This is a genomic window from Pseudomonas sp. P8_241 (assembly GCF_034008315.1).
GTDB lineage: Bacteria > Pseudomonadota > Gammaproteobacteria > Pseudomonadales > Pseudomonadaceae > Aquipseudomonas.
Genome location: NZ_CP125377.1, coordinates 1,282,384 through 1,340,054, shown reverse-complemented (window position 1 = coordinate 1,340,054; position 57,671 = coordinate 1,282,384). Strand labels below are relative to the sequence as shown.

Sequence of the window (57,671 nt, the reverse complement as noted above, 5' to 3'; positions counted from 1 at the left end):
AGGGCCGCATGCGGCAGGCCAGCGCCGTGTCATACAAGACCTGCGCGCGTTGGCTGGCCTGCCAGGCGAACTCATCGAGTTCGGCATTCTTCTCCACCAGCAATTGCTGGGACTCCGCCAGCAACCGCCGCGCATCTTCGAGTGATTCTCGGGCTTCCAGGCTCAAGGCGTGATCCTTGAGGTGCACGTTGAGATTTTCCAGCGCGCGCAGGCCGTTGCTCTGCGTGCGTTTGAGCCGCTGCATGGTGGCCAGGTGCGGCTTGAGCCGCAGGGTTTCCACCAACGATTTGCTCGATAGGTCGAGCAGGCTGTTCAAGCGTTCGGCAGTGACGCGCAGGACTCGCTCGCCGTTTTCGGTGGCGCGTTTGGTTTTGCGCGGCGCGGGCGTGAATGGGGGGACGACGTCAGGCGCCGGGGTTTCGACCTTGGGCGCGAACACTTCAAGCTGTAACTCGGCCATCACCGGCGCAGCGCTCGCAACCCGCGCAGCAGTCGGATCAAGCAGACGCGCCATCAACACCACATAGGCGTCGATATCCGCCGATTGCGGATTGTTGTTCGGCGTGGCGATGCGCATCAGCAGATCGGTGCCTTGCAGCAACGCATCGATGTGTTCGGGGCGCAGCAACAAACGCCCTTCCTGGGCGCTCACCAAGCAGTCTTCCATGACATGGGCGACGCTGACTCCCGCATCGACACCGACAATTCGCGCCGCCCCCTTGAGCGAATGCGCGGCACGCATGCACGATTCAAGTTGATCGGCCTGGGTCGGATCGCGTTCCAGCGCCAGCAGGCCGGCGCTCAGCACTTGGGTCTGGGCCTCGGCTTCGAGGCTGAACAACTCCAGCAAAGAGGCGTCGCGCATTTGCTCGGGGGTCATGTGAGGCTCCGGGTCACGGCGCACAGCAACTGTTCTTCATCCAGCCAACGCAGGCTGCGACCTTTGAATGGCAATACGCCCCGGGTGTATTTGGCGCTGGCCTGGGTGCCCGATTGCGACGCGGCATCGAGGATCCGCTCGTCGATGGCGTGAATACCGTCGACTTCATCCACAGGCACCACCACGGGTCCGCCGTGGGCTGCAATGATCAACATGCGCGGCATGACCCGTGCACCGACTTCCACGCTGCTCGCGCTATCGAGCCCGAGCAGTTCCACCAGCGACAGACACGCCACCAGCGCACCGCGCACATTCGCCACGCCGAGCAAGGCCCGGGAACGCTGGTGCGGCAGCGAGTGAATCACTTGCAACGGTGCCACTTCCACCAGGCTGCGCGTGGCCAGACCGAGCCATTCTTCGCCCAGGCGGAACATCAACAGCGACCGGGTTTTCGCCTCGCTCTCGACCGCGACGGACACTTGCCCGCGGTCGTCCTGCTGCAACGCATAACGATCCAGCAAGCGAGTAGCCGCCGCCGAATACACCGCGCAGTTGCGGCAATGAATATGTTCGCTCAGTAACGGGCACGACTTGTCGCCATGGATACCGATGCGGTTCCAGCAATCGTCGATGGCCTGGGCATCCCGGCTGACGCTGAAGGTGTCGGAGGCAATCATCGTTTACGCTCACTGTCGACGGCGCGCGCGCTGCGGGCGGCACGCTCCTGCAATCGTCTGGCACCCGCCGTGTCGCCCTGGGCTTGCAGCAACGCCGCCAGGTGTATCAACGCTTCGGGGTGTTGCGGCTCGAGGTACAACGCCTTGCGGTAAAAGCCTTGAGCTTCGAAGGCATTTCCAGCGACATCGCTGAGCAGCCCTAACCAACAGAACACCTGAGCCACGGGTTCATGGTTGCGCAAATAGCGTTCACAGGCGGCTCGCGCTTCTGCGCTCTTGCCTTCGTTGGCCAAGGCGCCGATATTCGCCAGCAACGCAACCGTGTCGGAGACAGACGTCTTCGGCGCAAAAACCTCGGGCTGGGCGCTGGCGAAGGGGCGGCTGTGTACCGACGACGGCGGGCGGCTGGGCGGTGGCGGTACCGGCAATGGCGCGGGAACGAAGGTCGGCAACGGCAACGGTTGTGACTCCTGCGCACCCTGCCGACTGAAGGCGAAGGACTGCGCGATACCCATCGAGCGCATGCCAAAACGCCCCAGCAAGCTACCTTCGGCGGGACCGATAAACAGTACGCCATCGACGTGAGTCAGTTGCTTGAGCACCTCGAACACCTGCTTCTGCGTCGACTGGTCGAAATAGATCAGCAAGTTGCGGCAGAACACGAAATCAAACGCGGGCTCATGGGCGAGCAAGCTTGGGTCCAGCAGATTGCCAACCTGCAAACGCACCTGATCAATCACGCGCTGATGGAGGCGATAGCCCTCGCCTTCGACACTGAAATGACGGTCACGAAACCCGATATCCTGGCCGCGAAAGGAGTTTTTCCCGTACACCGCGCGCCTGGCCTTTTCCACCGACAACGGGCTGACATCCATACCGTCGACCTTGAACTGATGCCGCTTGAGCCCGGCATCGAGCAGCGCCATGGCAATTGAATAAGGTTCTTCGCCGGTGGAACACGGCAAACTGAGAATCCGCAGGGCACGCCGGTTATTGATTGCAGCCAGGCGCTTGCCGGCCATTTTGGCGAGCGTAGTGAAGGACTCCGGGTAACGGAAGAACCACGTTTCCGGGACGATTACCGATTCGATCAACGCTTGTTGTTCGTCACGCGAGCCCTGCAAGGTGAGCCAGTATTCATCGGCTGTTTGCGCCTCGACGGCGTGACTGCGCTGGCGTACGGCGCGCTCGATGATGGCCGGTCCCACCGACGTCACGTCGAGGCCGATGCGTTCCTTGAGGAAGTCGAAAAAACGCTGGTCAGAGCTCATGGCCGCGCCTCAAGCAGCGCCAGGTCCAGCGGTGGCGACGGAAACAGCAGCGCGCGAACCTTATCGTCCAGCAAATCGGCGACCCGCACCCGTTGCAGCAAACCTTGCTCATCCTTGCGAACCGGCCCCAGATAGGGCGCCTGCCGGTTGTCCACGCCGTAGGGTTGAAAGTCCGCCGGATCACAGCGCAAGGTATCCGTGGCCTGCTCGAGAATCAGCCCGAGCAATTGCGTGCCGGCGGTTTCGCCCGGGCGGTAGTTGACCAGCACCAGCCGCGTGCTGGTGCGTGACTGGGCAGGTGTACCAAAGGTCAACGCGCTCAGGTCGATCACCGGCACTACCGCACCACGGTAGGCGAACACCCCGGCAACCCAATCGGGTGTACGGGGAATCGGCTTCAACGGCAGGCACGGCAGCACTTCCGCCACCTCGATGGCCTGCAAGGCATACCGTTCGTTACCGATGCGAAACACCAGAAACAACGCGTGCAACGCCTGCTTCGCCACAGGACGTTTGGCCGTGATTTCGCTCATCAGACTTTAAATCGCGAAACGCCGCTGCGCAGCCCTACGGCCACCTGGCTCAGCTCATCGATGGCGAAACTCGCCTGGCGCAAGGATTCGACCGTCTGGCTGCTGGCATCACCCAGTTGCACCAGTGCGTGATTGATCTGCTCGGCACCGGTGGCCTGGGCTTGCATGCCTTCGTTGACCATCAGCACGCGCGGCGCCAGCGCTTGCACCTGGTGGATGATCTGCGACAACTGCTCGCCGACCTGCTGCACTTCGGACATCCCGCGGCGCACTTCTTCGGAGAATTTGTCCATGCCCATGACCCCGGCCGATACCGCCGACTGAATCTCGCGCACCATCTGCTCGATATCGTAGGTGGCGACGGCGGTCTGGTCCGCCAGGCGCCGCACTTCAGTGGCAACCACGGAAAAACCACGGCCGTATTCACCGGCTTTTTCCGCTTCGATGGCGGCGTTGAGCGACAACAGGTTGGTCTGGTCGGCAACCTTGACGATGGTCACGACCACCTGGTTGATGTTGCCGGCCTTCTCATTGAGGATCGCCAGCTTGGCGTTGACCAGATCGGCCGCGCCCATCACCGAATGCATGGTCTCTTCCATGCGCGCCAGCCCTTGCTGCCCGGAACCTGCGGCCACCGAAGCCTGATCGGCGGCGGTGGACACTTCGGTCATGGTGCGCACCAGATCGCGGGAGGTGGCGGCGATTTCACGTGAGGTCGCGCCGATTTCCGTGGTGGTCGCGGCGGTCTCGGTAGCGGTGGCCTGTTGTTGCTTGGAGGTGGCTGCAATCTCGGTGACCGACGTGGTGACCTGCACCGATGAGCGCTGGGCCTGGGACACCAGGGACGTAAGCTCGGTCATCATGTCGTTGAAGCCGGTTTCCACTGCACCGAACTCATCCTTGCGCTCAAGGTTCAGGCGACTGCTGAGGTCGCCGGTGCGCATGATTTCGAGGATTTTCACGATGCGGTTCATCGGCGCCAAAATCGCGCGCATCAGCAGCAGGCCACAAAGGGCGGCGGCCAGCACTGCCACCAGCAGGGAAATGCCCATGATGATTTTTGCCGTGACGACTGCATCGTCAATGGCTGCGATGTCCGCGTCCGCCACCGATTTGTTATGACGCAGAATCTCATTGACCTTCATTCGGCCTGCTGTCCAGGCCGGAGTCAGCTCACTGGTGAACAGCTTGATGGCTTCTGCACTTTGGTTGCGTTTATGCAACTCGATCACGGCGGCCAAAATCCGGTGATAGTCCTCATGCAGTTTTTCGAACGCAGCGTACTCGACCCGGTCTTCTTCGTCGGCAATCGTTCCACGGTAAAGGTCCATCTGCTCTTTCAATCGCGCGGCATAGCCATTGAAGTTCGCGGCTTCCTCGACCGTGAAGCCCTGCCCCTGCTCCAGGCCCAGCATGGCCTGAATGCGTACATAACTGTCGGACCACGCACCACGAATCATCGAGCTGTAATAAAGGCCTGGCAGAGCGTCCTCACGTACGCTGGCTTCGCTGCTTTCGATCTTCAACAACCGCGAATACGAGACGACCACCATCAACAACATGATGGCGATAATTACCGCAAAGCTCGCCAAAATGCGTTGGCGCAACGTCCAGTTCTTCACAGTCAGTCCTCGGGGCGGATTCGAAATGCGGGGAGTATAGCCGAGGGCGGTGTTTCATTTATAAGACGGTTGCGCACCACTTCTCATCTTGCTGAAAAAGCCTGGCACGCCGGCTTAAAGCAAAAGATCGCAGCCTTCGGATGACGCGGATCCCGTAGGAGCTGCCGAAGGCTGCGATCTTTTAAGCAAACAAACTACATCGAAGCCTGGCGAACCTGCTTTTCAAGCTCGGCCTTCAACCCCGGCTCCAGCTTGAGCTGGCGCGCCAGTTCATCGAGATACGACTTTTCCATGAAGCTCTCTTCATCGACCAGCATCACACTGGCGATGTACATCTCAGCGGCCATTTCCGGGGTGCTGGCGGCGCGGGCGACGTCGCTGGGGTCCAGCGGCTTGTTGAGTTCGGCATGCAGCCAGTGCTGCAACTCCTGATCGTTATCAAGTTTGGTGAACTCGCCTTCAATCAGCTCCCGCTCGCGCTGATCGATATGCCCGTCCGCCTTGGCCGCGGCCACCAGCGCCTTGAGAATCGCCTGACTGTGCTGTTCGACCTGAGCCATCGGCAAACGATCGAGGGTTTGCGGCGCGGTCTTCGGCGCAGTGCCTTGCTCGGCCTGCCAGCTGCCGTAGGCCTTGTAGGCCATCACGCCCAATGCCGCCAGCCCACCGTAGACCGCCACCTTCCCGCCGACCTTGCGGGCTTTTTTGTTACCCAGCAGCAAACCCATCGCGCCCGCCGCCAATGCACCGCCGCTGGCCCCGGAAAGCAAACTGCCCAGACCACCGGAGCTACTGCTCGCCCCTTTGTTCTGCGCGGTACCGGCCTTGTTTTGCAACATGTCCTGGCCGGACTTGAGTAGCTGCTCGAGCAATCCACGGGTGTTCATTGTCGCCTCCATAAAAGGTGTAACCGGACATTAAGGCCCCCAGCCTAGATCGAAAGTGCCCGAGCACGGCCTGCGAGAGTACTTCCAGATGTTGCTCGACTGCTTTTAACGCTGACAGTTTGAATATGCATTCAGAATTTTAGATATACACTCGACAAAATCGATAAAAACCGCCCACCGGGTAATTTCTCCATGATGACCTTGCGTCAGATCCGCCACTTCATCGCCGTTGCCGAGACGGGCTCGATCTCGGCCGCCGCACAAACGGCATTCATTTCGCAGTCGACGCTGACCCTGGCGATCCAGCAACTGGAGGAGGAAATCGGTGTAAGCCTTTTCAGTCGCCACGCCAAGGGCATGACGCTGACTCACCAGGGGCATCAATTCCTGCGCCAGGCACACCTGATTCTGGCCACCGTAGATAACGCCAAACGCAGCCTGCAACAGAGCACCGACCAGGTCGCCGGGCAGTTGATCATCGGCGTGACCAGCCTGGTCGCCGGTTACTATCTGGCGGATTTGCTCACCCGTTTCCAGCGCGCCTACCCCAATGTGGAAATTCGCGTGATGGAAGACGAGCGCCCCTACATAGAGCATTTGCTGGTGAGTGGCGAGATTGATGTCGGTGTGCTGATCCTCTCCAATCTCGAGGATCGCCACGCCTTGCAGACCGAAGTGCTGACTCATTCGCCCCATCGCTTGTGGTTGCCGGCCCAGCATCCTTTGCTGGAACACGACAGCATCAACCTCTCCGATGTGGCCCGCGAGCCGCTGATCCAGCTGAACGTGGATGAAATGGACCGCAATGCCCAACGCATGTGGTCCGCCGCTTCGTTGCAGCCGCGCATCACGCTGCGCACCGCCTCGACCGAAGCGGTGCGAAGCCTGGTGGCCGCCGGCCTGGGTGTGTCGATCCAGCCCGACATGACTTACCGCCCCTGGTCACTGGAAGGCGACATCATCGAAGCGCGGCCGATTGCCGACCTCAACCAGACCCTCGATATCGGCCTTGCGTGGCGTCGCGGCACAGCCCGCCCGGCATTGGTGGATCCATTTCTCACCGTGGCACGGGAACAACCCCACGGCAAACGCAAGCCATCTATTTAATCGAACGCAACCTTCAGTATTTAGTATTTGTCGACCTCGGGGCCGCGCACTAGTCTTGTTACATCTATATAAGACGGCCAGCCCCAGTCACAGGGAGCAGCATGGCCACACAAGAAAAGAGAACCCGAAAAATGCCTGGCGCGCAGACCCCGTTGTTCACCGCATTATTGATCGATGGTGAATTAGTCGCCGGGCAAGGCTGCGTCGAGCCGATTCTCAACCCCGCCACCGGGGAAGTTCTCACCCAGATCGCCGAAGCCAGCACCGAGCAAGTCGAAGCGGCCATCCTTGCCGCTCACCGCGCCTTCGCCGGTTGGTCGCGGACCACGCCGCAGCAACGCTCCAACCTGCTGTTGGACATCGCCAACGCCATCGAAAAAAACGCCGACCTGCTCGCCCGCCTCGAATCCATGAACTGTGGCAAGCCGCTGCACCTGGCTCGTCAGGATGACCTGAGCGCCACCGTTGATGTGTTCCGCTTCTTTGCCGGTGCAGTGCGCTGCCAGACCGGCCAACTGAGCGGTGAATACATGCCGGGCTACACCAGCATGGTTCGGCGCGATCCTATCGGAGTCGTGGCGTCGATTGCGCCATGGAACTACCCCATCATGATGGCCGCGTGGAAAATCGCCCCGGCCCTCGCCGCTGGCAACACGCTGGTGTTCAAACCGTCGGAACACACGCCGCTGTCGATCCTGGCCCTGGCTCCGGCGCTGGCCGAGATCCTGCCGCGTGGCGTGATCAACATCATTTGCGGCGGCGGTGAAGGCGTCGGCAGCCATTTGGTCAGCCACCCGAAAATCCGCATGGTGTCGCTGACCGGCGATATCGTCACCGGGCAAAAAATCCTGCAAGCCGCATCGAAAACGCTCAAACGCACCCATCTCGAACTCGGTGGCAAGGCTCCGGTGATTGTCTGCAACGATGCCGACATTCAAGCCGTGGTCGAAGGTGTGCGCACCTACGGTTACTACAACGCCGGCCAGGATTGCACCGCTGCTTGCCGCATTTATGCCCAGGCCGGGATTCATGATCGTCTGGTCGCCGAACTCGGCGCGGCCGTCAGCAGCCTGCGCTTTGCCGGCAAACGCGATGCCGACAATGAAATCGGCCCGCTGATCAGCACCCGCCAGCGCGACCGCGTGGCGAGTTTCGTCGAGCGTGCCCTCGGCCAGCCGCACATCGAGCGGGTGACCGGCGCCGCCGTGCATTCCGGTGCCGGGTTTTACTATCAGCCGACCTTGCTCGCCGGCTGCAAACAGAATGATGAAATCGTCCAGCGTGAAGTGTTTGGGCCGGTGGTCACCGTGACCCGTTTCGATCAACTCGAACAAGCGGTGGATTGGGCCAACGATTCAGAGTACGGCCTGGCGTCTTCGGTCTGGACGCAGAATCTCGACAAGGCCATGCAGGTCGCCGCCCGATTGCAGTACGGCTGCACCTGGATCAACAGCCATTTCATGCTGGTCAGCGAAATGCCCCACGGCGGCTTGAAACGCTCCGGCTACGGCAAAGACCTGTCCAGCGATTCGCTCCAGGACTACAGCGTGGTGCGCCACATCATGGCGCGCCACGGCCAGCATTTGTAAAAGCGCACTACGCTAACAATTAGCCGTAAAGGCATAGATGTCGAAACGTCACAACACCGCGCCCCTTGTAGGAGCTGGCTTGTCAGCGAAGGCGCCAGCCAAGGCACCGCAAGGCTTCGCCGGCATGCCGGCTCCTACAGGACCGTGTTTACAACGTTGAAACCTCGATCAAAAAACTGCCCCGACCATAATTTAAAGAAGAGGGAAACCCCATGTTCGTGCACAAGACCGCACTGCTCAGTGCAATCACCACCGCGCTGCTGGCCAGCGTCAGTGTCCAGGCCGCCGAGCCGCTCAAAGCTGTCGGGGCGGGCGAGGGTCAGCTGGATATTGTCGCGTGGCCCGGCTACATCGAACGTGGCGAGAGCGACAAGGCCTACGACTGGGTGACCGGTTTCGAGAAGGAAACAGGCTGCAAGGTCAATGTGAAAACCGCTGCAACCTCCGATGAAATGGTCAGCCTGATGGCCAAGGGCGGTTACGACCTGGTGACGGCGTCCGGCGACGCCTCCCTGCGCCTGATCGTCGGCAAGCGTGTGCAGCCGATCAACACCGCGCTGATCCCGAACTGGAAAAACCTCGACCCGCGTCTCAAGGATGCGCCGTGGTACGTTGTCAACAATCAGACTTATGGCACCCCGTATCAGTGGGGCCCGAACGTGTTGATGTACAACACCAACGTGTTCAAGACCGCGCCCACCACCTGGGGTGTGTTGTTCAACGCCGAAAACCTGCCGGACGGCAAACCGAACAAGGGCCGCGTGCAGGCCTATGACGGCCCGATCTACATTGCCGACGCGGCGCTGTATCTCAAGTCAACCAAACCGGAGCTGGGTATCCAGAACCCGTACGAATTGACCGAGGCACAATACAAGGCCGTGCTCGATCTGCTGCGCGCCCAGCAGCCGTTGATCCACCGCTACTGGCATGACACCACCGTACAGATGAGCGACTTCAAGAACGAAGGCGTGGTCGCGTCCGGCGCCTGGCCGTATCAGGTCAATGGCCTGATGAACGAGAAACAGCCAATCGCTTCGACCATCCCGAAAGAAGGCGCCACCGGTTGGGCCGACACCACCATGCTGCACACCGAGGCCAAGCACCCGAACTGCGCCTACAAGTGGATGGACTGGTCGCTGCAACCGAAAGTCCAGGGTGACGTCGCCGCGTGGTTCGGTTCGCTGCCAGCGGTTCCCGCAGCGTGCAAGGAGAGCGAACTGCTGGGCGCCGAAGGCTGCAAGACCAACGGTTTTGACCAGTTCGACAAGATCGCCTTCTGGAAAACCCCGCAGGCTGAAGGCGGCAAGTTCGTGCCGTACAGCCGCTGGACCCAGGATTACATCGCGATCATGGGCGGCCGCTAAAAGTCATTCCGGTAGCTACTGCGCGTCGACCAGCCGCGCCCGGGCAGTGCTCGCCTCCTCACGTACTGACGTACGCTCCGGGGGCTGCGCGCTGGCCGGACACGGCTAATCGCCGCTCGCTACGCTCCCGAAACGACTTTATGTGATCGACGCTTTTCAAGAAGCAAAGCTGATTTTCGAATTACTGTTTTTTCAGAAGTCCAGGCGGGGCCGCTGCGACGGCCTTCGCCTTTTTGGAGCACCGCACCATGACACTTGCAGTCCAGTTCACCAACGTTTCCCGTTTATTCGGCGAAGTGAAAGCCGTAGACCGGGTTTCCATCGACATCCAGGACGGCGAGTTTTTCTCCATGCTGGGGCCTTCCGGTTCCGGCAAAACCACCTGTTTGCGCCTGATCGCCGGCTTTGAACAGCCGAGCGCAGGCTCCATCCGCATTCATGGCGAAGAGGCCGCCGGCCTGCCGCCGTACCAGCGCGACGTGAACACCGTGTTCCAGGATTACGCGCTGTTCCCGCACATGAACGTTCGCGACAACGTCGCCTACGGTTTGAAAGTCAAAGGTGTCGCCAAGGCCGAACGGCTCAAGCGCGCCGAAGAGTCCCTCGACATGGTCGCCCTCGGCGGTTATGGCGAGCGCAAGCCGGTACAACTCTCCGGTGGCCAGCGCCAGCGTGTGGCCCTGGCCCGCGCCCTGGTCAATCGTCCTCGGGTGCTGCTGCTCGACGAACCGCTCGGAGCGCTCGACCTGAAACTGCGCGAACAAATGCAGAGCGAATTGAAGAAGCTGCAACGCCAGCTCGGTATCACCTTCATCTTCGTGACCCATGACCAGACCGAAGCGCTGTCGATGTCCGACCGCGTGGCGGTGTTCAACAAGGGGCGAATCGAACAAGTCGATACGCCGCGCAACCTGTACATGAAACCGGCGACCACCTTCGTCGCCGAATTCGTCGGCACCTCGAACGTGATTCGCGGCGATCTGGCCAAACAACTCAGTGGCAATCCGCAGCCGTTTTCGATTCGCCCGGAACACGTGCGTTTCGCCGAAGGCCCGCTGGCCAGCCACGAAATCGAAGTCAGCGGTTTGCTGCACGACATCCAGTACCAGGGCAGCGCCACGCGCTATGAACTGAAACTGGAAAACGGCCAGACCCTGAATATCAGCCAGGCCAACAACCAGTGGCTGGACACCAGCGCGCAGCATCAGACCGGACAACGACTCAGCGCACGCTGGGCGCGTGAAGCGATGGTCCAGTTGCACGACACCGTTGTCGGCGGGGTGTGACATGAACACCTTGGCTGTTTCTCAATCCCCCTCGGGCGGCTCGCCACTGCGCAGGTTTTCCAACCTGCTGTATCGCCGGCCGAACCTGTACCTGTCGATGCTGCTGGTGCCGCCGCTGCTGTGGTTCGGCGCGATCTATCTGGGTTCGTTGCTGACTTTGCTCTGGCAAGGTTTCTACACCTTCGATGACTTCACCATGGCGGTCACGCCGGACCTGACGCTGGCGAACTTCGCCGCGCTGTTCCAGCCGTCGAACTTCGACATCATCCTGCGCACCCTGGGCATGGCGATTGTCGTGTCGATTGCCAGCGCCATCGTCGCGTTCCCGATTGCCTACTACATGGCGCGCTACACCACCGGTAAAACCAAGGCGTTTTTCTACATCGCGGTGATGATGCCGATGTGGGCCAGCTATATCGTCAAGGCTTACGCCTGGACGCTGCTGCTGGCAAAAGGCGGCGTGGCGCAGTGGTTCGTGCAGCACCTGGGGCTGGAACCGGTTCTGCAATTCGTGCTGGGCATCCCGGGCGTCGGCGGCAGCACCTTGTCGACCTCGCACCTGGGCCGTTTCATGGTGTTTGTCTACATCTGGCTGCCGTTCATGATCCTGCCGATCCAGGCCTCGCTGGAACGCCTGCCGCCCTCGCTGCTGCAAGCCTCCGCCGACCTCGGTGCCAAGCCGCGCCAGACTTTCATGCAAGTGATTCTGCCGCTGTCGATCCCGGGCATTGCCGCCGGTTCGATCTTCACCTTCTCGCTGACCCTGGGCGATTTCATCGTGCCGCAACTGGTCGGCCCGCCCGGCTACTTCGTCGGCAGCATGGTGTATGCCCAGCAAGGTGCCATCGGCAACATGCCAATGGCTGCCGCCTTCACACTGGTGCCGATTGTGCTGATCGCCATCTACCTGTCCATCGTCAAACGCCTGGGGGCCTTCGATGCACTCTGAAAAAGCATCCTTGGGCCTGCGCATCGCAGCCTGGGGCGGGTTGGTGTTCCTGCACTTCCCGATCCTGATCATCTTCCTGTACGCCTTCAACACCGAAGACGCAGCGTTCAGCTTTCCACCCAAGGGTTTCACCCTGAAGTGGATCGGCGTGGCGTTCTCGCGCCCGGACGTGCTCGAAGCGATCAAGCTGTCCTTGCAGATCGCCTCGATTGCCACACTGATTGCCATGGTCCTCGGCACATTGGCTTCGGCGGCGTTGTATCGCCGCGACTTCTTCGGCAAGCAAGGCATCTCGCTGATGCTGATCCTGCCGATTGCCTTGCCGGGGATCATCACCGGTATCGCGTTGCTGGCGACGTTCAAAACACTGGGGATCGAGCCGGGGATGTTCACCATCATCGTCGGCCACGCGACCTTCTGTGTGGTGATCGTCTACAACAACGTCATCGCCCGCTTGCGCCGCACTTCCCACAGTTTGATCGAGGCCTCGATGGACCTCGGCGCCGACGGTTGGCAGACCTTCCGCTACATCATCCTGCCGAACCTCGGCTCGGCGTTGCTGGCCGGGGGCATGCTCGCGTTTGCGCTGTCGTTCGACGAAATCATTGTCACCACCTTCACCGCCGGCCATGAACGCACCCTGCCGCTGTGGCTGCTCAACCAGCTCAGCCGCCCACGGGATGTGCCGGTGACCAACGTCGTGGCGATGCTGGTGATGATGGTGACCATGCTGCCGATTCTTGGCGCTTATTACCTGACCCGGGGCGGCGAAAGCGTTGCGGGCAGCGGCGGGAAATAACCGAATAACCACTGAAGGAACCGAATCCTGTAGGAGCCGGCTTGCTGGCGATAGCGGTAGATCAGCCAACTTCTTTGTTGAGCCTGATGGCCCCATCGCTGGCAAGCCAGCTCCTACAAGGGACTGGTTTCCACAGAGAACAACAACAGTTCCAAGAGGACACACGCCATGCAAACCAAACTCTTGATCAACGGCCAACTGCTCAACGGCGAAGGCCCCGCCCAACCGGTGTTCAACCCGGCACTGGGCCGTGTGCTGGTGGAAATCAACGAAGCCAGCGAAGCCCAGGTGGACGCCGCTGTGCGTGCCGCCGACACCGCGTTCGACAGCTGGTCGCAAACCCCGCCGAAAGAACGTTCGCTGCTGCTGCTTAAACTCGCCGACGCTATCGAAGCCCACGGCGAAGAGCTGGCCAAACTGGAATCGGACAACTGCGGCAAGCCCTACAGCGCTGCACTGAACGACGAGATCCCGGCGATTGCCGACGTGTTCCGTTTCTTCGCCGGTGCCAGCCGTTGCATGAGCGGTTCGGCCGGTGGTGAGTACCTGCCGGGCCACACCTCGATGATCCGCCGCGACCCGGTGGGCGTGATCGCCTCCATCGCGCCGTGGAACTACCCGTTGATGATGGTCGCCTGGAAAATCGCCCCGGCCCTCGCCGCCGGTAATACCGTGGTACTCAAGCCGTCGGAACAAACCCCGCTGACCGCTCTGCGTCTGGCTGAACTGGCGTCAGACATTTTCCCGGCCGGCGTGCTCAACCTGGTGTTCGGCCGTGGACCTACCGTCGGTAGTCCGCTGGTCACTCACCCGAAAGTACGCATGGTGTCGCTGACCGGTTCAATTGCCACCGGCTCGAACATCATTTCCAGCACCGCTGACACCGTCAAACGCATGCACATGGAACTGGGCGGCAAGGCCCCGGTGATCATCTTCGACGACGCCGACATCGACGCCGCCGTCGAGGGCATCCGCACCTTCGGGTTCTACAACGCAGGGCAAGACTGCACCGCCGCTTGCCGCATCTATGCCCAGGAAGGCATCTACGACAAGTTCGTGGAGAAGCTCGGCGCCGCTGTCAGCAGCATCAAGTACGGCTTGCAGGATGACCCATCGACCGAACTTGGCCCGCTGATCACCGCGCAACACCGCGACCGCGTGGCCAGTTTCGTCGAGCGCGCCATCGCCCAGCCGCACATTCGTCTGATCACCGGCGGCAAAGCGGTTGAGGGCAATGGTTTCTTCTTCGAACCGACCGTGTTGGCCGACGCACAGCAGGACGACGAAATCGTGCGTCGCGAAGTGTTCGGGCCAGTGGTGTCGGTGACCAAATTCACCGATGAAGCACAGGTGCTGGGCTGGGCCAACGATTCGGACTACGGCCTGGCCTCCTCTGTGTGGACCGCCGACGTCGGCCGCGCCCATCGGTTGTCGGCACGGTTGCAGTACGGCTGCACCTGGGTAAATACGCACTTCATGCTCGTCAGCGAAATGCCCCACGGCGGTCAGAAACTGTCGGGGTATGGCAAGGACATGTCTATGTACGGGCTGGAGGACTACACCGTTGTGCGGCATGTGATGTTCAAGCACTAAGAAACGCATCGCCTGTAGGAGCGAGCTTGCTCGCGATGGACGTCAACGATGACGCGGGGATCCTGACGCCCCGCGGTGTCCTCAGGTTTTTCGCGAGCAAGCTCGCTCCTACAGCGAACGTGTCACCGCGGTTTCAAGGCAGAAACCGGCAGTACGCACCACCAGGCCTCAAACCAAAGAAAACAAAACAAAACAAAACAAAACAAAACAAAACAAAAACCATCGATCCGGGCGGTGCCCCCAAGGCTCCGTCACGGTTTCGGACATCCGAAATCTGCCGATTTTCCGGAGCAAACACACATGAGTGCATCACCCGATCTCTCTGCCGCCCTTGCCGACAGCGATGCCGAGCAACTGCGCAAACTCGGTTACACCTCCAATTTCAACCGCAGCATGAGCCTGTGGGAAAACTTCGCCCTGGGCTTCACTTACCTGTCTCCGGTGGTCGGGGTGTATACCCTGTTCGGCCTGTGCCTGGCCGCCGGCGGACCACCGATGTTCTGGGCCTATTTGCTGGTCGGTTGCGGCCAGTTGCTGGTGTGCCTGATCTTCGGTGAAGTGGTTTCGCAATTCCCGATTTCCGGCGGCGTGTACCCGTGGGCCCGTCGTTTGGTGGGCAAGCGTTGGGCGTGGATGGTCGGCTGGATCTACTCCATCGCCCTGTGCGTGACCATCGCTGCCGTTGCCGTGGGTGCCGGTCCTTATCTGGCGGCCATGCTCGGCTTTGAACCGAGCAACAACACCAACATCGTCATCGCCCTGGTGCTGACGCTGTTCGCCACCCTGGTCAACCTCAGCGGCACCAAAGTGCTGGCACGCATTGCCATGTTCGGCTTTCTTTGCGAACTGGTCGGCGCGGTGATCGTTGGTGTTTACCTGCTGGTCTTCGAGCGTCACCAACCGATCAGCGTGTTGTTCAACACCTTCGACATCAGTGTCGATGGCTCGTACCTGCCGGCGTTCCTCACCGCGTCGTTGGCGGGGATGTTCCTGTATTACGGCTTCGAGGCTTGCGGCGATGTAGCCGAAGAAACCCCAAACCCGAGCAAGCGGATTCCGGTGGCCATGCGCATGACCATCTACATCGGCGGCATCTCGGCGATGTTCGCTTGCCTGGCGCTGATCCTCGCGGTGCCAGACATGCAGGCCGTGATCAACGGCACCGACAAGGACCCGGTCACCACCATCCTCAACAACGCTTTTGGTCCAGTGGGTTCGAAAGTGGTGATGGGCGTGGTGATGATTTCCTTCATCTCCTGCGTGATCAGTCTGCAAGCGGCGGCCAGTCGCCTGCTGTATTCCTACGCCCGTGACGAAATGGTCATCGGCAGCCAACTGCTGAAGAAGATTTCCCCTACGACTCAGGTACCGGTTGCTGCGCTGTTCGTCTCCGGTGTCCTGCCGGCACTGATCATCATCCTCGGTTTCTTCCTGCAGGATGCGGTCGCGACCATCGTCAGTTTCGCCGCGATCGGCATCTACCTGGCGTTCCAGATGATCGTGCTCGCCGCCCTGTACGCCCGCCTGAAGGGCTGGAAACCGAGCGGTAAATTCACCCTCGGCGCCTGGGGTTGGGCGGTGAACATCGGCGCGCTGGTCTATGGTGTCGGGGCCATCATCAACATGGCCTGGCCACGCACCCCGGATGCCGCGTGGTACATCAACTACGCCATGGTGTTGAGCACGGCCATCGTCATTGGCCTGGGCCTGCTCTACATGTGGATCGCCAAACCGTATGACCACGGCACTGCCCCTGCGGGCGATGCCTGGAAAGTCAGCCGGTAACGGCATTCGCTCCGGTGCCGCTGTGGCGCCGGGGCGATCTAAAAAAACCAACAAGGATTGAATATGGATATCACCCGCCGCGACTTTCTCAACGGCGTCGCAGTCACCATCGCTGCCGGCATGACCCCTCTGCAACTTCTCCAGGCCGCCCCTGACGGACGCTACTACCCACCGGCCTTGACCGGTTTGCGGGGTAGCCACGTGGGATCGTTCGAAATTGCCCACCAGATGGGTTGGGAGAAAAAGGTCTTCGACACCGACAAGCTGCCGATCACCGAGGAATATGACCTGGTGGTTGTAGGAGGTGGTCTCAGCGGGCTGTCCGCTGCGTGGTTCTACCGTGAGAAACATCCGAAAGCGCGCATCCTGATTCTGGAAAACCACGACGACTTTGGCGGTCACGCCAAGCGCAACGAATTCTCCGCCGGGGGTCGCATGATCATCGGTTACGGCGGCAGTGAAGCCTTCCAGTCGCCGAACCATCTGTACAGCAAGGAAGTGAACGGCCTGCTGAAAAAACTCGGGGTGAACATCAAGCGCTTCGAGACTGCTTTTGATCGCCAGTTCTATCCAGGCCTGGGCTTGTCCCGCGCAGTGTTTTTCGACAAGGAAAACTTCGGCGAAGACAAACTGGTGACCGGTGATCCGACGCCGATGGTGGCCGACGACATCGCCCCTACCCAATTGAATGCCCGCTCGATCCCGGACTTCATCAATGATTTCCCGCTGCCGGAAGCCGATCGCCAGGCGTTGATCGCCTTGCACGTGGCACCCAAGGATTATCTGCCCGGCAAAACCACCGAAGAAAAAACCGCACACCTGGAAGCCACCAGCTACCAGGACTTCCTGCTCAAAGACGTAGGACTGTCGGCGCAAGCGGTGAAGTATTTCCAGAGCCGCACCAACGACTTCATGGCCCTGAGCATCGATGCGGTCGCCGCGTCCGACGCTTACTCGGTCGGTTTCCCCGGCTTCGGCGCGATGAATCTGGAGCCGATCAGCGAAGAAGCCCAGGCGGAAATGCAAGAGCCTTACATCTACCACTTCCCCGACGGCAATGCCTCGCTGGCCCGTCTGCTGGTGCGCAGCCTGATCCCGTCCGTGGCACCGGGGCACACGATGGACGATATCGTCCTGGCCCCGTTCGACTACGCCAAACTCGATCAGGCCAAAGCCCCGGTACGCATCCGCCTCAACAGCACGGCGGTCAGCGTGCGCAACGTTGGCACTGGCGTAAACGTCGGCTACAGCCGTGGCGGTCAGCTCCGCCAGGTGCGCGGCAAGCACTGCATCATGGCCTGCTACAACATGATCATCCCGTACCTGCTGCGCGACCTGCCGCCTGAGCAATCCCACGCCCTGAGCCAGAACGTGAAGTTCCCGCTGGTGTACACCAAGGTGGTAATCCGCAACTGGCAGTCGTTCCAGAAGCTCGGGGTGCACGAAATCTATGCGGCGACCCAGCCCTACAGCCGGATCAAACTCGACTACCCGGTGAGCATGGGCGGCTACGACCACCCGAAAGATCCAACCCAGCCCGTCGGCCTGCACATGGTCTACGTGCCCACCAGCCCCAACAGCGGCATGAACGCCCGCGACCAGGCCCGCGCCGGCCGAGGACGTTTGTACGGCCAGAGCTTCGAACAACTGGAAGCGCAACTGCGTGACCAACTGCAACGCATGCTCGGCCCTGGCGGTTTCAAACACGAAACCGACATCCTCGCCATCACCGTCAACCGCTGGTCACACGGCTACGCGTACTTCTCCAACAGTCTGTTCGACGATGCCGACGAAAGCGAAAAACTGATGGAGCTGGCGCGTCAGCCGGTTGGGCGAGTCAGCATCGCCAACTCGGACGCAGCGTGGAGCGCATATGCCCATGCGGCGATTGATGAGGCGTATCGCGCGGTGGGGGAAGTGGGTTAAGCCATCGCCGCAATCATCAGGGAGAGTATTTGGCAACACATCCCTCTCCCTCATTTGAGTTTGTCGCACTAGAGTTTTCGTACAGCCCTTGCACGACTGCGGTTGACGAAAATCACGGCTCGGGCAGGCCTTCAGGTATGCCCGATGTCCGCGAATTGGTACTTGGCCGTCTTCCCTTTATCGCCCCTTACCGATTTTTCCAAGGCCAGGTACAGGTTCTGCGCGTGCTGGATCAGCGATCTGAGCGCTCTCAGGATTGGTAGATGGGACATCCAGTCAGGACTGGATGTCCCATTGCTTCAAAACCGCGAAACATTCCTCATTGCATCCACCAGATACCTCATCGCGATACGGTCACTCTCCGACAACTCCCGATAGCGCTCCACCAACTTCATCTCTTCGGAATTCAACCGGCGTATTCGTCGCCCCAGGGCAAGACACGGAAAGATCCCCAACATTTCGGTGATGCCTTGTACTTTCGACATGGACGATGTCCTTCTCTACGTCAAAGAAAACTTCAGAAACCGCATCGCCCTAACCCTTTTTCAGCAGCGCCTCGTGCCAACTGAACCGCACCGGCCCGAAGGGCATAAACCGGTCATGTGCACAGAATAGAAATATTCCGGGCGCTGAAAAGCGGTTTTTAGAGTAATTAGTCGAAAAAAGCAGAAATGCCCTGTAAATCAGAAACCACTGTCGGAATTGTTTCCCGACATGTCTTGTTTCATTGCCGAGCCAGCGCAGTGCCATCAATCAATTTTGCTCTGCAATCGAACGGTTTAAGCTATCGGGCATCTGTTTAAAAGTCCGTTGCGTTTGGCCGAAGGCATGTCCGAACCGATATTTCTGATCCAGCACGTGCCAGGAACGGCGCGGGATTGTTCACGACAGGTTGTAATTATGCACCGCAGGAATCTGCTCAAAGCGTCCATGGCCATTGCGGCTTACACCGGTCTCTCGGCCACCGGCCTGCTGGCTGCCCACGCCTGGGCCGCCTCCGATACAGCCGACGGCGAGGCCAGGGCCTTCGATTTCGAAGCGCTGAAAGTGCAGGCCAAGCAACTGGCCAGCAATCGCTATCAGGACACCAAACAGGTCCTGCCGCCGACACTCGCGACCATGACCCCGCAGAACTTCAATGCGATCCGCTACGACGCCAATCATTCGTTGTGGAAAGACCTCAAGGGGCAGCTGGATGTGCAGTTCTTCCACGTCGGCATGGGTTTCAAGCAACCGGTGCGCATGTACAGCGTCGACCCGAAAACCCGGATGGCCCGCGAGGTGCATTTCCGTCCTTCGCTGTTCAACTATGAAAACACCACAGTCGATACCGCGCAGCTAAAGGGTGACTTGGGTTTCTCGGGCTTCAAGCTGTTCAAGGCCCCGGAACTGGACAAGCACGATGTGGTGTCCTTCCTCGGCGCCAGCTATTTCCGCGCCGTCGATGCCACTGGCCAATATGGCCTGTCGGCTCGCGGCCTGGCGATCGACACTTATGCCAAGAAACGCGAAGAATTTCCCGACTTCACCAAGTTCTGGTTCGAGACGCCGGACAAGAACAGCACCCGTTTTGTGGTCTACGCCCTGCTCGACTCGCCGAGTGCCACGGGCGCTTATCGCTTTGATATCGATTGCCAGGCCGAACGCGTGGTGATGGAAGTCGATGCCCACGTCAACGCGCGCACCGCCATCGATCAACTGGGCATCGCGCCGATGACCAGCATGTTCAGCTGCGGCACCCACGAGCGCCGGATGTGCGACACCATTCACCCGCAAATCCACGACTCCGACCGCCTGGCCATGTGGCGCGGCAACGGCGAGTGGATCTGCCGCCCGCTGAACAATCCGGCCACCCTGCAATTCAACGCCTTCGCCGACACCGACCCGAAAGGTTTCGGCCTTGTGCAGACCGATCACGAGTTCGCCAGCTATCAAGACACCGTCGACTGGTACAGCCGCCGCCCGAGCCTGTGGGTCGAACCGACGACCGCGTGGGGAGAAGGCTCGATCGACCTGCTGGAAATTCCAACAACCGGCGAAACCATGGACAACATTGTCGCCTTCTGGACACCGAAGAAACCCGTAGCGGCCGGCGATTCGCTTAACTACGGGTACAAGCTCTACTGGAGCGCCTTGCCACCGGTCGGCACGCCGTTGGCACGCGTGCAGGCGACCCGCTCGGGGATGGGCGGTTTCACCGAAGGCTGGGCGCCGGGCGAACACTATCCGCCCGTGTGGGCGCGGCGCTTTGCCGTGGACTTCACCGGTGGCGGTCTGGACCGCTTGCCCGAGGGCACAGGCATAGAGCCGGTCGTGACCTGTTCAAACGGCGAGGTCAAGGACTTCAGCATTCTCAAACTCGACGACATCAAGGGCTACCGAATCCTGTTCGACTGGTACCCGACCAATGACAGCGTCGAGCCCGTGGAGCTGCGTCTATTCATCCGCACCAACGACCGAACCCTGAGTGAAACCTGGTTGTACCAGTACTTCCCGCCAGCACCGGACAAGCGCAAATACCCGTGATGAACGGGTAGCACCCTGCCAGCATTCGGTTTTCCGAACGCGACCTGTCGGTCGGTTCGGTTAACCGGATCTTTCAACCGGAATATCAGCGCCATAAATATTTAATTTCCTTATAAATCAATAGCTTGATCATTCTTGACTGGTCTGGCACGAGTCATGCTCTACACTTCTTCGATGAATGACCTTTGCGCTCACACTCAGTAGCGCTCTGGTAGTTGCAGCACAAAAGGGCCGGTGAACTGGCTCCATAAAAAAAACAATGTCGAGGAAAATTTGATGCGCATCGTTCCCCATATCCTGGGCGCAGCCATTGCTGCCGCTCTGATCAGCACGCCAGTTTTCGCCGCCGAGCTCACCGGCACCCTGAAGAAGATCAAAGAGTCCGGCACCATCACCCTGGGCCATCGCGACGCTTCCATTCCGTTTTCCTACATTGCAGACGCTTCCGGCAAACCGGTCGGCTACTCCCACGACATCCAGTTGAAAGTCGTCGAAGCCATCAAAAAAGACCTGGACATACCGAACCTCCAGGTCAAATACAACCTGGTGACTTCGCAGACCCGTATCCCGCTGGTGCAGAACGGCACCGTGGACCTCGAGTGCGGTTCCACCACCAACAACGTCGAGCGTCAGCAGCAAGTTGACTTCTCCGTCGGCATCTTCGAAATCGGTACCCGCCTGCTGTCCAAGGCAGACTCCAAGTACAAGGATTTCGACGATCTCAAAGGCAAGAACGTCGTGACCACCGCCGGCACCACGTCCGAGCGCATCCTCAAGGCAATGAACGCCGACAAGCAGATGGGCATGAACGTCATCTCCGCCAAAGACCATGGCGAGTCGTTCCAGATGCTGGAAACCGGCCGTGCCGTGGCCTTCATGATGGATGACGCCCTGCTGGCCGGTGAAGCAGCCAAGGCCAAGAAAGCCAGTGACTGGGCCGTAACCGGCACTCCACAGTCCTACGAAATCTACGGCTGCATGGTGCGCAAAGGCGACGAGCCGTTCAAAAAGGCTGTAGATGACGCCATCAAGGCCACCTACGCATCGGGCGAGATCAACAAGATCTACGAAAAATGGTTCATGCAGCCGATCCCGCCAAAAGGCCTGAACCTGAACTTCCCGATGAGCGACGAGCTCAAGGCCCTGATCGCCACTCCGACCGATAAAGCGGCTGACGACAAGAAGTCCTGATTTCTGACTAACCTTATCTCCTGAGAGGGCTTCTGCCCTTTCAGGAGGTGTCACTCCCTGCTGGCATTTTTGGAAACACTCGAACCGGTGGCTGTCGAGCCGGGAGCGTGTGCCTGATCGGAGTGGCCTGTACGGTTAGTTCGTTGGCTCAAATTCGGATGCCAGAAGTTCATAGCCAAGGCGCTGTGACGAGTCATAGCCCGCTATGGCGAGGAACAGCAACGCAGGATATGGACCTCTGGCGCCGAAGTTGAGCTAACAGAACTGACCACACAGGCCACCTGGGTCGGGCGGGAACGGAGCTTCCCCCAAGCGGGCATTTGTATATCGATCGATCTGAGGGGAGACCCTAATGAATTACAACTGGGACTGGGGCGTGTTCTTCAAGTCCACCGGCGTGGGCAGCGAGACCTATCTCGACTGGTACGTGACCGGTCTGGCGTGGACCATCGGCATCGCCATCGCGGCCTGGATCATCGCCCTGACACTGGGCTCGATCCTGGGCGTCATGCGTACCGTGCCGAACCGCATCGTATCGGGCATCGCCACCTGCTACGTCGAACTCTTCCGTAACGTGCCGCTGCTGGTTCAGCTGTTCATCTGGTACTTCCTGGTACCCGACCTGCTGCCGGCCGACTTGCAAGAGTGGTACAAGCAGGATCTGAACCCGACCACCTCGGCCTTCCTCAGCGTCGTCGTGTGCCTGGGCCTGTTCACTACCGCCCGCGTTTGCGAACAGGTGCGCACCGGTATCCAGGCGCTGCCAAAAGGCCAGGAATCCGCGGCCCGCGCCATGGGTTTCAAGCTGCCACAGATCTACTGGAACGTGCTGCTGCCCCAGGCCTACCGGATCATCATTCCGCCGCTTACCTCGGAATTCCTGAACGTCTTCAAGAACACCTCCGTGGCCTCGCTGATCGGTTTGATGGAATTGCTCGCGCAAACCAAACAGACCGCCGAGTTCTCCGCCAACCTGTTCGAAGCCTTCACCCTGGCCACGCTGATCTACTTCACCCTGAACATGAGCCTGATGTTGCTGATGCGTCTGGTCGAGAAGAAAGTCGCCGTACCGGGCCTGATTTCCGTAGGGGGTAAATGATGGAATTCGACTTCTCGGGCATCATCCCGGCCATTCCCGGCCTGTGGAACGGCATGGTCATGACCCTCAAGCTGATGGCCATGGGCGTGGTTGGCGGGATCATCCTCGGCACGATTCTGGCGCTGTGCCGTCTGTCCCACAACAAACTGCTGTCGAACCTGGCCGGCGCGTACGTCAACTACTTCCGCTCGATCCCGTTGCTGCTCGTGATCACCTGGTTCTACCTGGCGGTACCCTTCGTGCTGCGCTGGATCACCGGGGAAGACACGCCGATCGGCGCGTTCGCCTCGTGCATCGTGGCGTTCATGATGTTCGAAGCGGCGTACTTCTGCGAAATCGTCCGTGCCGGTGTGCAGTCGATTCCAAAAGGCCAGATGGGCGCTGCCCAGGCACTGGGCATGACTTACGGCCAGATGATGCGCCTGATCATCCTGCCGCAAGCATTCCGCAAGATGACGCCGCTGTTGCTGCAACAAAGCATCATCCTGTTTCAGGACACCTCGCTGGTCTACGCCGTCGGCCTGGTGGACTTCCTCAATGCTTCGCGTGCCAGTGGCGACATCATTGGCCGCTCCAATGAGTTCCTGATTTTCGCGGGTCTCGTGTACTTCATCATCAGCTTTTCCGCCTCGCTGCTGGTCAAGCGTCTGCAAAAAAGGTTCGCCGTATGATCTCTATCAAAAGCATCAACAAGTGGTATGGGGACTTCCAGGTACTGACTGATTGCAGCACCGAGGTCAAAAAAGGCGAAGTGATCGTGGTGTGCGGGCCGTCCGGTTCCGGCAAGTCGACCCTGATCAAGTGCGTCAACGCCCTGGAACCGTTCCAGAAAGGCGACATCGTGGTCGACGGCACCTCCATCGCCGACCCGAAGACCAACCTGCCGAAACTGCGCTCACGCGTGGGCATGGTGTTCCAGCATTTCGAGCTGTTCCCGCACCTGACCATCACCGAAAACCTGACCATCGCGCAGATCAAGGTCTTGGGCCGCAGCAAGGAAGAAGCCACCAAGAAAGGCCTGCAACTGCTCGAGCGTGTCGGTCTTTCGGCCCACGCGCACAAGCATCCGGGCCAACTGTCCGGCGGTCAGCAGCAGCGTGTGGCGATTGCCCGTGCGCTGGCGATGGACCCGATCGTCATGCTGTTCGACGAACCGACCTCGGCGCTCGACCCGGAAATGGTCAACGAAGTGCTGGACGTGATGGTGCAACTGGCCCATGAAGGCATGACCATGATGTGCGTGACCCACGAAATGGGCTTCGCCCGTAAAGTGGCCGACCGTGTGATCTTCATGGACGCCGGCAAGATCATCGAGGACTGCAAGAAAGAGGAGTTCTTCGGCGACATCAGCCACCGCGCCGAGCGTACGCAGCACTTCCTCAACAAAATTCTGCAGCACTAAGAAACACACCGCTCCCTGTAGGAGCCAGCTTGCTGGCGATGGCGGTGGTCCAGACGACATCAATGTCCGGGACATCGTCATCGCCAGCAAGCCGGCTCCTACAAGGGTCGGCGGTGGCTTGCAGATTTGTGTGGTGGTTGACCCAAGGCATCTGTGATGAAATGCGACCCCAATCTCTATCGCGCAGCGCCGCCATCTCTCGCCGTGAAACCCCGTCTTGTTCGACATCTGTTCCTGCCGCCGCTGATCATCGCGCTGATGATCGGACTGGGTTACATCGGCTTCTGGGTCAGTGAGCACTATGGCATCCGCCACCTCAGCGAAAACGGCCAGCGTCAGCTGGAACTGCACGCCCGCGCCGTCGAAAGCGAAATCAGCAAATACACCTACCTGCCCAGCCTGCTGGAACTTGAAACCAGTGTTTCGCAGCTGCTGGCCGACCCGACCCCGGAACACCGGCAAACGGTCAACGATTACCTTGAGGGCCTGAATCGGCGCAGCCGTAGTCGGGCCATCTACGTGATGGACACCACCGGCCGTGTCATGGCCACCAGCAACTGGCGCGACTTCGACAGTTACCTGGGTGAAGACCTGTCCTTCCGCGCCTATTTCCAGAACGCCATACGCGGTCAGCCCGGACGCTTTTATGGCATCGGCAGCACCAACGGCGAACCCGGTTACTACCTGGCCCATGGCCTGGAGGAACACGGCAAGATCATCGGCGTCGCGGTGGTCAAGGTGCGCCTCGAAGCCATGGAAGAACGCTGGCAGCGAGCGCGCCTGGAAGCCTTTGTCAGCGACGAAAACGGCATCATCATTCTCTCCAGCGATCCGGCGCGGCGCTTGAAATCCGTGGTGCCTTTGAGCGATGAAACCAAGGAGAAACTGGCCCGCAGCCTTCAGTATTACTGGTTCCCGCTCAACGAACTGCAACCGCTGGCCCGGGAAACCCTGTCCGAGGGCGTGGAAAAGCTGACCTTCCCGGCCAACAGCGAACTGGTGTCCGACGAAGAGAACATCAGTTACCTGTCGCAAACCCGGCCCTTGAGTGACACACCGTGGAATTTCACCCTTCTGACCCCCTTACAGGATTTGCGCCGTGAAGCGATCAATCAGGGGATTCTGGTGGCGGTGGCGTTTGCCCTCTGCGCCTTTCTGTTGATTGCCTGGAACGAGCGGCGCAAGGTGATCGCCACCCGCTTAGCGGCCCGTGAAGCCTTGCAGGAAGCCAACAATCAACTGGAGCGTCGGATTACCGAACGCACCGTCGACCTGCGCGCCAGCAATGAACGGCTCAAGGGTCAGATCCGCGAACGGCGCCACGCCGAAGAGACTTTGCGCCACGCCCAGGATGAACTGGTGCAGGCCGGAAAACTCGCGGCCATCGGCCAGATGTCCACCAGCATCGCCCACGAACTGAACCAACCGCTGGCGGCGCTGCGTACCCTGTCCGGCAACACCGTGCGCTTCCTCGAGCGCGGGCAACTGGACGTGGCCAGCACCAACCTCAAGACCATCAACGAGCTGATCGACCGCATGGGCCGCATCACCGCGAGCCTGCGTTCCTTTGCGCGACGCGGTGACGACAAGGGGCAGGCTAGCCTGGGCAAAGGTGTTGACGCAGCCCTGCAATTGCTCGATGGCCGGATAAAAAACATCCACCTGCACCGCGATTTCGCCGATGTGCAGGTACGTATCGACCAAACCCGTCTGGAGCAAATTCTGGTCAACCTCATCGGCAACGCCCTCGATGCCATGCAGGCCCAGCCGCAACCGGAGTTGTGGCTTGAGGGTGAGGAGTTCGATGGCAAATATCGCCTGCGCGTTCGCGACAACGGCCATGGCATCGACGCCGAAACCCGCAAGCATCTGTTCGAACCGTTCTTCACCACCAAACCCGGCGAACAGGGCCTGGGCCTTGGCCTGACCCTTTCGGCGAGCCTGGCCGCCGCCACCGGTGGACACCTGGGTGTCGAGCACCCGACCAGCGGCGGTACCGCATTCGTCCTCAGTTTACCGTTGGTAAGCCCCACTCCCGCGAAGCCAATATGAACAACGACCTTAGTGTATTGATCGTCGAAGACGACCCCCATGTGCTGCTCGGCTGCCAACAGGCGCTAACCCTGGAAGACATTCCCTGCATTGGCGTGGGCAGTGCCGAAGAAGCCCTTGAGCGCGTCGGCGACAACTTTGCCGGCATCGTTATCAGCGACATTCGCCTACCGGGTATCGATGGCCTGGAACTGCTCGGCCGGCTCAAGGAGCGTGATCGCAGCCTGCCGGTGGTGCTGATCACCGGCCACGGCGACATTTCCATGGCCGTCGGCGCGATGCAGAAAGGTGCCTACGATTTCATGGAGAAACCGTTTTCACCGGAACGCCTGGTCGATGTGGCCCGCCGCGCGCTGGAGCAACGCAGCCTGGCGCGGGAGGTCTCGTCGTTGCGTCGGCAACTGGCCGAGCGCGACTCGCTCGAAGGCCGGATCATTGGCCGCTCGCCCGCCATGCAGAGTCTGCGCGAATTGATCGCCAACGTCGCCGACACCTCGGCCAACGTCTTGATCGAAGGCGAAACCGGCACCGGCAAAGAACTGGTCGCCCGCTGCCTGCACGATTTCAGTCGTCGCCACACCAAGCAGTTCGTCGCTTTGAACTGCGGCGGCCTGCCGGAAAACCTGTTCGAAAGCGAAATATTCGGCCACGAAGCCAACGCCTTTACCGGTGCAGGCAAGCGGCGGATCGGCAAGATCGAACACGCCGACGGCGGCACACTGTTCCTCGACGAAGTGGAGAGCATGCCCCTGCCCTTACAGATCAAACTGCTTCGGGTGTTGCAAGAGCGCACCCTGGAACGCCTCGGGTCGAACCAGAGCGTGGCGGTGGATTGCCGGGTAATCGCGGCGACCAAGTCTGACCTCGACGAATCGAGCAAGGTTGGCGAGTTTCGCAGCGACCTGTATTACCGACTCAACGTGGTGACGCTGGAACTGCCGCCGCTGCGCGAACGCCGCGAAGACATCCTGCAACTGTTCGAATACTTCTTGCAGCAATCGTCCTTGCGCTTCGACCGGATTGCGCCGGAACTGGATAACCAGACCGTGTCGAACCTGATGAGCCACGATTGGCCGGGCAACGTGCGCGAACTGCGCAACGTCGCCGAACGTTTTGCCCTGGGCTTGCCGGCGTTCAAAAAGCCCGGCGCTGGCGGCAGCACTCATGGCCTGGCCTTCGCCGAAGCGGTGGAAGCCTTCGAACGCAACCTGCTCGGCGATGCCCTGCAACGCAGCGGCGGTAATCTCACGCAAGCGAGCCAGGAGCTGGGCATGGCCAAGACCACCCTGTTCGACAAGGTAAAAAAATACGGATTGAGTCACTGATGGACCGGGCGGCGGCGGGTGTTTCGGGTCGTCTCCCGACCTGACCGCAGCCCCTGTAGGAGCGAGCTTGCTCGCGATGGCGGTCTCTGCGCGAATGATGATGTCGACTGATGCGCCGCTATCGCGAGCAAGCTCGCCCCCACAGGTTTGATTGTTGGTCAGTTGACCGTTCCGCCGTTCGCTTCAGCCATGATCTGCCGGATGGCCATGACGAAACTCTCGACGGGTTGCCCGCCCGTCACCGCGTACTGCCCGTTGAACACCACGGTCGGTACCGAACTCACCCCGCGCGACAGCCACAACTGTTCTTCCTGGCGGACCTCGTGGGCAAACTCATCCTCGGCCAGAATCGCTTCGGCGCGTTGGCGGTCCAGTCCCACGCTTGCAGCAACCTGCGCCAACTGAACGTGATCGGACGGGTTGCCGCCGTCGGTGAAATACGCCTTGAACAACGCTTCCTTGAGTGGCAGTTGCAGCCCTTCCAGACCGGCCCAATGCAAGAGGCGATGCGCATCGAAGGTGTTGTAGATTCGGCTGTTGCCGTCGGTGCGAAACGCGAACCCCAACTCGGCGCCACGCTCGCGGATCATTTCGCGGTTCTTCTGCGACTGCTCGGGTGTCGAGCCGTACTTTTCGCTGATGTGCTCGGCGATGTTCTGCCCTTCAGGCCCCATCTTCGGGTTCAGTTCGAACGGCTGAAAACGGATCTCGGCGCGGACTTCGTCACGCAAGAGGTCCAGGGCTTTGGTCAGCCCATACAAACCCACCACGCACCAGGGGCAGGACACGTCGCTGACGAAATCGATTTTCAATGCGGTACTCATCACCCACCTCGCACACTGGAAATGCAACGGAAAACCTGCACGATACACCCCGGATTCCGAGTACGCAGCAGTTCCCCTGTAGGAGCGAGCTTGCTCGCGATGGCGGCACATCAGTCAACATCATCATCGACTGACATACCGCTATCGCGAGCAAGCTTGCTCCTACAGTTGATCTTTGGTGTTAGAGGAGGTTGTGATCGGCCACTGGATCGATCTGTGCCCAGTGTGACGTGTCTTCACGGTGCGCCCGTAAATACGGCAATACGGCTGCGAGTAGTGGCGCCTTGAACGCCTCCTGAAACCTGTGGGCCAACCCGGGAATCAATTTCAGTTCGCTGCCACGCAGATGCGCCGCCAGGTGCACGCCGTGCATCACTGGCAACAACGGGTCCGCCGTGCCATGCACTACCAGCGCCGGCACCCGCAATTGATTGAGTAATGCCACCCGGCTCGGTTCGGCCAGAATCGCTGTGATCTGCCTTTTCACGCCTTCGGGATTGAACGCCCGGTCATAGGATTGTGCGGCCTGTTCGAGCAGTGCCTGGCGATCATCGCTGATCGTCGGGCTGCCCAACGCCGCCAGCAGGTCGGCCTGTTGTTCCAGCGCCACTTGCCGATTCGGTGCGCCACGTCGCGCCAACAGTTGCATCAGCGCCGCACTCGGTGCCGGCAAGCCTTCGGCGCCGGAGGTGCTCATGATCAAGGTCAGGCTCTCGACCCGTTGCGGTGCCATGGCCGCCATGTGCTGGGCGATCATGCCGCCCATGCTCGCCCCCAGCACGTGGAACTGCTCGATGTGCAACGCATCCATCAGGCCCAGGCCATCGTCGGCCATGTCGGTCAACGAATACGGTGCAGAGACCGGCAAGCCGAGTTTGTAGCGAAGCACTTCGAAGGTCAGGTTGGCCTCGAGCGGTGCTTGGCGCCAGGTCGACAGACCAACGTCACGGTTGTCGTAACGAATCACCCGAAAACCTTGCTGACACAGCGCGACCACCACTTCGTCGGGCCAGTGAATCAACTGCCCGCCAAGGCCCATCACCAGCAACAGCGCCGGGTCCGATTCACGGCCGATGCTCTGGTACGCCAGGCTCACCTGAACCAGATCGACCCGTTCGGTCGCGACATTGACGTCACAACGAGAGGCCGCAAAAGACGGAAGACCAAACAACAACGCGGCCAAAAAGGCCGCTGTCGATAATAATCGTGCACACATGACAAAACACCGAAACGCAGAACCCCAGTAGAGCGCGAGTCTGATGAAGTTTGTTCAAGCGCGCTGCCACAGTTCCATGACAGTTTGATGAAGAGTGCCGGGCGGTCACTTTTTTAAGACCGCGTTATCGTTCTTCGTCGGAACGCCGCCCGGAGCAGGTTCGCTCCCACAGGGGCTGGCACACGCCGTTAAATTGCAGGAGCAAGCTTGCTCGCGATGGCGTCCTCAAGCCAACTGACTACGCAACTGCCGCGCCGCCGCCACCATGTTCACCAGCGCCGCCTCCGTTTCCGGCCAGGCTCGGGTTTTCAGGCCGCAATCGGGGTTGACCCACAAGCGTTCGGCAGGAATGCGCTTCACGGCCTTGCTCATCAACTTGACCATCTCGGCCGTGTCCGGCACCCGTGGCGAGTGGATGTCGTAGACGCCCGGACCGATGTCATTCGGGTAATCGAAGGCTTTGAAGGCTTCCAGCAACTCCATGTCCGAACGCGAGGTTTCGATGGTGATCACGTCGGCGTCCATGTCGGCGATGGCCTTGATCACATCGTTGAATTCGCTGTAGCACATGTGGGTGTGGATCTGGGTTTCGTCACGCACTCCGCTGGCGCTCAGGCGGAACGCTTCCACGGCCCAATCCAGATACGCCTGCCATTGCGCCCGGCGCAGCGGCAGGCCTTCACGGAACGCCGCCTCGTCGATCTGCACGATCTTGATGCCGGCGGTTTCCAGGTCCTGCACTTCGTCGCGCAGGGCCAGGGCCAATTGCTGCGCCTGGACTTTGCGCGACACGTCTTCACGGGGAAACGACCACATCAGCATGGTCACAGGACCGGTGAGCATGCCTTTCATGACCTTGCCGGTCTGCTGCTGGGCATACGTGATCCAGTCGACGGTCATGGCGTTCGGGCGGCTCAAGTCACCGTAGATAATCGCCGGTTTGACGCAGCGCGAACCGTAGCTCTGCACCCAACCGAAACGGGTAAACAGATAGCCGTCCAGTTGCTCGGCGAAGTACTCGACCATGTCGTTGCGCTCGGCTTCACCGTGCACCAGCACGTCCAGCCCCAGGCGTTCCTGGATCTGCACGGCGTGGCGAATTTCGTGGCGCATCGCATCGTTGTAGTCATTGGCCGACAACCTGCCTTGCTTGAACGCCTGCCTGGCCAGACGGATCGAGCCCGTCTGCGGAAACGAGCCAATGGTGGTCGTCGGGAACGCGGGCAATTTCAAGCGCGCACGCTGCTGTTCGATGCGCTGGGCGAAAGGCGATTGACGTTGGGTATCCTTTGCGCTGATCGCGTTGATCCGCGCCTGCACTTGGGCTTTGTGAATACGCGGCGACTGCGCGCGACTGGCCTCAATGGCGCGGCTATCAGACAGCGCTTTTTGAACATGGGCGGCTTGCGGGTCATTCAACGCATCGCGCAACACGGCAATTTCGCCACACTTCTGCACCGCAAACGCCAGCCAGCTTTTCAGTTCAGGATCGAGTTGATCTTCACGACGCAGATCCACCGGGCTGTGCAGCAGCGAACAGGAACTGCTGACCCACAGGTTGTCGCCGAAGCGTTCCTGAGCCGGTTGCAGTTGCGCCAGCGCCTGCTCCAGTTCACACCGCCAGACATTGCGGCCATTGACCAGGCCCACGGAAAGAATCTTGTAGGTCGGCAGGCGATCAAGCACCTGGCCGAGTTGATCCGGCGCACGCACCGCGTCGATGTGCAGGCCTTGCACCGGCAGGCTCACGGCCAGGCCGAGGTTGTCTTCCAGGCCACTGAAGTAGGTCGCCACGAGTTTTTTCAGCGGCGAATACTGAAGGATGTGATAAGCGCGTTCGAAGGCACTTTTCCACGCTTGCGGCAGGTCGAGGGTCAGGATCGGCTCGTCGATCTGTACCCACTCCACGCCTTGTGCAGCGAGGCGATTGAGAATTTCGTTGTACACCGGCAGCAGGCGTTCGAGCAGGTCGAGTTTGTCGAAGTCATTGCCCTTGGCTTTGCCCAGCCACAAGTAAGTCAGCGGGCCAATGATCACCGGTTTGACGTTATGGCCCATGGCCTTGGCTTCATCGACTTCGTCAAACAGCTGTTCCCAGCTCAGTTTGAACTGCTGCTCAGCGCTGAACTCCGGGACCAGGTAGTGATAGTTGGTGTCGAACCACTTGGTCAGTTCTTGCGCATATTGCGCTGTGCCGCGTTCGCCACCGCAGCAAGTCGATGTGGCGCCACGAGCCATGCCGAACAGGGTGTCGAGGGTCGGACGGCCATCGGCATCTTTAGTGTTGTCGAAACGCTCGGGGATCACACCAAACGTCAGGGAATGGGTCAGCACCTGGTCGTACCAGGCAAAGTCCCCCACCGGCAGCAGGTCGATGCCGGCGCCTTTCTGCAATTGCCAGTGCATGGCGCGCAATTGACGGCCGACGCGATTCAGGCTGTCCTGATCAATGTCGCCCTTCCAGTAAGCTTCGAGGGCTTTTTTCAATTCACGGTCGGCGCCGATGCGCGGGAAACCAAGGGTGTGGGCCAAAGCCATGGTGAGATGCTCCCTGTAAAAGATGGCGCTATTGTCGACAGCCAACCCAACATGAGACAAACTCAACCTTTTCGTGTTGATCACAAGTTTTCCTCATGGAGATCCCCCGGTGCTTGAAATCCGTCACCTCAAGACCCTGCACGCCTTGCGCGAAGCCGATAGCCTGGTGGACGCCGCCGATCGCCTGCACCTGACGCAGTCGGCCCTGTCCCACCAGTTCAAGGAACTGGAGGAGCGCATGGGCATGCCGCTGTTCGTGCGCAAGACCAAACCGGTGCGTTTCACCAGCGCCGGTTTGCGCCTGCTGCAACTGGCCGACGCCACCCTGCCGCTGCTGCGTGCCGCCGAGCGCGACATCAGCCGCCTGGCCGGTGGCACCGCCGGGCGCTTGCACATGGCCATCGAATGTCACAGTTGCTTTCAGTGGCTGATGCCAACCATCGATCAGTTCCGCGATGCCTGGCCGGAAGTCGAGCTGGACCTGGCGTCGGGCTTCTCTTTCGCGCCGCTGCCGGCCCTGGCCCGTGGTGATCTGGACCTGGTGGTGACGTCCGATCCGGTGGATCTGGTCGGCATCACCTATGTACCGCTGTTCACCTATGAAGCGATGCTCGCGGTGGCCAACCAGCACAAGTTGGCGAGCAAGGCTTATATCGTTCCGGAAGATTTGATCACCGAGACCTTGATCACCTACCCCGTGGAACGGGATCGCCTGGATATCTTCACCCGCTTCCTGGAGCCGGCCGACATCGAACCGGCCCAGGTCCGCACCTCAGAACTGACGGTGATGATGATGCAGTTGGTGGCCAGTGGTCGCGGCGTGTGCGGCATGCCCCATTGGGCGCTGCATGAATACAGTTCACGGGGTTACGTGAAGGCCAAGCGACTGGGTGAGAAAGGTTTGTTTGCGACGCTTTATGCGGGGATCCGCGCCGACATGCTGGATGCACCGTACATGCGCGATTTCCTGCTGACGGCCAAGGACACGTCGTTTTCGACACTCGATGGTGTCAGCGCCGTTCGTTAAAGCAATACATCCCCCTGTAGGCGCGAGCTTGCTCGCGATAGCGGTCTGACATTCAACCTCTTCACTGACTGACACACCGCCATCGCGAGCAAGCACGCTCCTACAGGGGATTGTGTCGGGTCAGGCCATGCGTCTTTGCTCGAGCATCATCCGCACCGCCAGCGTCGACAGCACAAAGCCCATGAAGTAACGCTGCGTCGCCAACCACGTCGGGTTGTTGACGAACCACGACGCGATGCCCGCGGCAAACACCGCGATCAGCAGGTTGACGGTGAAACTGACGCTGATCTGGGTCAGACCGAGGATGAGGCTTTGGCTGAACACCGAACCGTGTTCAGGTGAAATGAACTGCGGAAATATCGAGAGATAGAACACCGCGATTTTCGGGTTCAGAGCGCTGGTCAGAAAACCCATGGTGATCAGTTTTCGAGACGAATCCGGCGGCAGTTGCCGGGCTTCGAACGGCGAGCGCGCACCCGGTTTGACGGCCTGCCAGGCCAGCCACAGCAGGTACAACGCGCCGGCCCATTTCAACACTTCATAGGCCATCGGCACCGCCAGGAACACCGCCGTCAAACCGGCAGCGGCAGCGAACAGATGCACAAAGAACCCCGCTACCACACCCAGCAACGAAATCACCCCGGCCTTGCGTCCCTGACAGATCGAACGGGAGATCAGGTAGACCATGTTCGGCCCCGGCGTCAGCACCATCAGCAATGCGGCGGCGGCGAAGATCAGCAAGTCCTGGAGCGGGATCATGGCGGTTCCTTTGCGTAGATGATCAGGCGATCGCGGTCAGCGAGGCTCGATAAAACGGCAGGATCAGGTCTCGTGTCAATGGCGCCAGCGTGACACCAGCGTCGCTGGCCGGGTCGATCCAGATCACTTCTTCGATCTCTGCCGCCGGGGTGACGTCTGCATCGATTGTCAGCTGAAAGATATCTGCCTGTACGACAAATCCCGGCTCGTTGGCGGCGGGGGCAGAGAACTGCCCAAGAAACGTCGCGCTGACGGGATCGATGATCAGACCCAACTCCTCTTCCAGTTCTCTGGCCAGCGCATGAACCGGCAACTCATGGGCTTCGATTTTGCCCCCCGGTTGCATGAACGCCTGCGTACCGCGCTTTCGCACCTGCAGGGTTCGACCGTCGGCACCGATCAATAGCGCGGCGGCAATGCGGATTAGTCCAGTGGACTGGTCTGGAAACGTCGACATGGAAAAAGGCCTTTTACTCAAAACGGCAAGGATCACATGTCCGCCGCCCGCGAGCAAAGCGAACGGCCTCATCACAGACCTTCACATTGTTTAGGTTTCCTCCGGGCACTAAATCCTGACATAACATTGAAATGCTTTCCTGTAGGAGCAAGCTTGCTCGCGAATGCTGAGTATCGGTCAACATCTACGTTGAACATGGAATCGCCTTCGCGAGCAGGCTCGCTCCCACAGTGTTTTGTATCGCTAAATTTATTGAGTCCGAACCCAAGGAAACCGTATGAGCCTGTCACTCCTGAGCCGCTACGCCTTCTTTGCCGTCTGCGTCATCTTCACCCTCGCCAGCCTGCCCTTTCTTGAACACGATTGGCTCTGGCCGATCACTGCCGTCACCGGCGTACTGAGCCTCATAGGGCTGTTCGACCTGCTGCAAAGCCCTCACGCGGTGCGCCGCAACTATCCGATCCTGGGCAACATCCGCTATCTGGTCGAAGGCATCCGCCCGGAGATCCGCCAGTACCTGCTCGAATCCGACAGCGACGCCCTGCCCTTCTCCCGGGCACAGCGCTCGCTGGTCTACTCCCGGGCCAAGAACGAATCCGCCGACAAACCCTTCGGCACCTTGATTGATGTGTACCAGTCGGGCTTCGAATTCATCGGCCACTCCATGCGCCCGGCACCGCTGAGCGACCCGGGCAGTTTTCGCGTGACCGTGGGTGGCCCGCAGTGCACACAACCGTATTCGGCGTCCGTGTTCAATATCTCGGCCATGAGTTTCGGCTCACTCAGCGCCAACGCGATTCGCGCGCTGAACCAGGGTGCCAAACTCGGCAACTTCGCCCATGACACCGGCGAGGGCAGCATCAGCCCTTATCACCGCGAGCACGGTGGCGACCTGACCTGGGAACTGGGCAGCGGTTACTTCGGCTGCCGCACCGCCGACGGCCGATTCGATCCGGAGCGTTTCGCTGCGCAGGCACAAACGCCTCAGGTGCGGATGATCGAAATCAAGATGAGCCAAGGCGCCAAGCCCGGCCACGGCGGCATCCTGCCCAAGCACAAGGTCACCCGGGAAATCGCCGACACCCGCGGCATTCTCATGGGTGAAGACTGCGTGTCGCCATCGCGGCACAGCGCGTTTTCGACACCGATTGAAATGATGCATTTCATCCAGCAACTGCGCGAACTGTCCGGCGGCAAACCGGTGGGCTTCAAGTTTTGTCTCGGCCATCCGTGGGAGTTCATGGGTATCGCCAAGGCCATGCTGGAGACGGGCATCCTTCCGGATTTCATCGTCGTCGACGGCAAGGAAGGCGGCACCGGCGCCGCCCCCGTGGAGTTCACCGACCACATCGGCGTGCCGATGCGCGAAGGCCTGCTGTTCGTGCACAACACCCTCGTGGGCCTGAACCTGCGGGACAAGATCAAGCTCGGCGCCAGCGGCAAGATCGTCAGCGCCTTCGACATTGCCAGTGTTTTAGCCATTGGTGCCGACTGGGCCAACTCCGCACGTGGCTTCATGTTCGCCATTGGTTGCATCCAGTCGCAAAGCTGCCACACCAACAAATGCCCGACCGGCGTCGCCACCCAGGACAATCTGCGCCAACGGGCCCTGGTGGTGCCGGACAAGGCTCAGCGGGTGTTCAGTTTCCACCGCAACACCCTCAAGGCTTTGGCGGAAATGCTTGCCGCCGCCGGCCTCGACCACCCTTCACAACTGTCGGCCAAGCATCTGGTGCGACGCATGTCGGCGACCGAGATCAAGTTGTTCTCGCAACTGCACGTGTTCCTCAAACCCGGCGAATTACTCAGCGGGGAAGTGAGCGGCGAGTTCTATTCGCGGATGTGGCAGATGGCGCGGGCGGACAGTTTCGAGCCCAACGAGGAGGCTGCGGCATGAACTCCGACGGCTCTGCCTTGCGCTCACCAGCGCAATGATTTGATCGGGGCCGGTTCTTTCATCACGATGAAGCCGTAATCACCAATCAGGAAAATCCGGTAGTACTGGCTCTCCACCAGCGCCGGATAACCTTGATAACCCACGCGTGTGGCGTTGCGCCGGTCCTTCTCCGCGACCACGTTGGTGATGCCGACTTTCGGCAGGTTTTCCGCCAGCATGTAAAAGTCGATATTGAGCAAATAATGCAACACCGGCATCTGCTTGAACGAACCGGCCGCGCCCGCCAACCAATGATCGGAATAGCTCACCGACAGGTAAATGCGCTTGGCGTCACGCAGTAGCGGGCGGCTGGCGATGTCTCGTTCAAGGTTGAACAAGGCGCTGGTCGCGAAGGTTTTCTGCACGGTCAATACTCGCCCGTACGCGAACGACAGCGACAGCATCGCCAATAGCGGCACGACCAACAACAAGGGCAGTCGCTCATGCACGGACGCCAACGCCAGATAACTCAGGTAGAACAGCAGCACCAGCAACACAGCAAACCCCATCAGGGTTCTGGCGCCTTCGTTGAAGTCGCGAAAGAACAACGCCACACCCGACACCAACAGCACCACGACCGGCACGGTCAGCAAACACAGCAGGCCGATCAAAAATTTTTTCGCACGACTGTCTTCGCGCTGCACCACCATCAAACCGAGGCGAATAGCACCGGCGACGGCGCACAACAACAGCCCGGCAAAGACCCAGACCAACCCCCCATGAAACAGCAGCACGACTTTTTCCAGCACCCGGGCGATGTTGATGTGGATCTGCAGCCAGGGGGACGCCGCCCAATTGAGCAATAGCGTTCGACTTGAGCCCATGAACGGATAGGCGCTGACGCAGTAGATCAGCCAGCCCAGAAGCACTTGGGCGAATTTCCAACCGATCAGACCGGGCCATTGCGACCAGGCTGTTTTGTCGTGTGCAGCCCGCAATACCTCCAGGCAACACAGCCCCAGAAACACATTCAGGCTCACCTGATAAAGTCCCAATGCCAACGCAATCAGAAAGGACGGCACCAGCCATTGCACGCTGCGCCTGGGATGACGAAAGGTGATCGCATACATCACCGCCACAACACTTAATGCCATGGGTGCGCCGTCGTATTGATAGGACAGGTTCTGCAGGAAGAACGGGTTGTACCAGAGGGGCAACAACACCAGGCAACAGGCGATAGTCGGTTGGCGAAAGTAATGAAAGGTCAGGCTGGTGAGCGCCGAAGCCATGGCCAGCGTGGCGATCAACAAGGGCAGCGGAAAGATGTTCGGCGCCGCATCGGTGAACGTCAGTACGTTGAAAAACAACTGGGCAAACAATCGCCCCTGCTCGGCCCAGGCCATGCCCGCAGACAGCGAGCGCCAGTTGTCATCGATGTAGGGGAAGTCCGCAAGGATCAACGGCAACGCATAGACCAGGGTCGCCAGCAGAAAAAAACACCAGACCTGGCGTCGCCCCAGTTCACGAATAAAAAAGTCGCTGAACCGGCCCATGCTAGGGCTCGACCCGGTCTTTGCCGCCGACAATGTCTTTGACCACGTAGCGCGGCCGGTGCTTGGCTTCGATGTAGATGCGTCCGATGTATTCGCCGAGGATGCCGATGCCGATCAGTTGCACGCCGCCAAGAAACAGGATTGCCGTCATCAGCGACGGGTAACCGGGAACGCTGTTGCCGAAGAAAATCTTGTCCAGCACCATGTACACCGCATACAACACAGCAAAGATCGAAACGGCGCCCCCCACATACGTCCATAACCGCAAGGGCACGGTGCTGAACGAGGTCACGCCTTCCAGCGCCAGGTTCCACAGTTTCCAGCCATTGAACTTGCTGCTGCCCGCCACTCGCCCGGCCCGTTCATATTCCACCACCACGGTGTTGAACCCGGCCCACGAGAGCACGCCTTTCATGAACAGTTGATGCTCGGGCAAAGAGCGGATCACGTTCACGACCTTGCGATCCATGAGCCGGAAGTCCCCGACATTTTCTTCGATGCGGGTGTACGCGATGCGATTGAGCACGTGGTAGAAAATCGATGCACTGTGGCGCCTGAGGTAACCGTCGGCGGATCGGCTGCGGCGCTTGGCAAGCACCACGTCGGCGCCTTTTCGCCATTGTTCGATCAACAGCGGGATGACGTTGATCGGATCCTGCAGGTCGACGTCCATCGGGATCACCGCATCGCCGCTGGCGTATTCCAGGCCCGCGAACAGCGCTGGCTCCTTGCCGAAATTGCGCGAGAAATTGATCAGCACCACCTGGTCATCGGTTTGGGCCAGGGCGGTGGCCTGCTCCGCCGTTCGATCGGTGCTGCCGTCATTGATGAACACAATCTCGACTTCGATGTCACCGAGCTGCAACTCGCGTCGAACCGCCTGATAAAACAGGTTGATCGACTGCTCTTCATTGAACACCGGGACGATGAGCGAAACCTTCATGCATCGTGCTCGCGAAAGACCACGTACTTGGAGTACAGGAAGCCGAACACCAGGCTCAACGCGGAAAACAGAGCCACCGTCAGCAAGCCGTGAAGACGCCAGACGTCGCCGGCATGGCCAACGCCCAGGCTCAACGCGCCCATGCCAGTAATAAATAGCACGTAACCGGCGACCGAGGCCTTGGCGTCGAAGGTGTAGAGCGCGTTCATGTAAAAGGAAAACGAAGCGGCCACGCAGAAGGCCGCTAGATTGCTGATAGCCTGACGCAGGCCTGCCGCCACGCTCAGCAAAAAAAAGATCTGCCAGTGGATCAGGGTGTTGGCGACCCCGATGACCGTGTAGCTGGACAATCCTTTCCATACCCTTCTCATGAATGCTCCCGTTTCAGAACGCTGCACACATAAGTATTTGAGCTGGTCTACTGTCAGAAATCGCAGATAAAGCGGCCTTTCAGACCGGCGGTCAAACGTTGAGGCAATGGCAGAGACATCCGGTAATATCCCGACTTTGCAATTGCCCGCGAATCACGCCACCCTGCGCGCCGCCGATGGCGCGCCTACTCAGTGCGCTCGCGACCAATCCTTTTCATCAGCCGTTCACGAGCCTGCCGACATGACGTCAACGCGCGATCACCGGATCGACTTCTTTCGTGGTCTGGCACTGATCTTCATTTTCTGGGATCACGTGCCCCACAATCCCTTGGGACAAATCACCCTTCGCAACTTCGGTTTCAGCGATGCCGCCGAAGTCTTCGTATTCCTCGCCGGTTACGCGGCGGTGCTGGCCTACGGCAAAGTCCTGGCGCGGGAAGGATTGCTCATCGCCTGCGTGAAAATCCTGCGCCGTGCCTGGGTGCTCTATGTCGTCCACATCTTTTTGCTGGCGATGCTGATGGGCATTGTGTTCTTCGCCAACAGCCACGTGGAAACCCGCGACCTGGTCGAAGAAATGGGCATGCACCACTTCATCAGCAACCCGCAGCAAGCCTTGATCGATGAACTGCTGCTGCGCTTCAAACCGAACCTGATGGACCCGCTGCCGCTGTACATCGTGCTGCTGGCGGGTCTGCCGCTGGTGTTGCCGTTGCTGGTACGTCAAGCGTGGATGGTGGTGGCCATGTCATTGGCGCTGTACTTGATGGTGCCGTTGGCGGGCTGGAATCTGGCCGCGATCAAAGATGGCGTCTGGTACTTCAACCCCGTGGCCTGGCAGCTGTTGTTCGTACTCGGTGGCGCGGCCGCGATTCATGGACAGCGTCCAGTGTTGCCCGAGTCTCGTCCACTATTGCGCCAGCCGTTGTTTGTTGGCGCAGCTGTTTATGCCGTACTGGCCGGGGTGCTGACCGTCCTTTGGCGCTGGCCGGAAATCCACGATGCCGTGGTGCCAGCCAGCCTGAGAAATCTGTTGTACCCCATCAGCAAGACCGACTTGTCTCCCGCGCGCCTGATGCACTTCCTCGCATTGGCCTACGTCACGGCGAAACTGCTGCCCGACAACGGCTGGACGCAAAACTGGCTGGCGCAGCAAAGCTGCCGCATGGGGCGTTTTTCGTTGGAGATTTTCTGCCTGGGTGTGTTGTTGGCGCCTTTGGCGGACATGATCAACGCGTTGACCGATGATGCCTTCGCCATGCAGATCTTCACCGCGCTGGTGGGCGCCGGTCTGATGGCGTTGCTGGCGGCGTGGCTGGAATTCAACAAGCGGTTGAACCAGACAAGTAAAAGATCGCAGCCTTCGGCAGCGCCTACAGAAGCTGATCGTATTCCCCTGTAGGAACTGCCGCAGGCTGCGATCTTTTGATCTTTAAAATGCAAAAGCCCCGGCCAATCGCCGGGGCTTTTTCATTTCACGCGTTACCGCTTACGAAGCCGAACGCACCGCACCTTGCGAAGCATTGGTCGGTTGCAGCTTGAACACATAAAACAACACCGTCAGCAGCACCAGGAACGCCGGCCCCACATACAGCGCCACGCGGGTGTCCGGGAAGTACGCCATCAGGCCGACCACCAGCACCAGAAACGCCAGCGCCAGATAGGAGCTGACCGGGTACAGCCACATACGGTATTTCAGGCCGGCACGTTCGCTGGCGCTCAAGCCTTTGCGGAATTTGAGCTGGGCCAACAGAATCATCACCCAGGTCCAGATCGCGCCAAAGGTGGCAATCGCCGTCACCCAGACGAAGACTTTCTCCGGCACCAGGTAATTGAGCAGCACGCCCAGCAGCAAGGCGCCAATCGACAGCAGCAGCGCACGACGCGGTACGCCGTTGTTCGAAGTCTTGGCGAAACCGGCCGGGGCCTGGCCGTTCTGCGCCAGGCTATAGAGCATGCGACCGGTGCTGAAAATGCCGCCGTTGCACGACGACAATGCCGCGGTGATCACCACGAAGTTGATGATACCGGCCGCGGTCTTGATGCCCAGTCGCTCGAAGGTCATCACGAACGGACTGCCCTGGGTACCGATTTCATTCCACGGATAGATCGACAGGATTACGAACAACGCACCGACGTAGAACAGCAGAATCCGCCAGAACACCGAGCCGATCGCATCCGGAATGGTTTTCTGCGGGTTCTTCGCTTCACCGGCGGTCAGGCCGATCATCTCGACGCCCAGGTAAGCGAACATCACCATTTGCAGGGACATCAGCACGCCTTGTACGCCATTAGGCATGAAGCCGCCGTGGGTCCAGAGGTTGGAAATGCCCAGCGCAACACCGTCGTTACCGAAGCCGAAAGCAATAACGCCGATGCCGCCGAACACCATGGCGACGATGGTGACGATCTTGATCAGGGCGAACCAGAACTCGAACTCACCGAAGGCCTTGACCGCGATCAGGTTGATCGAGCCCATGCTGATCAGTGCCGCGAGGGCCCAGATCCAGCGGGGTACATCGGGGAACCAGACGCCCATGTACACCGCCACCGCAGTGATTTCCGCAACGCAGGTCACCAGCCACAGGAACCAGTAGTTCCAGCCGGTCAGAAAACCGGCCAATGGGCCGAGGTAGTCTTGGGCATAACGGCTGAACGAGCCGGCGACCGGGTTGTGCACGGCCATTTCGCCAAGGGCGCGCATGATCACCAGGATCGCCAGACCGCCAATGATGTAGGACAGCATGATGGCCGGACCGGCCATTTCGATAGCCTTGGCCGAACCGAGGAACAGGCCGACGCCGATGCAGGCGCCAAGTGCCATCAGGCGAATATGCCGTTCGCCGAGTTCGCGTTTGAGCGGGCCGCCTTGAGCGGTCTCGCCATGGGGCAAGTGATTGCCGGTAGGCATGGGGGACAACCTCGTCTTGTTATTGGATATGACCACCAAGTGGTGAAGCGCTGACCGATAAGCCAGCGCTTCCCGAAACCGAATCTGCTTCGTGGGCAGACTCGTCTTGTAGGAATTACCCTCAAGATCAGTGGGAAAACGGCGCCGAGTATTGCACAACAATGGTGCATCGTCATGCCCCTGCCAAAGCCGTATTTACCCCATCGAGATGTCTAAACCAGGCCTTTCCAGCCAACCCCTGTGGCGAGGGGGCTTGCCCCCGCTGGACTGCGAAGCAGTCCCTGAGATCAGGCCGCCTTGATGGGTTCAGACACACCGCTTTACGACTGCTGCGCAGCCGAACGGGAGCAAGCTCCCTCGCCACAGAAGCACTTCGGCGCTATTGGATTCGTCAACGTGTAGGGAAATTTCACTCAGCAATTGCGGATTCACGTAGGAAAACGAGGCGCTAACGTGTTCAAACAACACTTCAAGGACGCAACGGAATGCCTCCACATCCAAACTCACACCTGCTGCGGCGTGGACGTTACTCGGAATCGGGACGGGGTTATCTCATTACGGTGGTAGTGCATCAACGCCGCCGAATTTTCGGCGACTGGCGGATTGGGCGACTGTTGGTTGATGAGTTTCGACGGGCTCAAGAACAAAAAAGCGTCAACTCAATGGCCTGGGTCATCATGCCGGACCACTTTCACTGGCTGGTACAGCTTGAACAGCGATCGCTGGCGCAACTCATGCAGTCAATCAAATCCCGTAGCACACTCACCATCAACCACGCCCTGAACCAAAGAGGAGCCTTCTGGCAAACCGGCTACCACGACCGAGCCATCCGCGATGGCGAGGATCTGCTTCCTTTCGCCCGCTACATTATTGCCAATCCCCTGAGGGCAGGGTTGGTGGTAAAAATCGGCGACTACCCGCTCTGGGATGCCTGCTGGCTATGAATCCGATTTGTAGACTTACCCCCTTGCTCCCGCTCGCCTGCGCAGCAGGCGCAAAACCGGCTGCTCCGACTTATCAGACCAATCGCAAAAATCATTGGGGCTGCTTCGCAACCCAGCGGGAGCAAGCTCCCTCGCCACAAAAAACGGCAAAAACCCGTCATTTTCCACCACACAATTTTTTCCCCATCGCCAACCACCGTCTAAGCTTCAGACAAGTCCGATCAATCTGCGTGAATGGATCAGTCGACTATGGGCGCTTTGTGGCAAACCGATTCGAGTAAAACCGTGGTCCCGACTGAACGAGTGGATGAAGCGCCAACACCTGAAAAACCCCGTCGCAGCCGACACGGATGGGGAGCGTTCTGGCTTTTGCTGTTGATTATCGCGATTGTCGTGGGGCTGGCCGCCGCGAGGGAGATGCGCACCTCGAAGTTTCAGGCCCGGGAAGTCAGCAAATATGCCGCGTCGCTCAACTATGAACTCAAACCCGGTCCCAGCGATGCGATCCGTTATCCGGGTGACGGCCCATTTGACCGGCGTCTGGGCTACAGCTCGCTGGACGAATTCCTGCCGCGCTTGATCAAGCGCGATTTTGTCGTTGAAGCGCAAACCCGTTTCTCCCCTGCCCTGATGGACTACAGCGGCAAGGGCCTGTTCGTACCGTATTCAGAGAAAATCCAGGCCGGCCTGTCGATCACCGATTGCAAGGCGGCGCCGCTGTACCAGTACAACTACCCGCAACAGCTTTACTCAAGCTTTGCCTCGATTCCGCCTGTGGTGGTCAGCAGTTTGCTGTTCATCGAGAACCGCTTCCTGCTCGATCCCAAACAGCCTCTGGCCAACCCGGCGGTGGACTGGCCGCGATTCGGCATGGCGGCATGGTCCCAGGTCGCCAAGATGTTGCACATCCCCGGCCAATCCGCGGGCGGCAGCACCTTGGCGACGCAACTGGAAAAATACCGGCACTCGCCCGATGGCCTGACTGTCAATGGCGCCGAGAAAATACGCCAGATGATTTCCGCCACCGTGCGCGCCTATCAAGCCGGGCCGCAAACCCTCGAAGCCCGGCAGAACGTGGTACGCGATTACCTCAACAGCGTTCCCCTGTCGGCCGTACCGGGGCATGGCGAAGTGCACGGCATGGCCGAAGGGTTGCGCGTGTGGTACGGCGCCGACTTCAACAAGGCCAACGAACGCCTGTCCAGCACCGCGACGGATCCAAAAACCCTGGCAGAAAAAGGCCTGGCCCTGCGCGAAATGCTGTCGTTAATGATCGCCCAGCGTCGTCCTTCTCACTACTTGACCAAGGGCCACGATGAACTGGCCGAACTCACCGACAGCCACATCCGCCTGCTGGCACAGAATGGTGTGATCGACGCTCAATTCGCCGCCGCCGCCCTGGCCAGCAAAGTGACCTATCGCGACTGGGCGACCCAGCCGACCATCCAACCGATCGAAACCAACAAAGGCATCAGCGTGGCGCGCAGTCGTCTGGCCGGCATGCTCAACCGTCCGCTGTACGACCTCGACCGTCTTGACCTGTCAGCCACCAGTACCCTGCAAGGCGAACTGCAAACCCAGGCCACCGAGTACCTCAAGAAGCTCGCGGACCCGGCTTTTGCAACAGAAATCGGCCTGATGGGTGAACGCCTGCTGACCCCCACCAGCACCGCCCAGGTCCGCTACAGTTTTACCTTGTTCGAGCTGACCCCTGACGGCTCGCGGGTGCGGGTGCAAACCGACAGCACCGACCAGCCGTTCGATATCAACGAAGGCAGCAAACTGGAATTGGGCTCCACCGCCAAGATGCGGGTGATGACGACCTATCTGCAGATCATTGCCGAACTGCACGATAAATACGCGCAGATGAGCGTTCCGGAGCTGAAGAAAGCCGAAGTGCCGGATCAGGACCGCCTGAGTCGCTGGGTCGTTGATTACATGATCGAGAACAAGGACCGCAGCCTGCCGACCCTGCTCGGGGCCGCGCTGGACCGCAAATACTCGGCCAGCCCCGGCGAAGCGTTTTTCACTGGCGGCGGCCTGCATGTATTCCATAACTTCCGCAAGGAAGACAACGGCCGCATACCGACCCTGCGCGACGCCCTGCGCGAGTCGATCAACCTGCCATTCATTCGCCTGATGCGCGACCTGGTGCGTTACACCACCTACTCCGGCCCCAACAACAGCGCCGAACTGCTCAAGGACGACCGCGACCCTCGGCGCCAGGAATACCTGGCTTCGTTTGCCGACCGCGAGGGCACTTCATTTCTGCTCAAGTTCTGGAAGAAGTACAAAAACAAGGACACTCAGGACCGGCTCGAAACCTTCCTCGACAGCATGCGTCCGACGCCGATCCGCTTGGCGGCCGTACACCGTTACCTGCTGCCACAGGCCAAACAGGAAACCTTCAATACCTTTGTACGCTCGCACCTCACGGGAGCCAAACTGACAGAAAAGCTCACCGACGAGCGTCTGGTACGCCTTTATCAAGCCTACAGTCCCGGTGCCTACGATTTGCCGGATCAGGGCTTCATCGCCAAGGTCCACCCGCTGGACCTGTGGATGATGGGCTATTTGCTCAATCACCCGGACGCCACCTTCCCGGACATCGTCAAAGCCAGCCAGTTTGAACGTCAGGAGGTTTACAGCTGGCTGTTCAAGAGCCGACACAAGGGTGCTCGCGATAGCCGTATTCGCACCATGCTGGAGATCGAAGCATTCCTCGACATTCACCAGCGTTGGCAGAAAGTCGGCTACCCGTTCGATCACCTGGTGCCGTCGCTGGCAACCGCCATCGGCAGCTCCGGCGACCGCCCTGCCGCACTGGCTGAATTGATCGGCACCATTCTCAATGACGGCGTGCGCATGCCGACCTTGCGTATCGACAGCCTGCATTTCGCCGCTGCCACGCCTTATGAAACCAGCCTGATCAACGACCCGGATGTCGGCAAGCGAGTCATGCCGTCTGAAGTGGCGACGGCGATGCGCGAAGCGCTTTCGCAAGTGGTTGATGCAGGTACCGCCAAGCGCGTTGCCGGCAGTTTCAAACTGCCCGACGGCACGCCGCTGGCCATGGGTGGCAAGACCGGTACCGGTGACAACCGCATCGAGGCCGTCGGTTCGGGTGGACGGATCCTCAGTTCCAAATCGCTCAACCGCACGGCCACCTTCGTGTTCTACATCGGTGATAACCACTTCGGTACGTTGACCGCCTTCGTGCCTGGGCGCTCGGCTGAAAGCTTCACCTTTACCTCGGCATTGCCCGTGCAAGTGCTCAAAGGCATGGCGCCGATACTGACGCCATACCTGCAACCGGGTACGCACACGATGTGCAATCCGGCAACCACGACGGCGCTGCGCTAACCCAAGAGAAAACCGCGAGCATGCGGTAACTATGTATTTTTCACTCTTGAATTTTGAAAGGTTCGGAGCGGATTCAGCCGTTTTCCGAACCTGTATTTGCGCTTTTTTTGGGGAGTCTGCTTACCTAGTCTGATCGCTCCACTTTTGATCAATGGACGATCATGCAATGCCCAATTCTCCCCTGACGCTTGTGAAGCCGGACCTGGTTTCCCCTGCCGATAAAAGTATTCATTACGAACACGTCAAAAACGCGCTCCCAACCTGGCTGGCCCAAGCAACTCCCCGACGCATCGTCGATTTGAAAAGCGCTCGCCTGGACACATTTTCCTGGCAAAAGGACGTGTCGGATACACAGCACCAAATTCTGAAAAAACTGAACGAAAACCACTGGACCGAGCAGAACGCGGTAGATCGGATGCTCAGTGGTTTGCAAGATCTCCAGACCTTCGCCGAGCCGCTGTTGCGCCAGGCTCTGGTGCAACGGTATGGCGTCGACGTCGATGTCAACGAGACCTGGCTGTGCCTTTACGCGCCCGCTAAAACGCCCTGGTGGGTTCACGACGTCAAGGGTGGTGTCAAAAGCCTCAAAAAATCCCTGCTGGATGCCGCACTGCATAACTTTGCCAACAGCGAAACCTATACCGTCGACTCGGAATTCATCAGTCGACCCGACGCCCGGGGTCATTTTCGGGTTGAACCGCTCAGGCAAAAAATCACCATCACTCAGTTCATCGCGCTGTGCAGGGAGCTGGATATTGGCGCCCAATACCAGAAGCATCTGAACGATTGCCTGAAGCCAAAAGACGGCGTGGCGCAAAGTGCCCTGCAATTCAAAGTCATCCGCAGCCAGAAGAGCGCACTGGCGGTTGCAGCACAAATGGCATTGGCTAAAAAGGACATCAGCGCGCAAGCCTACGATGTCGTCCTCGGCATGCTGTACGACAGTAAAGATCTGCAATGGAACGGCAAACCCGTCGGTTATCACACCCTGTGGATGATGGATGCGGCACTGACTGGCATTGTCGTGATCACCGCCGAACTGCAGACCAGCGGCAAACCCGTACCTGTCATCGTGTATGTGCCAAACGACCCGGAACATCCCCTCAAGGAATACCCGTCATCCCTTGAGTTCATGGCCGAACTGACACGACAGTTGCGCGATACCTCAGGCAAGGCGTCCGAAAGTTATCAACAGTTTTTCAGTCAGTTCGTCGCCCATCAGCAACGCGGGCATTTTTTCGCCGGGTTGAACGACCGATTGAGCACGGTGAAATGGCAGCCCGTCCCATCTGGATCCGGTTTGCCGAGTTGGCGCGAAACGCCTGTGAATAAACCGGGCCTGCAATTTGCTCTTTCGAAAATTGAAGAGGACCGTCAGACACGCTTCACCGGCAACCTCTGGCCATATCTTTACCAGCAAAAACTCAACAAGATTTTCAACGATGCCCGGGAAATCGCCATTCCCACCGAGTATGCCGACCGCATGGCCCGGTGGGCCTGGTGGGACAACCTGGAAAAAATACTCTCGGACATTCTCAACGCCGCGTTGCTGGTGGCAACGCCTTTACTACCTGGACTGGGCGAATTGATGTTGGCCTACACCGCTTATCAATTGACCAGTGACGTTGTCGAAGGGATCGTCGATCTGGCCGAGGGACGTTGGGCAGACGCCGCTGAGCAAACCATCAATGTATTGCAGAGCGTTGTTCAGCTAGGGGCATTTGCTGGGGGTGCCGCGCTAGGCAAAGTCGTGCAGGCGAAACTCTCCCCGTTCTTCGAGGGGTTGCAGCCGGTGCATATCCCCGGTGGCCAGAGGCGATTATGGAACCCCGATCTGGCACCGTATCAACGTTTGCAAACTGCCCTGCCCACTGACGCCAAACCCGATGCATCGGGCATCTACCAGCACCAGGGACAACGCATCGTGCGCCTGGATGACCAGCATTTCGTAGTGGATAACGATCCTGTCACCGGGCAGCATCGCATCAAACATCCACAACGGCCCGATGCCTATGCGCCGAGACTGAAACACAACGGTCATGGCGCCTGGGTTGCAGAAACCGAAAACCCGCGCCTGTGGCAAGGCCCGACGCTGATGCGGCGTCTGGGCCATACCACCGACGCTTTCAATGACGTGCAACTGGAACAGGTTCGACAGATCAGCGGCACCGACGAAGCCGAACTGCGCAGGGTTCATGTGGACAATGCGCCACCGCCACCGCTGCTGGTCGATACTCTGCAACGCCTCGACTTGACGGCCGAACACGCCGCTGCCGAGCTAAAACCCGAGACGGCTTTGTTGTTCCTGGACTTCCCCGAATTGCCAGGCAACATTGCGGAAAAGATCCTGGCCGGCGCCTCCGTATCGGAGCGCCAGCGAATCGCAGAGCAACATCACCTGTCGATGCGCCTGAAAACCCAGGCACGGGAACTTCAGTTCGAAACACAATCGGTTCGGGCCGCCCAAGGGCTGTACCACGATGCATTGACCAACATCGACACCGAACGCCTGGTGCTGGGCGCCTTGCGAATCCATACCGACACCTTTGCTGATCTGCGCATCGAGATCCGTGAGGACACGGTCGATGGCGTACTGCGTTGCAGCGCGGGGTCCGAGGACTCAAGCCTGCTCAGGATCCTGGTGCGCGACGAATCGGCTCAGTACACCGTGTGGGGCGCCTCGAACCAGCGCCTGCATGGGGCCGACAATCTCTTCGAGTCAGTGCTGCACGCCTTGAATACCGACCAACGTCGCGCACTGGGCTACAAACCCGGTGATGCCGAAATGTTCAAGGAATGGATCATCGCCAAAACCGCGCCGCCAAGCGAGCGCCGGACCGTCCTCGCCCGTCCTCCCCTTCGCCCGATTGGCGAACGTGAAACGATGTTGCTGGTGCGCGGTGCCGGCCTCAGCAGAGATGGGCAAACGCTGCACGAGCGGATTCAGGACCTCCACCCGCACTTCAGTGAACACGAGGTCGATGCATTCGCCGATGCCCTGAGCGCAAAAGGTGAACCGCTGAAGATCATTGAGCAGCATGAAGATGACCTTGATGAGTTGCGCGTCATACTCAATCGCTGGGAGTACCAACAACCGGATAGCTGGGGGCCTGGTAGCCGGTCCTTTCAGGACGCCGGTGGCCTTCATATCAGCGAACGCCTCATGGATTGCTTCACACGCAAAAACACCGAACTCGGCAACCGTGCCGACCCGGACAGCTACTCACTGGACCTGTCCCGAGAGCTGCTTTCGATTGACCTGGAACTCTGGTGGAAAAAACGCCCGGATCTGAAGAAGTTTCTCGACAAGGTCACTGTACTGAAGCTAGACAACACTCTGTTTTCCTTCCAAATGACCGGCCTTTTGAAAGATTTTCCCAATCTGCACGAGCTCAGCGCCAAAGGCTGCGAACTGACTCGACTGCCGAATCAGATCGGCAATCTGCCCCGGCTCCAACGACTGCGATTGAGTGACAACAAAATCGTGCTGGACGCCGATGATGTAGAAAAGCTGAAACAGCAGACGCGACTGGAAGTCCTCAGGCTCGATGAGAACCCACTGGGCAGACTTGTGGACATCGGACACATGCCGAGGCTGAAAGTAGTGGGTGTGAGAAACACCGGGCTCGCTTCCTGGCCCAAGGGCACCCTCAAAAAAAGCCGGCCGCGCGGCTTCTTGCTGGACCTTCGGGGAAATCCCCTGGAGCAGATCCCCGACGTGGTGCCCGGCTCGGCACACGCCTGGGTCGTGGCCCGTACACGCCTGGATGTCAGCAACCTGTCGGATATCAATCAGGTGCTCTATCAACAAGTCCGCCAGTCGGTCGCACTGCCGCCTGAACCGATCGTGCCCGCCGACAACCCGATGGAGGCAACGATCACATCAAATTACAGCACCACACACTGGAACGATGTACCGGGCTGGGGCGTAGACCGGGCCAACCTCTGGTCGGACCTGATTGACGAACCCCAGGCCGAGCGGTTCATGACCGTGTTGCTCGAGACAAAAAACTCGGCCGATTACCGTGCGGGCGGTGACGCCAGAGACCAATTGTTGCAACGCATCTGGCGCATGCTCGATGCCGTGCAGATCGATACCCCGCTGCGACAGGAACTGTTCACTATGGCGATCGCGCCGGTGGACTGTGCCGATGCGGGCGCACAGTTGTTCAACAACATGGGGATAAAAGTGCTGGCCTCAGAGGCGAGTTCGTACTCCACCGATGCTGCGCAACGAGAGCAGAAACTGGTAACCCTGGCCAAAGGCGCCGCACGCCTGGAGCACGTGAACGACATCGCGCGCGCCGACATTGCCGGTCGCCAGGGCAATCCTGACGATGTCGAAGTCTATCTGGCTTATCAGACCGGATTGGCACAGCGCCTCGGCTTGCCCTGGCAGTCGGAGCGCATGCTGTATCGCCCCGTATCTGGCGTGACCGACGCGATGATCGATCAAGCCTGCGATACGGTGCTGGCGCTGGAGGAAGGCGATGGTCTGGTGAACAAAATGCTTGAGCAGGACTTTTGGGAACAATACCTGAAGGAGAAATTCCCGATCCGCATCGAAACCAACAAGCGTCTATACCAGAGCCAGTATGAGCAGCTTGAAACCCTGCGAACCACGCAACTTGAATGGGCCGATTCGTCCGAACTCACGCAGACCCAACGCGCCGAGCTGAACGACCGGCTCAAGGTGCTCGCAAACGATTTGGCCATTGCGCAAACACTGGTGTTTACCGAAGACGCGATGAGCGAGACAACGTTTGAAAGCCTTCTCGTGGACCTGGGTTACCAGGAAAAAAACATGTTGAGAAGTCTGACCCGTGAAGCCCTGAGCAGAGCCGGACAGTAACCCCCGCTGACACCCCGATGATTGATGTCATCGGGGTGTTTTTCATAGATCCACGCATCAGACCTCCGGCACCTTGGCGTTGAACAGCAACACGACGTTGCCCGTGTATTCTCCTCCCCGGAAACCATTTTCCGGTCTTAGCGCATCAACCTGCAACGCCACCCGTTTCCCTACAGCCGCTTCAGGGGCCGATACCACTTCACGCGGCGTCATGTCTGTGCTGACCAGTACGCCATTGAATGTCACCCGCAGCGGTATGTCCTGATTCGCAAAACCGTTGGACAAATAGGGCGGCGTTTCAAGTCGCGCTTCAATCGCACTGCTGTCATGCCGCACGACGAAATATCGGGTCAGCGTATTGAAGCCCCCATTGAAGTGGTTCCAGATCATTGTCTGTGGCAGATGAATCCAGCCCGGTTCCGCCGGCATGATGTAAAACGCACGGTTCGGAATGGTCAGCGACACGTCGAATACAAGTGTTTCCCGAGCCCCCCAGGCCAACGAGCCTGGCAGCGAAGTGATTGTCACCAGCGCAATGATGACTGCGTTTTTGATCATGTTCGTTTACCCACAACAGCAATGGAGAGCCGGGTTATCGGCTGACGATTTTCAGGTTTTTCTTATTGTCGCCCTCGACCAGGGTGAAGCCATACTCACGTCCCTTTTCCTTATCGAAACCAAATGTCCGGCCCGCCATGACATGGTGTTTGGTCGTCGGTGCGCAGTCCGTTTCGTTGGCCAAAGAACAGTTTTTGAATTCATCGACAACGACCACCGTATTGCCGTTGTTGCGCAACTCATAGCGGTGATCGGCTTCAGTAATGGCCGTGTCGAAACGGGCCCCCGTCGGCCGCACAAAAAAGATCGTGCCGAAACCGGTCATGACATTGACGCCGGCCGAAAGGGACTCCTTGTAGTCTTCACGCTCTTCGTTGGAGACCACAAAGGCATCTTCCTTTTCCGGGATCACCGGAACAAAGCGCACCCGAAAATATCGCTCGCGATCCCGCTCGCCCATGAACAGCAGGCGCGTGGCCTGTACCCCATTGACTGGCACGATCAACCGCGCCGGGCTGGCCATGACGCCATTGCGTGAAGCGCCATCGGCCGAGGTTTCCACGGGAATTTCCCGGGGTTTCCCATCAGCGTCGTAAAGGATTTCCAGCACGTTGACCTTGACGAAGGCAGTGCTGTCGCCGCCGTTGAATACCCGTTTCAGGTACGTGCTCTTATCGCCATCCAGATAGTCGTACACCGCGCCTACGTTAATTTGCGGACCGGCATTGGCCCCTGCACAAAACATACTGAGTGCCCACAGCAAAAACACACGGTTCATCGTCTTCAACCTCGATAAAAAAATAATGGTCAGCCACCGATTCTCAAGCATCTGAATCCCACATGAGGGTGACGTTGCCGCTGAAGGTGTCAGTGAATCCGGGAAGCAGTAACGTATCGATGTCGGGCTCATACAGCTCAAATCGCAGCGTCCCGGGTTTTCGATCGATGTACCGCGAAGTCTGGTAGGGCCCTCCCGCTGTCCACCTCCCGGAATAGAGGCGTTCGTTTCGCACCGGCGATGCATTCCGATTGACGATGCCGTCAGGCAAGTCCAAGAACACCTGCACGTTAGCGACATTGCCTTTGGGGCTGCGCAGCTTGCAGAGGGATGTCCCGCGCACTCCGTCACAGTCCATCCAGATGCTGAAGCGCGACGTGGTCGAGACGTAGAACACTTGCTCACGATAGATCCTGGAGGGCTTGCGCCCACCGTCGATCCATTGCTGCCAACCGCCCTCTGGCTCCAACGCTACCTTGTCGCCACCCGGTGGCAGATCAACTTTGAGGGTGTGCTGCACGTCCAGTACGAAATCGAAGGTGAGATTGCGGTCATCAGCAATCATCAACGGCCCGAAGTCGAAGTCACCGAGAAACCCGACGGTATAAGCCAGCGAGCCTGTGTATTGCCCATTGATCATGGCCAGGGGATTGGGGGTACGCAGTTCATAGGCAAAATCGAGCGTCTCGAAGGACAACGACGGTATGTTGTACTGGGCAGTCTTGGTACACGCCGCCTCTATGGGTGTTTTCCAGAAAAAGCGGTACCTCGTTGGGCTGTAAGCCCCGACACCGCTGATTTGGCAGGGGGGCGGTGCGAATGCCCAACTACTGGTACTCCATAGCCAGTTATGCCCGTCGCGTACGGTCGGCGCGCCTGTCAGTTGGTCGACCGGACTACTGACTACATACTCGGAGCCGACACCGACGATCCGTATTTCCACTGTTTCGGCTTGTCCTGAAGTCTTGCTGTAGACGGTCGCCTTGTGCCAGCTGGCCGGCACCTTGATCGAAACGTTGTCACCGGGGCGTATTTCGCGATTGGATTTAAACCCCATTGGCACCCGAATACTGAACATATTGTATTGGGCGCATTGGTCCGGGTAAGTCGCGCAATAACCGCTGATGGGCGTCGTGTTAACAAATTCGTTTTTGTTGGGGCGAGACGGATCTTGCGCAAACTTCGCGAAAATCTGCTGGTTCGCCGCCAGTGCCGAAGAGGCTGACAGCGCCAGTGTGACCCCCAGCCAAACGGCCATTTCTTTTATCATTTCAACCCGCCTTCTGATCGGTGGAAGTTACATCGGCCAGGGTGTCCGGCGTGCAGCGCAGGTCCCCGATCATCAACACATTGTTTTCCCGGCGATGACGGTCCGCGTCGAGGCGGAATTGGCACAGCAACTGATCGCCCTGACGGACTTCCAGCGTCGGTGCACCGGCGTTCATTTCCATGGAGAAGAACCCGTCGACCTCCGTCACCCCACGGCTGGCGTGGTTGATGACGTGATGACCCTTGAGCGGATTTCCTTGACTGTCGATGAGCCGGCCGAGCACGGTCAGGGTCTTCATCACGGTGACCTTGCGGTACTCCACGCCGCCCTTGTTCAGGTGATAGCGCGTACGCGCTGGTGCGATGGTGGCCGACGGCGCATGGTTGCCTTCAAAATCGAAGCCCACGGAGCTGTTCTGATAGGCCGTGATCGGAATGAAATTGCGTCCCGGCTTGAGAATTGCGCTGCCACCACTGAAATCGTCGGCGCGCAGCACAACGTCTTCGACATCCGACTCCACGTCGACGATCAGCCCGGCGCCCCGCATGTTGCCTTGGCTGGTGAGCACCATTTTTTGTGCACCAATCGCCAGCGTACTGTCCACGTTCAAGCCTCCCGTGAAGTTGCCGTTGTAGGAGGAGCGCTGGATAAAACCGTCGCCATTGATCGCATCAGTGCCGAAAGTGCCGAGGCCGGACATCCCCAATCCGTAGGTATCGCTCAGGGCGGTCACCGAAACGCTTTGCAGCACGTGGTCCTTTAGATCCTTGCGCCAGCCCAGCGAAGCATTGTTGTCGCGGCCACCCTCAATGGCAGTGCGGGAACCGATGCTGCCAGTGATCTGCTGACCTGGCCCGCCGAGCGCCAGGTTGATGCTCAAATCGACTCCGCGATTGCGCTCATCGCCACTGCTGTAACTGCCCGGACGATCGAACAGCGACAACCGCCAGTTGGCGTCGCTGCCAAACAGCACCGTGCGCTGGCTCCAGCCCAGATCCACGCCGACGCCTTCGGTGTTGCCCTCGCTGTGGGACACCCTGGCGTTGATCGAACTCTTGCTGCTGAGTCGATGATTGAGCGCAAGGGACGAATTGCTTGTCTCGCCGACAAACACGTTGCGCTGCTTCACCCGAGTGCCGTCAGGCAGGGTGTCGTAGGAATGGGTGGTGTCCAGCCAACTGCGGTTGTGGCTGATGACCAGGCTGCCCGAGTCATAGTTGTAGAGGCTTTGCAGATCCAGTCCCGTTCCGCGGTCCTGTGTCTGGTAAACGTTGGCGTACAGACTCAGCCGATCGGCGAGGGTCCAGTCGATGGAACTGCCGTATTGCAGCTTGTCGCGAACTTGCCGTGCCGACAGCCCGAGTATCACTCGCGGGTGCATCAGGTAATTGACCGAGCCCCCGACCGTGGCACTGCCACTTTCCTGCTGGTCCCAGTTACTGAGCAGTTTGCTTTCCTGCCCGGCAAACAGGTTGTAGCGCCAGCGCTCGTCGAGGTTGCGCCAGTTGTTGGGTTTGTAGACCAACTCCTGGGTGGTGGAGGTGATCTGCCCGTCTTCTATCAAGCGCACTTCGACTTCGTAAATACCGCCGGGTAATGGCCGGGTGTCGAGGGTCTGCAATCCCGCGGGTACCGATTGGGTATTGATCAACAGACCGTCACGGAAAATTTCAACCGAACCCTGACGATTGGCCGTCACGTAGATCGGATAAACACTCGGCATCGGACTGTTGATCGCCAGACTGTCGGAGCTGCCATACATCAGACCGACCGCCGTGTCAGGGCTTGATCCAAACGAGCGGGGTTGCCGGGTCAGCCCTTCGGAACTGGGCGTGAAATAGCCCAGGCGCAGGAAACTGCCTTGCAGTTCACGCTGGGTGTAAAGCTCCTGGACCGCGTGGTAAAGCTTGTCGTCCGGGCCACCGAGGCGCGCCACTTGGAAGTTGAGCGCCTGGCTCCAGTTACCCAGGCTGGCGCTGGCTTCAAGGCCAAAACGTCCGCCAAGGTCTTGATCCTGACCGCCGTTGAGATTGAGCTGGTTGCGCAGCATCAGACCCGTACTGCCGCCCAAGGGCTGGTCATGGAAACGCTTGGCTTGCAGATCGCGCTCGGCGTTTTCGCTGAGGATCGAAACCAGCGAATTTTCCAGGTTGTAGTGCACCGCCAGCATCTGATCCGGGCATGAGCCTGCACAACTGCCCAGCGGTACACCTTGTTTGAGATACCCCGCCCACTTTTCACGCTCGAGGGCGCCGTAGCGGTTTTCGCTGGTATCGGTAAATTCAAGCAGCGTAATGCGGTCATCTCGGGACAACACCACCATGGCTTCGCCCAAGGGTTGTTGATCGAGTTCCACACGTACCGCCAAAGGCACATCAAAAAAGTGCTCCTCGAAATCGGCCGGCAATCCCTTGGCCTGGGCCAACAGACTCCGCGGTGTCGTTGCAGCGGAATCGGGTGCCGCGAGTGCACTGGCACAAAACAACAGCGCAAGCGCGGCCGCGATGGGTGTCATCGGGAACATGAAAACGTACTCTGGTTTCGAACTAGGTGAACACCATCGGGGCAACCCAATGCGGATTGCCCCGACGAATCACATGGGAAAATTAGAGTGAAGTAATTACTGGCTCAAAGAGCATTTTTACATCACCACTGTAATCACCTGACGCCACCGGCCCAGCGGTGTTAGTTGTGATATTCAGCAAGGCACGAAAATTATCGTTCGAATCCGCCTCATTGACAATTTCCTCCGAAGTCAACGTCATTTCTTTATTGTTTACCGTGACCTTCAACAGAACTTGCTTGTTGCTATTCATGGCGTAAAGCACTGGCGAGCTGATCAGCTTTCCAGCAATCTTGGCCCCTGTAGCACGCATATCGAAGTGACCGTTGATATCTTTCAACGCGCCATCTTCCGACTGAGGGCTCATGTCCTGAATCTGGTCGGTCAACCCTGGGCTCGGTCTCACGTAGAAAGAGGTCGTTGGTACTTTGGCGATAATGTTGATGGTTTGGCGGGATTCATCGGCACCGAAGGCCATGGAAGAACCCAGTGCCAGGATTGCCAGAGGCGCGGTGAAAGCGATTTTCTTGAACATCATTTAAGTACCTGTCTTTTTAAAAGGATCGATTCATTGAAGGTTCAAGATTGGCATCAAGTGTCACGAGCACGTGATGACAACGTTGAACTTTCAATGCCGGCAATGATCCGGCGTTCCTTCTTGAAAGTAAGCAGGCAAGTTCCGACAACCACGTAGCCCAAGAACGATCTACTCGGCAGGAAGAATTCTGAAATAATGGAAACGTCACTGTTTAGCTGTAAGAGAGAGACTACAAACTCAATAACAAACTACGCATCTAAAACACAATGCCACAGCAACTTCTGTAAGACCAATACCACACACCCAACAAACAATAGTGCAAAACTCGCAATTAGAGAGTTAACACTAATTTCTGGTTTTTTACTCTAATTAAAAATTGTTCGCTTTCGTAGATTTCAGGGCTCAGCCCTCATCGCGTTGACCTGCTTGACACCCACCGTTGGTCAGAAGCCCTTGCCCTCTCGATA

43 protein-coding genes (1 of these 43 running past the window's edge) are annotated in these 57,671 nt (G+C 59.2%); 22 read left to right on the top strand and 21 right to left on the bottom strand.

Annotated features, from left to right (window positions below):
• The 6 genes from QMK58_RS05935 to QMK58_RS05910 form a co-directional block, all read right to left on the bottom strand.
• Positions 1-880, bottom strand: the start of a protein-coding gene (locus QMK58_RS05935; protein ID WP_320395993.1) for a hybrid sensor histidine kinase/response regulator. It extends 1,400 nt beyond the left edge of the window; 880 of the gene's 2,280 nt are visible here — the first part of the coding sequence; the start codon lies at positions 878-880; the stop codon falls past the left edge of the window.
• Positions 877-1,557 carry a chemotaxis protein CheW gene (locus QMK58_RS05930; RefSeq protein ID WP_320395992.1) on the bottom strand — a complete coding sequence of 227 codons (681 nt, stop codon included), beginning with the start codon at positions 1,555-1,557 and terminating at the stop codon, positions 877-879. The genes QMK58_RS05935 and QMK58_RS05930 overlap by 4 nt, the downstream gene beginning before the upstream one ends.
• Positions 1,554-2,828, bottom strand: a complete 1,275-nt coding sequence (locus QMK58_RS05925) for a CheR family methyltransferase (RefSeq protein WP_053162160.1) — start codon at positions 2,826-2,828, stop codon at positions 1,554-1,556. Before QMK58_RS05925 ends, QMK58_RS05930 begins: the two co-directional genes overlap by 4 nt.
• The gene (locus tag QMK58_RS05920; RefSeq protein ID WP_053162162.1) at positions 2,825-3,361 is read right to left on the bottom strand and encodes a chemotaxis protein CheW; all 537 of its coding nucleotides are present in this window, start codon (positions 3,359-3,361) and stop codon (positions 2,825-2,827) included. Before QMK58_RS05920 ends, QMK58_RS05925 begins: the two co-directional genes overlap by 4 nt.
• On the bottom strand, positions 3,361-4,983 hold the full coding sequence (locus QMK58_RS05915; protein WP_053162164.1) for a methyl-accepting chemotaxis protein: 1,623 nt from the start codon (positions 4,981-4,983) through the stop codon (positions 3,361-3,363). Before QMK58_RS05915 ends, QMK58_RS05920 begins: the two co-directional genes overlap by 1 nt.
• Positions 4,984-5,177: 194 nt before the next feature.
• Entirely contained in the window at positions 5,178-5,870 is a 693-nt protein-coding gene (locus tag QMK58_RS05910; protein WP_053162166.1) for a tellurite resistance TerB family protein, read from the bottom strand.
• Between the two features lie 192 nt (positions 5,871-6,062).
• Between QMK58_RS05910 and QMK58_RS05905 the strand changes: the two genes are divergently transcribed.
• The 9 genes from QMK58_RS05905 to QMK58_RS05865 all read left to right on the top strand — a co-directional run bounded on the left by QMK58_RS05905 (position 6,063) and on the right by QMK58_RS05865 (position 18,268).
• Complete coding sequence (locus QMK58_RS05905; protein WP_053162168.1) at positions 6,063-6,977, top strand: LysR family transcriptional regulator; 915 nt, start codon at positions 6,063-6,065, stop codon at positions 6,975-6,977.
• Positions 6,978-7,078: 101 nt separating this feature from the next.
• Entirely contained in the window at positions 7,079-8,566 is a 1,488-nt protein-coding gene (locus QMK58_RS05900) for a gamma-aminobutyraldehyde dehydrogenase (RefSeq protein ID WP_082344545.1), read from the top strand.
• A gap of 212 nt (positions 8,567-8,778) precedes the next feature.
• Entirely contained in the window at positions 8,779-9,930 is a 1,152-nt protein-coding gene (gene ydcS / locus QMK58_RS05895; RefSeq protein ID WP_053162171.1) for a putative ABC transporter substrate-binding protein YdcS, read from the top strand.
• A 248-nt stretch (positions 9,931-10,178) separates the two neighbouring features.
• On the top strand, positions 10,179-11,216 hold the full coding sequence (locus QMK58_RS05890) for an ABC transporter ATP-binding protein (protein WP_053162173.1): 1,038 nt from the start codon (positions 10,179-10,181) through the stop codon (positions 11,214-11,216).
• Position 11,217: 1 nt separating this feature from the next.
• On the top strand, positions 11,218-12,165 hold the full coding sequence (locus tag QMK58_RS05885) for an ABC transporter permease (protein WP_053162175.1): 948 nt from the start codon (positions 11,218-11,220) through the stop codon (positions 12,163-12,165).
• Positions 12,155-12,964 (top strand): ABC transporter permease, encoded by an 810-nt coding sequence (locus QMK58_RS05880; protein ID WP_046816458.1) that lies wholly within the window; start codon positions 12,155-12,157, stop codon positions 12,962-12,964. The genes QMK58_RS05885 and QMK58_RS05880 overlap by 11 nt, the downstream gene beginning before the upstream one ends.
• 168 nt (positions 12,965-13,132) lie before the next feature.
• Positions 13,133-14,557, top strand: coding sequence for a gamma-aminobutyraldehyde dehydrogenase (locus tag QMK58_RS05875; protein WP_053162177.1), 1,425 nt, complete (start codon positions 13,133-13,135; stop codon positions 14,555-14,557).
• Between the two features lie 300 nt (positions 14,558-14,857).
• The gene (locus QMK58_RS05870; RefSeq protein WP_053162179.1) at positions 14,858-16,342 is read left to right on the top strand and encodes an APC family permease; all 1,485 of its coding nucleotides are present in this window, start codon (positions 14,858-14,860) and stop codon (positions 16,340-16,342) included.
• Positions 16,343-16,405: 63 nt separating this feature from the next.
• A complete protein-coding gene (locus QMK58_RS05865) occupies positions 16,406-18,268 on the top strand; it encodes an NAD(P)-binding protein (RefSeq protein ID WP_320395991.1) in 1,863 nt (620 codons plus the stop codon).
• 299 nt (positions 18,269-18,567) lie between these two features.
• Here QMK58_RS05865 and QMK58_RS05860 read toward each other — a convergent pair whose 3' ends face one another.
• The gene (locus tag QMK58_RS05860; RefSeq protein ID WP_320395990.1) at positions 18,568-18,753 is read right to left on the bottom strand and encodes a hypothetical protein; all 186 of its coding nucleotides are present in this window, start codon (positions 18,751-18,753) and stop codon (positions 18,568-18,570) included.
• A gap of 415 nt (positions 18,754-19,168) precedes the next feature.
• Here QMK58_RS05860 and QMK58_RS05855 point away from each other — a divergent pair, with 415 nt between their 5' ends.
• From QMK58_RS05855 to QMK58_RS05825, 7 genes are all read left to right on the top strand, one after another.
• On the top strand, positions 19,169-20,794 hold the full coding sequence (locus QMK58_RS05855; RefSeq protein ID WP_053162185.1) for a glucan biosynthesis protein D: 1,626 nt from the start codon (positions 19,169-19,171) through the stop codon (positions 20,792-20,794).
• Between the two features lie 276 nt (positions 20,795-21,070).
• A complete protein-coding gene (locus QMK58_RS05850; RefSeq protein WP_053162187.1) occupies positions 21,071-21,985 on the top strand; it encodes a glutamate/aspartate ABC transporter substrate-binding protein in 915 nt (304 codons plus the stop codon).
• 352 nt (positions 21,986-22,337) lie between these two features.
• On the top strand, positions 22,338-23,084 hold the full coding sequence (locus tag QMK58_RS05845) for an amino acid ABC transporter permease (protein WP_053162189.1): 747 nt from the start codon (positions 22,338-22,340) through the stop codon (positions 23,082-23,084).
• Complete coding sequence (locus tag QMK58_RS05840; protein ID WP_053162191.1) at positions 23,084-23,755, top strand: amino acid ABC transporter permease; 672 nt, start codon at positions 23,084-23,086, stop codon at positions 23,753-23,755. The genes QMK58_RS05845 and QMK58_RS05840 overlap by 1 nt, the downstream gene beginning before the upstream one ends.
• Positions 23,752-24,486 (top strand): amino acid ABC transporter ATP-binding protein, encoded by a 735-nt coding sequence (locus QMK58_RS05835; protein ID WP_007975082.1) that lies wholly within the window; start codon positions 23,752-23,754, stop codon positions 24,484-24,486. Before QMK58_RS05840 ends, QMK58_RS05835 begins: the two co-directional genes overlap by 4 nt.
• 156 nt (positions 24,487-24,642) lie before the next feature.
• Positions 24,643-26,538, top strand: coding sequence for a sensor histidine kinase (locus QMK58_RS05830; protein WP_053162193.1), 1,896 nt, complete (start codon positions 24,643-24,645; stop codon positions 26,536-26,538).
• Entirely contained in the window at positions 26,535-27,863 is a 1,329-nt protein-coding gene (locus QMK58_RS05825) for a sigma-54-dependent transcriptional regulator (RefSeq protein WP_053162195.1), read from the top strand. The genes QMK58_RS05830 and QMK58_RS05825 overlap by 4 nt, the downstream gene beginning before the upstream one ends.
• A 158-nt stretch (positions 27,864-28,021) precedes the next feature.
• Here QMK58_RS05825 and QMK58_RS05820 read toward each other — a convergent pair whose 3' ends face one another.
• From QMK58_RS05820 to metE, 3 genes are all read right to left on the bottom strand, one after another.
• On the bottom strand, positions 28,022-28,687 hold the full coding sequence (locus QMK58_RS05820; RefSeq protein WP_053162197.1) for a DsbA family oxidoreductase: 666 nt from the start codon (positions 28,685-28,687) through the stop codon (positions 28,022-28,024).
• Between the two features lie 181 nt (positions 28,688-28,868).
• Positions 28,869-29,903 carry an alpha/beta fold hydrolase gene (locus tag QMK58_RS05815; protein WP_053162199.1) on the bottom strand — a complete coding sequence of 345 codons (1,035 nt, stop codon included), beginning with the start codon at positions 29,901-29,903 and terminating at the stop codon, positions 28,869-28,871.
• Positions 29,904-30,128: 225 nt separating this feature from the next.
• Positions 30,129-32,441, bottom strand: coding sequence for a 5-methyltetrahydropteroyltriglutamate--homocysteine S-methyltransferase (gene metE, locus QMK58_RS05810; protein ID WP_053162201.1), 2,313 nt, complete (start codon positions 32,439-32,441; stop codon positions 30,129-30,131).
• Between the two features lie 109 nt (positions 32,442-32,550).
• Between metE and metR the strand changes: the two genes are divergently transcribed.
• Entirely contained in the window at positions 32,551-33,468 is a 918-nt protein-coding gene (metR, locus tag QMK58_RS05805) for a transcriptional regulator MetR (protein ID WP_320395989.1), read from the top strand.
• 120 nt (positions 33,469-33,588) lie between these two features.
• Here metR and QMK58_RS05800 read toward each other — a convergent pair whose 3' ends face one another.
• Both QMK58_RS05800 and QMK58_RS05795 read right to left on the bottom strand, forming a co-directional pair.
• Positions 33,589-34,227, bottom strand: a complete 639-nt coding sequence (locus QMK58_RS05800; RefSeq protein ID WP_053162205.1) for a LysE family translocator — start codon at positions 34,225-34,227, stop codon at positions 33,589-33,591.
• Positions 34,228-34,249: 22 nt separating this feature from the next.
• Positions 34,250-34,684, bottom strand: a complete 435-nt coding sequence (locus tag QMK58_RS05795) for an NUDIX domain-containing protein (protein WP_320395988.1) — start codon at positions 34,682-34,684, stop codon at positions 34,250-34,252.
• A gap of 277 nt (positions 34,685-34,961) precedes the next feature.
• Between QMK58_RS05795 and QMK58_RS05790 the strand changes: the two genes are divergently transcribed.
• The gene (locus tag QMK58_RS05790; protein ID WP_320395987.1) at positions 34,962-36,581 is read left to right on the top strand and encodes an FMN-binding glutamate synthase family protein; all 1,620 of its coding nucleotides are present in this window, start codon (positions 34,962-34,964) and stop codon (positions 36,579-36,581) included.
• A gap of 23 nt (positions 36,582-36,604) precedes the next feature.
• On the opposite strand, the gene QMK58_RS05785 is transcribed toward QMK58_RS05790, so the two are convergent.
• Genes QMK58_RS05785 through QMK58_RS05775 form a run of 3 tightly spaced genes read right to left on the bottom strand, consistent with a single transcriptional unit; the run spans position 36,605 to position 39,427 of the window.
• Complete coding sequence (locus tag QMK58_RS05785) at positions 36,605-38,113, bottom strand: glucosyltransferase domain-containing protein (RefSeq protein ID WP_320395986.1); 1,509 nt, start codon at positions 38,111-38,113, stop codon at positions 36,605-36,607.
• 1 nt (position 38,114) lies between these two features.
• Positions 38,115-39,056 carry a glycosyltransferase family 2 protein gene (locus QMK58_RS05780; RefSeq protein WP_320395985.1) on the bottom strand — a complete coding sequence of 314 codons (942 nt, stop codon included), beginning with the start codon at positions 39,054-39,056 and terminating at the stop codon, positions 38,115-38,117.
• Entirely contained in the window at positions 39,053-39,427 is a 375-nt protein-coding gene (locus tag QMK58_RS05775) for a GtrA family protein (RefSeq protein ID WP_053162215.1), read from the bottom strand. The genes QMK58_RS05780 and QMK58_RS05775 overlap by 4 nt, the downstream gene beginning before the upstream one ends.
• 241 nt (positions 39,428-39,668) lie before the next feature.
• Between QMK58_RS05775 and QMK58_RS05770 the strand changes: the two genes are divergently transcribed.
• Positions 39,669-40,829, top strand: a complete 1,161-nt coding sequence (locus tag QMK58_RS05770; protein WP_053162217.1) for an OpgC family protein — start codon at positions 39,669-39,671, stop codon at positions 40,827-40,829.
• An 87-nt stretch (positions 40,830-40,916) separates the two neighbouring features.
• Here the strand turns inward: QMK58_RS05770 and QMK58_RS05765 are convergent, their stop codons facing one another.
• Entirely contained in the window at positions 40,917-42,338 is a 1,422-nt protein-coding gene (locus tag QMK58_RS05765; RefSeq protein WP_053162219.1) for an amino acid permease, read from the bottom strand.
• Positions 42,339-42,823: 485 nt separating this feature from the next.
• Here QMK58_RS05765 and QMK58_RS05760 point away from each other — a divergent pair, with 485 nt between their 5' ends.
• The 3 genes from QMK58_RS05760 to QMK58_RS05750 all read left to right on the top strand — a co-directional run bounded on the left by QMK58_RS05760 (position 42,824) and on the right by QMK58_RS05750 (position 51,497).
• On the top strand, positions 42,824-43,282 hold the full coding sequence (locus QMK58_RS05760; RefSeq protein ID WP_320395984.1) for an REP-associated tyrosine transposase: 459 nt from the start codon (positions 42,824-42,826) through the stop codon (positions 43,280-43,282).
• Between the two features lie 249 nt (positions 43,283-43,531).
• Positions 43,532-46,645: a transglycosylase domain-containing protein gene (locus QMK58_RS05755; protein ID WP_053162223.1), complete on the top strand. Its 3,114-nt coding sequence runs from the start codon at positions 43,532-43,534 to the stop codon at positions 46,643-46,645.
• A 166-nt stretch (positions 46,646-46,811) separates the two neighbouring features.
• Positions 46,812-51,497, top strand: a complete 4,686-nt coding sequence (locus QMK58_RS05750; RefSeq protein ID WP_320395983.1) for an NEL-type E3 ubiquitin ligase domain-containing protein — start codon at positions 46,812-46,814, stop codon at positions 51,495-51,497.
• A 57-nt stretch (positions 51,498-51,554) separates the two neighbouring features.
• Here the strand turns inward: QMK58_RS05750 and QMK58_RS05745 are convergent, their stop codons facing one another.
• The 5 genes from QMK58_RS05745 to QMK58_RS05725 form a co-directional block, all read right to left on the bottom strand.
• Positions 51,555-52,055, bottom strand: coding sequence for a CS1 type fimbrial major subunit (locus tag QMK58_RS05745; protein ID WP_053162226.1), 501 nt, complete (start codon positions 52,053-52,055; stop codon positions 51,555-51,557).
• A 34-nt stretch (positions 52,056-52,089) separates the two neighbouring features.
• Positions 52,090-52,833, bottom strand: a complete 744-nt coding sequence (locus QMK58_RS05740) for a pilus assembly protein (RefSeq protein WP_053162228.1) — start codon at positions 52,831-52,833, stop codon at positions 52,090-52,092.
• Positions 52,834-52,876: 43 nt separating this feature from the next.
• The gene (locus tag QMK58_RS05735) at positions 52,877-54,103 is read right to left on the bottom strand and encodes a hypothetical protein (protein WP_256220740.1); all 1,227 of its coding nucleotides are present in this window, start codon (positions 54,101-54,103) and stop codon (positions 52,877-52,879) included.
• Between the two features lies 1 nt (position 54,104).
• A complete protein-coding gene (locus QMK58_RS05730) occupies positions 54,105-56,627 on the bottom strand; it encodes a CS1-pili formation C-terminal domain-containing protein (protein WP_053162229.1) in 2,523 nt (840 codons plus the stop codon).
• Between the two features lie 82 nt (positions 56,628-56,709).
• Positions 56,710-57,204: a CS1 type fimbrial major subunit gene (locus QMK58_RS05725; RefSeq protein ID WP_053162231.1), complete on the bottom strand. Its 495-nt coding sequence runs from the start codon at positions 57,202-57,204 to the stop codon at positions 56,710-56,712.
• Positions 57,205-57,671 lie beyond the last annotated feature (467 nt).

Coding starts and splice junctions, on each gene's coding strand:
- QMK58_RS05885 (WP_053162175.1), top strand. CDS start 11,218: ATGAACACCTTGGCTGTTTCTCAATCCCCCTCGGGCGGCTCGCCACTG.
- QMK58_RS05925 (WP_053162160.1), bottom strand. CDS start 2,828: ATGAGCTCTGACCAGCGTTTTTTCGACTTCCTCAAGGAACGCATCGGC.
- QMK58_RS05750 (WP_320395983.1), top strand. CDS start 46,812: ATGCCCAATTCTCCCCTGACGCTTGTGAAGCCGGACCTGGTTTCCCCT.
- QMK58_RS05760 (WP_320395984.1), top strand. CDS start 42,824: ATGCCTCCACATCCAAACTCACACCTGCTGCGGCGTGGACGTTACTCG.
- QMK58_RS05770 (WP_053162217.1), top strand. CDS start 39,669: ATGACGTCAACGCGCGATCACCGGATCGACTTCTTTCGTGGTCTGGCA.
- QMK58_RS05735 (WP_256220740.1), bottom strand. CDS start 54,103: ATGATAAAAGAAATGGCCGTTTGGCTGGGGGTCACACTGGCGCTGTCA.
- QMK58_RS05775 (WP_053162215.1), bottom strand. CDS start 39,427: ATGAGAAGGGTATGGAAAGGATTGTCCAGCTACACGGTCATCGGGGTC.
- QMK58_RS05765 (WP_053162219.1), bottom strand. CDS start 42,338: ATGCCTACCGGCAATCACTTGCCCCATGGCGAGACCGCTCAAGGCGGC.
- QMK58_RS05815 (WP_053162199.1), bottom strand. CDS start 29,903: ATGTGTGCACGATTATTATCGACAGCGGCCTTTTTGGCCGCGTTGTTG.
- QMK58_RS05800 (WP_053162205.1), bottom strand. CDS start 34,227: ATGATCCCGCTCCAGGACTTGCTGATCTTCGCCGCCGCCGCATTGCTG.
- QMK58_RS05740 (WP_053162228.1), bottom strand. CDS start 52,833: ATGAACCGTGTGTTTTTGCTGTGGGCACTCAGTATGTTTTGTGCAGGG.
- QMK58_RS05875 (WP_053162177.1), top strand. CDS start 13,133: ATGCAAACCAAACTCTTGATCAACGGCCAACTGCTCAACGGCGAAGGC.
- QMK58_RS05745 (WP_053162226.1), bottom strand. CDS start 52,055: ATGATCAAAAACGCAGTCATCATTGCGCTGGTGACAATCACTTCGCTG.
- QMK58_RS05755 (WP_053162223.1), top strand. CDS start 43,532: ATGGGCGCTTTGTGGCAAACCGATTCGAGTAAAACCGTGGTCCCGACT.
- QMK58_RS05825 (WP_053162195.1), top strand. CDS start 26,535: ATGAACAACGACCTTAGTGTATTGATCGTCGAAGACGACCCCCATGTG.
- QMK58_RS05850 (WP_053162187.1), top strand. CDS start 21,071: ATGCGCATCGTTCCCCATATCCTGGGCGCAGCCATTGCTGCCGCTCTG.
- QMK58_RS05905 (WP_053162168.1), top strand. CDS start 6,063: ATGATGACCTTGCGTCAGATCCGCCACTTCATCGCCGTTGCCGAGACG.
- QMK58_RS05730 (WP_053162229.1), bottom strand. CDS start 56,627: ATGTTCCCGATGACACCCATCGCGGCCGCGCTTGCGCTGTTGTTTTGT.
- QMK58_RS05930 (WP_320395992.1), bottom strand. CDS start 1,557: ATGATTGCCTCCGACACCTTCAGCGTCAGCCGGGATGCCCAGGCCATC.
- QMK58_RS05820 (WP_053162197.1), bottom strand. CDS start 28,687: ATGAGTACCGCATTGAAAATCGATTTCGTCAGCGACGTGTCCTGCCCC.
- QMK58_RS05835 (WP_007975082.1), top strand. CDS start 23,752: ATGATCTCTATCAAAAGCATCAACAAGTGGTATGGGGACTTCCAGGTA.
- QMK58_RS05860 (WP_320395990.1), bottom strand. CDS start 18,753: ATGTCGAAAGTACAAGGCATCACCGAAATGTTGGGGATCTTTCCGTGT.
- QMK58_RS05785 (WP_320395986.1), bottom strand. CDS start 38,113: ATGGGCCGGTTCAGCGACTTTTTTATTCGTGAACTGGGGCGACGCCAG.
- QMK58_RS05920 (WP_053162162.1), bottom strand. CDS start 3,361: ATGAGCGAAATCACGGCCAAACGTCCTGTGGCGAAGCAGGCGTTGCAC.
- QMK58_RS05725 (WP_053162231.1), bottom strand. CDS start 57,204: ATGATGTTCAAGAAAATCGCTTTCACCGCGCCTCTGGCAATCCTGGCA.
- QMK58_RS05900 (WP_082344545.1), top strand. CDS start 7,079: ATGGCCACACAAGAAAAGAGAACCCGAAAAATGCCTGGCGCGCAGACC.
- QMK58_RS05795 (WP_320395988.1), bottom strand. CDS start 34,684: ATGTCGACGTTTCCAGACCAGTCCACTGGACTAATCCGCATTGCCGCC.
- QMK58_RS05840 (WP_053162191.1), top strand. CDS start 23,084: ATGGAATTCGACTTCTCGGGCATCATCCCGGCCATTCCCGGCCTGTGG.
- QMK58_RS05830 (WP_053162193.1), top strand. CDS start 24,643: ATGAAATGCGACCCCAATCTCTATCGCGCAGCGCCGCCATCTCTCGCC.
- QMK58_RS05845 (WP_053162189.1), top strand. CDS start 22,338: ATGAATTACAACTGGGACTGGGGCGTGTTCTTCAAGTCCACCGGCGTG.
- ydcS (WP_053162171.1), top strand. CDS start 8,779: ATGTTCGTGCACAAGACCGCACTGCTCAGTGCAATCACCACCGCGCTG.
- QMK58_RS05910 (WP_053162166.1), bottom strand. CDS start 5,870: ATGAACACCCGTGGATTGCTCGAGCAGCTACTCAAGTCCGGCCAGGAC.
- QMK58_RS05870 (WP_053162179.1), top strand. CDS start 14,858: ATGAGTGCATCACCCGATCTCTCTGCCGCCCTTGCCGACAGCGATGCC.
- QMK58_RS05855 (WP_053162185.1), top strand. CDS start 19,169: ATGCACCGCAGGAATCTGCTCAAAGCGTCCATGGCCATTGCGGCTTAC.
- QMK58_RS05865 (WP_320395991.1), top strand. CDS start 16,406: ATGGATATCACCCGCCGCGACTTTCTCAACGGCGTCGCAGTCACCATC.
- QMK58_RS05780 (WP_320395985.1), bottom strand. CDS start 39,056: ATGAAGGTTTCGCTCATCGTCCCGGTGTTCAATGAAGAGCAGTCGATC.
- QMK58_RS05790 (WP_320395987.1), top strand. CDS start 34,962: ATGAGCCTGTCACTCCTGAGCCGCTACGCCTTCTTTGCCGTCTGCGTC.
- QMK58_RS05880 (WP_046816458.1), top strand. CDS start 12,155: ATGCACTCTGAAAAAGCATCCTTGGGCCTGCGCATCGCAGCCTGGGGC.
- QMK58_RS05890 (WP_053162173.1), top strand. CDS start 10,179: ATGACACTTGCAGTCCAGTTCACCAACGTTTCCCGTTTATTCGGCGAA.
- metE (WP_053162201.1), bottom strand. CDS start 32,441: ATGGCTTTGGCCCACACCCTTGGTTTCCCGCGCATCGGCGCCGACCGT.